This window comes from Serratia sp. A07, from assembly GCF_058725505.1.
The window spans coordinates 223,174-264,406 of the sequence record NZ_JBZXDO010000005.1 but is presented as its reverse complement, the minus strand read 5'-3'; the positions used below and the strand labels follow the sequence as shown (position 1 = coordinate 264,406).

31 protein-coding genes and 1 pseudogene are annotated in these 41,233 nt (G+C 54.5%); 20 read left to right on the top strand and 12 right to left on the bottom strand.

Annotated elements, in window-relative coordinates:
• From AC4PR2_RS08310 to AC4PR2_RS08265, 10 genes and pseudogenes are all read right to left on the bottom strand, one after another.
• Positions 1 to 125 (bottom strand): annotated as a pseudogene (locus tag AC4PR2_RS08310) (ParA family protein); the annotation flags it as partial.
• A 1,064-nt stretch (positions 126 to 1,189) separates the two neighbouring features.
• Entirely contained in the window at positions 1,190 to 1,606 is a 417-nt protein-coding gene (locus AC4PR2_RS08305) for a ParB N-terminal domain-containing protein (protein ID WP_072265500.1), read from the bottom strand.
• Between the two features lie 7 nt (positions 1,607 to 1,613).
• Positions 1,614 to 2,798, bottom strand: a complete 1,185-nt coding sequence (locus AC4PR2_RS08300) for an aminotransferase class V-fold PLP-dependent enzyme (RefSeq protein ID WP_492175011.1) — start codon at positions 2,796 to 2,798, stop codon at positions 1,614 to 1,616.
• Positions 2,767 to 3,927, bottom strand: coding sequence for an ABC transporter substrate-binding protein (locus tag AC4PR2_RS08295; protein ID WP_492175010.1), 1,161 nt, complete (start codon positions 3,925 to 3,927; stop codon positions 2,767 to 2,769). Before AC4PR2_RS08295 ends, AC4PR2_RS08300 begins: the two co-directional genes overlap by 32 nt.
• Positions 3,924 to 5,150: an MFS transporter gene (locus AC4PR2_RS08290; RefSeq protein ID WP_147840333.1), complete on the bottom strand. Its 1,227-nt coding sequence runs from the start codon at positions 5,148 to 5,150 to the stop codon at positions 3,924 to 3,926. Before AC4PR2_RS08290 ends, AC4PR2_RS08295 begins: the two co-directional genes overlap by 4 nt.
• Positions 5,151 to 5,152: 2 nt before the next feature.
• Positions 5,153 to 6,310 (bottom strand): NAD/NADP-dependent octopine/nopaline dehydrogenase family protein, encoded by a 1,158-nt coding sequence (locus AC4PR2_RS08285; RefSeq protein WP_060441029.1) that lies wholly within the window; start codon positions 6,308 to 6,310, stop codon positions 5,153 to 5,155.
• On the bottom strand, positions 6,310 to 7,323 hold the full coding sequence (locus tag AC4PR2_RS08280) for a PLP-dependent cysteine synthase family protein (protein ID WP_492175009.1): 1,014 nt from the start codon (positions 7,321 to 7,323) through the stop codon (positions 6,310 to 6,312). The genes AC4PR2_RS08285 and AC4PR2_RS08280 overlap by 1 nt, the downstream gene beginning before the upstream one ends.
• A gap of 11 nt (positions 7,324 to 7,334) precedes the next feature.
• Positions 7,335 to 8,735, bottom strand: coding sequence for a Y4yA family PLP-dependent enzyme (locus tag AC4PR2_RS08275; protein WP_060422618.1), 1,401 nt, complete (start codon positions 8,733 to 8,735; stop codon positions 7,335 to 7,337).
• Positions 8,736 to 8,746: 11 nt separating this feature from the next.
• A complete protein-coding gene (locus AC4PR2_RS08270; protein WP_060441067.1) occupies positions 8,747 to 10,852 on the bottom strand; it encodes a TonB-dependent receptor in 2,106 nt (701 codons plus the stop codon).
• 34 nt (positions 10,853 to 10,886) lie between these two features.
• The gene (locus AC4PR2_RS08265) at positions 10,887 to 12,743 is read right to left on the bottom strand and encodes an IucA/IucC family protein (protein WP_425504614.1); all 1,857 of its coding nucleotides are present in this window, start codon (positions 12,741 to 12,743) and stop codon (positions 10,887 to 10,889) included.
• Positions 12,744 to 12,962: 219 nt separating this feature from the next.
• Here AC4PR2_RS08265 and AC4PR2_RS08260 point away from each other — a divergent pair, with 219 nt between their 5' ends.
• The 19 genes from AC4PR2_RS08260 (at position 12,963) to AC4PR2_RS08170 (ending at position 38,081) form a co-directional block, all read left to right on the top strand.
• On the top strand, positions 12,963 to 13,787 hold the full coding sequence (locus tag AC4PR2_RS08260; RefSeq protein WP_060423102.1) for an HpcH/HpaI aldolase/citrate lyase family protein: 825 nt from the start codon (positions 12,963 to 12,965) through the stop codon (positions 13,785 to 13,787).
• A gap of 345 nt (positions 13,788 to 14,132) precedes the next feature.
• On the top strand, positions 14,133 to 14,735 hold the full coding sequence (locus AC4PR2_RS08255; protein WP_158524203.1) for a DUF2913 family protein: 603 nt from the start codon (positions 14,133 to 14,135) through the stop codon (positions 14,733 to 14,735).
• Between the two features lie 1,438 nt (positions 14,736 to 16,173).
• The gene (locus AC4PR2_RS08250; RefSeq protein ID WP_492175008.1) at positions 16,174 to 17,469 is read left to right on the top strand and encodes a lysine N(6)-hydroxylase/L-ornithine N(5)-oxygenase family protein; all 1,296 of its coding nucleotides are present in this window, start codon (positions 16,174 to 16,176) and stop codon (positions 17,467 to 17,469) included.
• Between the two features lie 50 nt (positions 17,470 to 17,519).
• Entirely contained in the window at positions 17,520 to 18,404 is an 885-nt protein-coding gene (locus AC4PR2_RS08245) for an ATP-grasp fold amidoligase family protein (protein ID WP_060441025.1), read from the top strand.
• 621 nt (positions 18,405 to 19,025) lie between these two features.
• Positions 19,026 to 19,940: an alpha/beta hydrolase-fold protein gene (locus AC4PR2_RS08240; protein ID WP_197804294.1), complete on the top strand. Its 915-nt coding sequence runs from the start codon at positions 19,026 to 19,028 to the stop codon at positions 19,938 to 19,940.
• A 427-nt stretch (positions 19,941 to 20,367) separates the two neighbouring features.
• The gene (locus AC4PR2_RS08235) at positions 20,368 to 20,778 is read left to right on the top strand and encodes a GNAT family N-acetyltransferase (protein WP_060422598.1); all 411 of its coding nucleotides are present in this window, start codon (positions 20,368 to 20,370) and stop codon (positions 20,776 to 20,778) included.
• A 27-nt stretch (positions 20,779 to 20,805) separates the two neighbouring features.
• On the top strand, positions 20,806 to 21,495 hold the full coding sequence (locus AC4PR2_RS08230) for a helix-turn-helix transcriptional regulator (RefSeq protein ID WP_033636032.1): 690 nt from the start codon (positions 20,806 to 20,808) through the stop codon (positions 21,493 to 21,495).
• A 20-nt stretch (positions 21,496 to 21,515) separates the two neighbouring features.
• A complete protein-coding gene (locus tag AC4PR2_RS08225) occupies positions 21,516 to 22,817 on the top strand; it encodes a cytosine permease (protein ID WP_337046944.1) in 1,302 nt (433 codons plus the stop codon).
• Between the two features lie 529 nt (positions 22,818 to 23,346).
• Positions 23,347 to 23,961 carry a helix-turn-helix domain-containing protein gene (locus AC4PR2_RS08220; protein ID WP_004937341.1) on the top strand — a complete coding sequence of 205 codons (615 nt, stop codon included), beginning with the start codon at positions 23,347 to 23,349 and terminating at the stop codon, positions 23,959 to 23,961.
• Entirely contained in the window at positions 23,962 to 24,858 is an 897-nt protein-coding gene (locus AC4PR2_RS08215) for a queuosine precursor transporter (RefSeq protein ID WP_019453032.1), read from the top strand. It begins immediately after the preceding gene.
• Complete coding sequence (queF, locus tag AC4PR2_RS08210; RefSeq protein ID WP_060441065.1) at positions 24,836 to 25,675, top strand: NADPH-dependent 7-cyano-7-deazaguanine reductase QueF; 840 nt, start codon at positions 24,836 to 24,838, stop codon at positions 25,673 to 25,675. The genes AC4PR2_RS08215 and queF overlap by 23 nt, the downstream gene beginning before the upstream one ends.
• Positions 25,676 to 25,799: 124 nt before the next feature.
• The gene (locus AC4PR2_RS08205) at positions 25,800 to 27,947 is read left to right on the top strand and encodes a phosphocholine-specific phospholipase C (RefSeq protein ID WP_197784779.1); all 2,148 of its coding nucleotides are present in this window, start codon (positions 25,800 to 25,802) and stop codon (positions 27,945 to 27,947) included.
• An 86-nt stretch (positions 27,948 to 28,033) separates the two neighbouring features.
• Positions 28,034 to 29,170, top strand: coding sequence for an ABC transporter substrate-binding protein (locus tag AC4PR2_RS08200; RefSeq protein ID WP_197804297.1), 1,137 nt, complete (start codon positions 28,034 to 28,036; stop codon positions 29,168 to 29,170).
• A gap of 160 nt (positions 29,171 to 29,330) precedes the next feature.
• A complete protein-coding gene (locus AC4PR2_RS08195; RefSeq protein ID WP_141960270.1) occupies positions 29,331 to 31,454 on the top strand; it encodes a TonB-dependent receptor family protein in 2,124 nt (707 codons plus the stop codon).
• Between the two features lie 196 nt (positions 31,455 to 31,650).
• The gene (gene cscK, locus AC4PR2_RS08190) at positions 31,651 to 32,577 is read left to right on the top strand and encodes a fructokinase (protein WP_100395901.1); all 927 of its coding nucleotides are present in this window, start codon (positions 31,651 to 31,653) and stop codon (positions 32,575 to 32,577) included.
• A gap of 195 nt (positions 32,578 to 32,772) precedes the next feature.
• On the top strand, positions 32,773 to 34,173 hold the full coding sequence (locus tag AC4PR2_RS08185; RefSeq protein WP_197804298.1) for a carbohydrate porin: 1,401 nt from the start codon (positions 32,773 to 32,775) through the stop codon (positions 34,171 to 34,173).
• A gap of 63 nt (positions 34,174 to 34,236) precedes the next feature.
• On the top strand, positions 34,237 to 35,607 hold the full coding sequence (locus AC4PR2_RS08180) for a sucrose-specific PTS transporter subunit IIBC (RefSeq protein WP_060422588.1): 1,371 nt from the start codon (positions 34,237 to 34,239) through the stop codon (positions 35,605 to 35,607).
• Positions 35,607 to 37,016: a sucrose-6-phosphate hydrolase gene (locus AC4PR2_RS08175; protein ID WP_197804299.1), complete on the top strand. Its 1,410-nt coding sequence runs from the start codon at positions 35,607 to 35,609 to the stop codon at positions 37,014 to 37,016. The genes AC4PR2_RS08180 and AC4PR2_RS08175 overlap by 1 nt, the downstream gene beginning before the upstream one ends.
• A 21-nt stretch (positions 37,017 to 37,037) precedes the next feature.
• Entirely contained in the window at positions 37,038 to 38,081 is a 1,044-nt protein-coding gene (locus AC4PR2_RS08170) for a LacI family DNA-binding transcriptional regulator (protein WP_060422585.1), read from the top strand.
• Between the two features lie 55 nt (positions 38,082 to 38,136).
• On the opposite strand, the gene exbD is transcribed toward AC4PR2_RS08170, so the two are convergent.
• Both exbD and exbB read right to left on the bottom strand, forming a co-directional pair.
• Entirely contained in the window at positions 38,137 to 38,559 is a 423-nt protein-coding gene (exbD, locus tag AC4PR2_RS08165) for a TonB system transport protein ExbD (protein WP_004937307.1), read from the bottom strand.
• Positions 38,560 to 38,562: 3 nt separating this feature from the next.
• Positions 38,563 to 39,543 carry a tol-pal system-associated acyl-CoA thioesterase gene (gene exbB / locus AC4PR2_RS08160; protein WP_337046829.1) on the bottom strand — a complete coding sequence of 327 codons (981 nt, stop codon included), beginning with the start codon at positions 39,541 to 39,543 and terminating at the stop codon, positions 38,563 to 38,565.
• 431 nt (positions 39,544 to 39,974) lie between these two features.
• Between exbB and metC the strand changes: the two genes are divergently transcribed.
• On the top strand, positions 39,975 to 41,171 hold the full coding sequence (gene metC / locus AC4PR2_RS08155; RefSeq protein ID WP_038879409.1) for a cystathionine beta-lyase: 1,197 nt from the start codon (positions 39,975 to 39,977) through the stop codon (positions 41,169 to 41,171).
• The last annotated feature ends 62 nt before the right edge of the window (positions 41,172 to 41,233 follow it).

Here is a 41,233-nt window from a genome sequence, read left to right as displayed (position 1 = left end):
AGGAAGCCGGCAAGGTTGGCGCTTTGAGTGGATTTACCTTCGCCCCCTTTGGTTGAGACCATAGGGATAACGCGAGGTGCCGGGTGGCTAACACCCATAGATGTGGATTTAGCTAATTTATGCATGTTTTACACTCGAATTTATCAATTCGCGTGTAAACGGTTAAATTATATATACTTTAACAATTTTGCAACAAGCACAGGGATTGAAAATCCCCGTGTCCTTGGTTCGATTCCGAGTCCGGGCACCATATTTAGAGAACCCAGCCTATGGCTGGGTTTTTCGCTTTCTGGAGTACGGACTCTCCATCGAACTACGTTCGATTATTCGGCCCAAAGTCCTCACCCTGCGGGCCAGCGCTAAAGCGCTGTTCAACGCGGCGCAGGCGCCGGTTGTCCGAGTCCGGTCGCCCTATTTAGAGAACCCAGCCTATGGCTGGGTTTTTGCTTTTCAGGGACAGGACTCTCCATCGAACTGCGTTCGATTATTCGGCCAAAGGCCTCACCCTGCGGACCAGCGCTGAAGCGCTGTTCAACGCGGCGCAGGCGCCGGTTGTCCGAGTCCGGGCACCCTATTTAGAAGAACCCGCCTATGGCTGGGTTTTTGCTTTCTGAGATACGGACTCTCCATCGAACTACGTTCGATTATTCGGCCCAAAGTCCTCACCCTGCGGGCCAGCGCTAAAGCGCTGTTCAACCCAGCGCAGGCGCCGGTTGTCCGAGTCCGGGCACCCTATTTAGAAGAACCCGCCTATGGCGGGTTTTTCGTTTTCTGGGATACGGACTCTCCATCGAACTACGTTCGATTATTCGGTCTGAAGGCCTCATCCTGCGGGCCAGCGCTAAAGCGCTGTTCAACCCGGCGCAGGCGCCCGTTGTCCGAGTCCGGGCACCATATTCAGAATAACCCGCCTATGGCGGGTTTTTCGTTTTCTGGGATACGGACTCTCCATCGAACTACGTTCGATGATGCGGCCAAGGGCCCGCTCGGAAGAAGGCAAAGTGCAGCGCGTGGTCGATCTGCGGCCGCGCTGAGGCGCAGTACATACATAGCGGGACATCAGCAACGTCCTAAGCTCGAGGATTGGCTCAATGGCTGAGTGTCTAAAAGCATCCGCTGCAATGCTCTCATGCAGAACTATTCCTACAAAACGGACTCCGGCATTGATCGCGACCAGAGCCGAGAAGAACTATATAGTTAATGAACGTATACCGAATAACTGTTTGAGCTGAAAATCAACGGCTGGAAGAACCGGTGAAAATAAATGACGAGTGGTTTTATACGGAAAAATTTTTCCCTGGTTTACTATGTGGTCTCTGATTTTTAACGGGCAGAAGGGCTCACCATTATTCCAGTCGTGTACTCTCACGCGTACATCAGTATAATCAAGCAATATACAAGGAAGGTACATTAGCCCAAGATTATTGGCCACACGATATCGATGGTTGCCATCCATAATGATCCCCGTGTGCTTTTCAATGGGAACGGGTGTTATCCATTTTTGGCAACGCGCTATCTCCTCTGTTAATGCTATAACATGTTCCATGTTGACCTCTTCAGAGGGACGGATCAAGGCAACTGGGTGTAATATTACCTCATACTGCATGTTCACCTCACCTGAAATTTTCAAGGGCATTAAGTAAGATATCTATCTCATCTTCACTGTTATACGCATGAACGGATGCACGAACGACTGACTCCAGCCCACGATTTCGCATGTCAATGAATGTCGAACTAAATCGAGAACATGAGACATTAATTCGACGTGGTTGAGCCGATAGGTATTCCTTAACAGATTCAGCTGTTTTATTTTTAACTGTAAATGTAACTATTCCTGATAGATTATCTCCTTTATCCTGTAACTGAACGTGCGGTATACATTTCAGGCCTAAGCGAAGTTGCTTAGCCAACTTAAAAATTCTTTGCGTTACTGTATCTTGCCCTAACGAAAGCGCATATTTCGCGGCAGCCCCCAGGCCAAGCCTGTCAGCGATATTTGCCTCCCAGCATTCGAATCGTCGGGCTCCCTCGCTAATATGATAACTCTGCTCATCTATAAGTCTTGCAGCATGGTGATCAAGCCACACCGGTTCAATATTCGAACTCAGGGTGCTGTCCATCCATAAAAAACCCGTACCGCGTGGAGCTCGCAGGTATTTACGCCCTGAGGCTGTTAACACGTGGCACCCAATTTTTTGGACATCAAGTTGTAAATGTCCAATACCCTGGCAAGCATCAAGGAAAAACCACACGCCAGCATCACGAGCAAGGGCGCCCATTTTTTCTACCGGCTGTATTGGTCCCCCATGAGTTCCCAGTATTGGGAGGCTGATTAATCTGACCCGAGGGTTGCCAAGGGCATGTTGTAATTGCTTCAGACAAACAGCCCCCTCCTCATCCGCTTCCAGAATCTTGATCTGAATGCCATCACGTTTTTGTCGTTGCAGGTAAGGTATATAATTACCTGCATATTCAGTGGTCGAAGTCAGGATGATATCTCCAGGGCGCAAGGGAAGAGAGTAGAATGCGATGTCCCAGGCCCGGGTAGCATTTTCCACAAGCGCGATATCTGCAGGCTTTGCCTGGATCATTTTCGCCAGATAACCATATATATCACCAAGCCATTGGCGCTCACTCTCTGCGGCTTCATACCCACCGAGGGTAATTTCTTTTAAATAGTGTTCATGCACAGCCTGTATAACCGGGACAGGCATTAAGCTTGCTCCTGCATTGTTAAAATGAATAACATGCTCAGTCCCTGGCGTGTCAGCGCGGAGTTGTGCCAGACTTAACGTCATGGGTATTCTCCTCTTTTTTCAGGCTTACCATATACCCGGATTGATACGGAACGGGAAGAAATTCCTGATGCATACGACGGAATGTGTCATCAGGGGCCAGGTCCGCGAATAATTGTGGATGTATCCATCTGGCGAGTTGCTGGATGGCAATAACGTCATACGGGCTGTTGTAGAACTGATGCCAGATGGCGAAAAATGCGCTATTACGGCGGGCAGTGCTATCTGCATAAGCTGGACGGGTGGTGAACCATGCCAGCTTACGCCTGGACTCCTCGATATTGACGCCCGGTCCGAGAGGGATCCACCTTCCGCCAGGAACGAAGGCCTGAAAATTCCCGCTGGTGAGTATGACGACATCAGGATTTGCAGCTATCACCTTTTCAGGATTTAGCGTAAAAAATGAACCGGGAGCAAGATTGGCTGCGATATTGTCTCCTCCGGCTAATTTAACAAAACGCCCAAAACTCCCCTTTCCAAAGGTCATACAGCATTCTTCTGAATAACCTCCAAGACGTTCTAAAAATACCTTTGGCAATGGCTTCTGTAATTTTAAAGTCCTGGATATGACGCGTTGTAACTCACTATCGCGAAACTTTAAATAGGCTTCAGAGCGTTCCGATTGACCAAATAACTCGCCAAATAGTTTCACTGTAGGAGGAATATGTGCAATAGGGTCATACCGAAAATCCACATAGACAATTGGGATACCCGCACTGGCAAGTGCGGCTTCATACCCTGAGTCAACAATGGCATTTCGCGCATCCATATTCATGATGATGACGTCAGGTTTCAAATTAATAGCCTGTTCGATATCGAAGGTCCCTTGCTCGCTGCCTCCAAATGTCGGGATTTTCTCCAGTTGTGGAAACTGTTGCCGGTACTGCTGCCATGTTGCCGGATCTGACTGTATTAAATCTTTCCGCCAGGCCACTATCCTCTTGGCAGGATTTTCTTTATCAAGCATTGCGACCAGATACAGTTGGCGCCCTTCCCCAAGGATGACACGCTGTACCGGTAATTTGATGTTAACGGTTCGGCCAAGGAGATCGGTTACAGGCGTCACCGTCTGTTCAGCATGAGCAACTGATGAGGTTAACAATACAATAAAGAGCACAAGTCGTAATATCATTTTTCATAACCTATTTTCTTGTTGAATTCCCTTGAAGAACGGCTGATTTTTAACGTAATCATTAAAGTCATGGAATACATGACCACAACGCAAAGAAACAACGCTGACAACCCCGGCCAGAGAAGGACTACGCCCCCCAAAGCAATACCTATGATGGAGGCGAACTGGCTGATGCTCTGGACCACCCCCAATATATACCCTTGCATACCTTCGGCTGTTGTGCGCGAAATTAATGCGGTAAGCACAGGCGTGGTTGCGCCAAGGAGAATTCCCCATAAAAAATAAAGCCCGATAAACCAGCTGGTTTCCCTTACTGTAGCCAGCAGCAGCGTTACCAGGATACATCCCATGATGATCCCCACCATTCGGTAGAGCGTGCTGGCTATATCGTGCGCTTCAAACCATCTTGCCCAGAGAGACGCTGATACAATCACTCCCGTAGCCTGTAATCCATAAGCTAATCCTGTTAGCCAATTAGGGGCATTGAACACCGTGCTGACATAAAGAGAAAAAGGCGTTTGCGTAATCATGCGGCTCATTAATAACAAGCCAAGAACCGTCAGTAAGCCAACAATGACGCCATTGTTGATTCCAGTTGGAGTCCTTTTCTTATCTTTTGAATGAACAGCTGAAGTAGACGAGACTCCATGAGGAGCATCAGCAGGTAATATGAAAAGAACAATCAGTGCACATAGCGTACAAATAATGAATGCGCTGACGTTTATCCAGAAGAAACTCAGTAGATCGAGAATGGCTCCCCCGATAATCGCCCCTGCCAAAGAGCCTGCGTTGGTCGACACCTGCAACCAGGCAAAAAGTCTCGTACGCTGTGCCGCTGGCACCATTGCAATACCATAGGCCTGCGCCGGCGCAATATAACCCGCACAGGTACCCTGTAAAAAACGTAAAATAAGCACCAGCCAGACGTCATTGGCGAAAGCAAGCCCAAGTTGCGTTAATGCCAGGCCCATCAGTGCGCGGATCATCATGACTTTATTGCCCGTTATGTCGCCTACCCGCCCCCAGAATGTGCTGGTTAGCATAACGCCAAGCATCGGTGCTATATACACCCCTGTGCCAGCGATGCTCAGTAGTTCTGTGGACGTCATGCTTTCGATATGAAGCGGCCAAAAAGGGCCGCTCATTTCCATCGCTCCCATCGAAAGCAGTTGCACGATAAACAGAAACTGGACAATAAAAGTCACACTGCCCGTTACGCGCATCCTCATTCCCTCCTTATCGTTGGCCAATCGGCGGGGATCGGGGAGCGGGCAATCTTCCCTCCCATATACTCGCAACACCAGTAATAGATTTCTTCTATATATGGTGTTGGCACCTTGAGCCTCTGGCCGATTAAAACCAGCAGGCTTAAACCGCAGCCAATATCTTCCCGAAAGACCCGATGGTTTTTGTCAAAAATAAAAGTGTCGGATCGCCCTTCGCGGATCAGAGGCAGCGGGATCCCCTCATAGGCCTTATTCGTTCGTAAAATACTGAGGAGTGTTCTGGGGTCAGAAATTGAGTCACCGTATGCCTCGACTATTTCCTGCTGCAATGGCTGCACAGAGCTGAGATCGATACCCAGTGAAAGTTCGGCAGCTTTACATAAGGCCTGATTTTCCTCATCACAGCGAGCAAGGAAATAAGCACCGAGTTCAGGGCAATCACTCCACCAACACGGAATATGATTGAAAGCATGCCCGTGCCACTGCCCCCATGGGCCGATGAGGCCATAAATGACGGAACTGTGCATGATTGGATTTCCTGGTGTAAGGGTAATCTCCAGATAATTAGACAGCAGAGTGACGGGAGCCTCATAAAGCTGCCTCAGATAATCAAGCAGAATATCGGTATTCTCAGGTGTTTCCCGGCGATGAACAGCCACGTACAACTGTGATTTCTCCCCCCCTATCCTGACACTTTTTCCGGGTACAAGATCAAACGCAATATGGGGGACATCTTTCATGCCCCATATAACAATATTCGATAAGCCTCCAAATGCTTTTTCTGCCAGCCAGTCAAATCCGCCAAAACCGGGAATGGCTCCGACGAAGACCTGCTTATGCCGGGGCAGCGCTGGCGCGATGCTTTGAAGCACGCTTTCGCGTACATGGCTTGGGGCAGTAATGATAATGAGATCTGCAGCGGCGCAGGCTTCATCGACTGACGCCGTCATCCTGACGGCAGAGGCTTTTATGACATTTGCATCAGGCATGATCGCATGCAACTGAGCGCCACTGCCTTGATATGCGGTGACAGTTTCTGGCCGGCTAGTGTAAAGAGTTACTGCAACTGCGGGATTTTGACTGAATAAAATGGCAGCAAGGTGGCCCGTACGGCCGGCCCCACATATTGTTACCCTTAACTTCTCGCCTGAGAACATTATTCTCCCTCCTGAACAGAAGAGAGTGCAAACCAGCCATCAAGTTTCTCCCAGACTTGCTCGGAGAGAAGATCCCGTTCTTTGAGCCACTCCTCATTGAAGATCGTATTTAGATATTTTTCACCGCCATCTGCAATAACGAGAGCCACATTCCCCCGAATCGTTCCATTATTGATAAATTCCAACGCTTTATATATTGCACCACCGGTAGAACCGCCAACAAGCAGCCCGAAACGGCGCGCAAGATAGCGTGCAGTTTCAAAAGCGCAGACGTCGGAAACCTGTTCACCATAATCAATGCAGCTGTAATCCAGAACTAATCCGACGGTGTCTCCTTCCGGTGTGCCGGTCCCTGATTGATAATAGGGTTTTCCTGGCTTGCCAAATACGATAGAGCCTTCTGGCTCTACCGCGATCGTAACTGTATCCGGATTATGAACCTTGAGGCCATGCGCTATCCCTGTCATCGAACCGCCAGTGCCAACACATCCAATCCACGCGTCGACTTTGCCAATCTGGCAGATAATTTCACGCACCAGGTCTGCATATCCACCGGCATTGGCCGCATTATCTGATTGGTTCATGAAAACTGCGCCGGGTATTTCACCTGCAATTTCAGCCGCCATACGCTGTCGTTCCACAACCGCGACTTCATTTTCACCATAATTACCCTTAACGTAACGAATATCTGCTCCCAGAGCTCGCATGATGGTAATTTTATCCTGAGCGGCATGATGGTCCACCACTGCAATAAATTTAAGCCCAAATTCGATAGCCGCAATGGCCAGGCCGATCCCCGTATTTCCTGATGATGATTCAACAATCGTCCCACCTGGTTGGATCCGCCCTGATTTCAGCGCCGCAACAATCATATTTCTGGCCATGCGATCTTTCATGCTCCCGCCAGGATTGTTCTTCTCCACTTTGATATAAAGACGAGAGTCAGATTGCGCCAGCGGTAATTGAATGAAGGGAGTATTGCCAATCAAATCAGTTACTTTTCTGAAGATCATTTTACAACTCCTTAATTGTCAACGGTAAAAATGAGGTTTTGGCGCGAGCTCATGACAGCGGTCAGTCTTGTGGGGAGCGGGTGCCGGTGGAACTGGTTTTCCAGTAAATCCATTTGGTAACCAGCGGTATTGGCAAATATCAGCAAGTCGCCCGGTTCAGGCAGGTGCTTGAATGCAATCAGACGGTTAGTTATAACGTCCTCGTCAAGGCAACTATGACCCGCAATCCATGCTTTCGCAGCAGGAGATGGCTCATGAGAATTCTGACGAATATGAAGCGGATCGCTTAAGAATTCAGAGTTAAACCACGTTTCGCATGCACTGAAGCTACTTCCCTCGACAAAAATAACGTATCCGGAATCACCGTGAGGCCGGACTCGACATACACGAAAAACACTTATGGCGCTCTGGTTGGCCAGACTTCTTCCGGGCTCGACACACAGCGTTAATCCTTCATCGATTAATGCATCGCAGACTCTTTTACCCACAGGGCCCGCACCGCCAAGAAACTGAGTGAGCCAGTGCTCAGCGTTTATATCACCACCATAGGGATAGAAAGCATCCGGGACCCGTCGAGTACGATAGTTTTCCTGCGTCTGTGAGGATAGCCATGCCTTATAGCAATTCCCCTCTACATACTGAACGGGCAACCCTCCCCCGATATCGATAATGCATGGGGAATGGCCAAGACTACGGGCGCAGGCAATCAACGGTAATGTGTCAAAAAAAGCGTTAACCCTGGATACGGGCGAGTAGCCACTAAGATGGAAATGGAAGCCATCGATTTTTAATGGATTACAGGTCTCGAGTTTCTGAAGCACGGCACTCACTTCACTGGATGACATACCAAAACGGCTGGTATGGCTGAACGCGGGGCGAAGGCGCAGTAGTATACTGATTCGGCCTGTCGGGCTTTTCCAGCATTTAGCTACTTCCATGAGATCGTCCATTTCCTCGACTGAATCCACGACAATCCGCGCCCCCTGCAGAATTAACTCCTGCAAAAAACGTATTGTTTTTGCAGGACCGGTGGCACACAAATCGGTGCCTCTGCATCCAGCGCGGATAGCATCGTTGAGCTCATGCAGGCTGGATACATCAGCCCCTGTTCCGGCAGCGACGGCAGCCTGTAATAACGACTGTGATTTATTGACTTTAACGCCATAATAAAATTTCGCTTCAATACCAAATCCCGCCGTAATAGCAGCCATCGCATTGAAATTATTCTCCACGGTATGCGGCCAAACAATATTGAGCGGAGAACCGTAAATTTCTGATAAGCGAACAAGAGTATCAGGGGACGTCTCTAACCATCGGGCAATAACAGGATCCACATAGGGGGGTAATTCTCTGGCAGGGCTTACCCGCCATGAAGTGGTTTCCCGGCAATAGGTATTTAACAGCGAAGCCATATTAAATCCTCTCAGAAATCAATGGTTACCGATGCAAGGAAGGTGCGTGGCGCTCCCTGCGCAATGGTGCTGTATGACGCCACGCCAGCCCAATAATGGCGATCTAACACGTTCTGAACATCAAAGCGGAAAGTTGCCGGTGTACCGTACACACGCGTTTTATAGGCAGCCCCCATATCTACCGTTGTCCAAGAACGGATAGACTGCGTATTCGCCTGATTGACGTACTGCTTCCCGCTGTAATTAACATGACTGTTCAGGGACAATCCCCGTAGGACAGGGAGGTCATATTCCACACCCGCGTTTGCTTGTACCGGGGAGACGCCAACGGGTTTGTTACCACGAACGCCGGTGGAGGGAGATTTGGTGAGCTCAGCATCAATCAGGGAAAGGCTTCCTGACATTCGCAAATTATCAAGAGGTTTATGGGAGATATTCAGTTCAATTCCTCGGTTCCGCTGCTCGCTATTGGAATTGAATGTATTGCTACTGTCGATTGCACCACTCGGCTTCGTGATCTGGAAAAGAGCAAGACTGTTTTGGATTCCCGCCTCATCGTATTTAATGCCCACTTCGTATTGACGCGATCGGTATGGACGCATCACCTGACCTGCGTTTTGTGCCGTACCAGGGGCAACATCACCTTTGCTGAGCCCCTCAATGTAGTTGGCATACAGCGAAACGGGTTTCCAGGGACGGTAAACCAGGCCAAGCATCGGAGTGACGGCAGAGTCATCATAGGTGGATGAACGATCGCCATTAGCGGCGAAGTTATCGGCACGAACCCTTTGGAGACGCACGCCTGGCGTGATGTCAACACGTCCATCCAGTACGGTCATTGTGTCTGCAAGCGCGAGACCACTTAACTGGCTGGAGGAGGTTTTTGATACTCTGGCTGGCGCAGAAGGCAGGGTGACATCAACGTCTGACGGGGAATAAATATTGGAATCTACCGTTTGCCCCCAAGTGCTGGCGATTGCGAGGCGATCATGGTAATAACTGACCTGCAGCGTCGCCTGATGATCAATGGAACCGGTTGAAAAATAACTTCTTGCGCCAGCTTCTAAAGTATAACGATTCACCTTAAAGCGGAAATTAGTAATCGTCGAGACGACATCCCCTTTGTCGTTAATAATATTAGGGGTTTGCTCTGATATGCGTGAAACCATCGAGCGCCCACCGCCTGCATTCGCAAAAACGGTCACGTTGTCATTAATATCGTATTCTGTGTGTAGCAATGCCCCCTGATCCCGGATTTTCCACCACATCCCCTTTTGCGCGATGTTTGTCTTACCATCAGGAGCATCCGGAACATCAATGCCTGCAGCGACAGTGAAGGGGCGATTTGGGGATTTTACTCGCTGATATTGATCAAGCAGGTCAAGGGAAGCCCTCACCCCTCCGTTCCCATAATCGAGAGCAAGCGCGCCTAATGCCGTATTTTTATAGGCATTGTCGAGTGCCAAATCGCCACCACTACCGCCACCGTTAAAACGGATTCCCCACACCTCACCGTCCGGGGTAACCCACAATTTACCGACATCGACGTATGCACCGAGTTGGTTGTTGGACTCCCAGGTGGTGGTGAGTCGTTTAATATCCTGAGCTGTAGCCCTTTTAGTCACTGCGTTGATGACACCGCCAACCCCTCCATTCGGGGACATCCCATAGAGCCCCGCGCCCGGCCCCTTCAGTAACTCTATTCGTTCGAGATATTGCGGCAATAATTGATAATTTGGTGCCACACCATAGACACCATTGAGTGCCACTTCACCGGTATTGCCTTCACCAATAGGGAATCCACGGATCATGAAAGAATCCAGGATCCCGCCTGAAGGAGAGGTAACCCGCACGGATGAATCATTTTTTATAACATCGCCGAGAGATTTAGCCTGCCTGTCTTCAATGTATCGCGAGGTATATCCCTTGATACTGAATGGCGTATCATGAATGACTTTACTTCCTAATAAGCCAATGTTGGCTTGTTTGGATAGTTCATCTTCAGTTTGTGTAACAGCACTGTCGGCGGTAACGACAACGGTATCTTCCGCGTTCGCAATATAAGGAATTAAAATTTCTACAACAGCCAAAACCAGAAACTTCTTTCTACGATTCATAACCATTATCTCGAGTCCCAGAGTTACCGGCGTATCAATCAGCTAAAGGATTATTAAGGCCGTGCTGAAGTCGATAATCAGTATATTGTTGTAAATGCATGCTCATTAATGAGCGGGTATACCAGGGATGGTTCATAAAATGCTCGCGTTCCTGATGCCAGAAGCTGTCATCTAGCCTTGGGTGAAGTTCTTTAAATACACGGTCAAGTTCTTCGCCAATAACTTTCCACATACGGTTATCTTGGATGCAATAGAAGTGAGTCAGGCAAAGGGCGATTTCATGTAAATGACTGACAAGGCAAGCATCCACGACGAAGGTTCTGACGGGTTCAATATCATCTTCAAACACCGTGGGTAAAATGCCAGGCCAGATATAAGGCTTGAGTTCGTAACCTTGCTTACGGAGTGCCGGGGCCCAGCTGCGGCCATCGCCGAAGTCACGGATAAGCATGGCCACAGCGCGGCCGGAATCATCAAATAAAACCTGCGTATTTTGTTGGTGTGCTTCAAGCGCCACGCCATAAATCAAATACATAGCCAAGACCGGTTTCAGTATGATCCGGGTGTAATGACGAAACCATGTCTCAGGCGTGTATCCTGACAAGGCAATCAGCTCACTGATAAGGGGATCGGATTTATGCGGGAGGGCGGTAAATAGCGATGCAACCGTGATAGCCAATGAATTATCGTTTCTTTTCCACGCATCCGTACTACGAAACACGACGGAGAGAAACTTACCCTCAGCGTCATCCATACGATCTTTATGACGGAAGTGCCATGCGGCATCTTCCCGGAAAAAGTCGAGTTTGCCGTCAAAACCCTGCTCCACATCCAGGATATCCTCAATAATCGTACTAATACGCGGCCCCATGTGAATGGATTTAGCCTGGAGGCTACGCATCTCACTGGTCATCCATATGGCAACGGGCAATTTTATAAAAGGCAATGCCGGGGCCGTCGGAAGCATAGTTCTGAACGACATTGAGGGTGCGGTTTCAATTTCGGGACCAAATGGCAAAAGAATGCCTTCGTCTATTTCTTTGGCGAAATGACCCAGGACCCAATGTTCAAGATGCCAGGGGTGAAGGGGAATGGGCAGCCATTCTTGAGGGTTGTGATGTTGACTTTCGAGCCAGGCGCACCATTCACTCCAGACGCCAGGAAAGGCCGATGACAGCCATTGATGGGTATCCTGAACATGAGGCATCTTCTCGCAATAAACCATGTCGGCCTGTATGGCTCCCATGCGAAGAATGACTCGGGCTCCAAATTCGGCGGACAGGGCCTCGATGTCTTCATCGTTTAATCCAGGCCGGGACTTCCAGGTAGGATAATAAGGGTGGCCTTCCAGAGATCCCCACTGGTCCAGGAGAGTCGCCCCCTCTCTCAAACTGTGATGGCGTCTTATCCATTTAACAAAATAAGACTCCCCCTCTTTCTCCATGTCTTTAGTAATGCTATTCCGCCATTTTGACCGATGCGCTCTGGCCAGCCGGTCATTATGGATACTGTTAGCAACATCTTTATTGAATTTAGCTATACCCTCAGCCGAAGGGCTGAAACTAAATTCATTTTTCAGGACGTCGATCAGTTGTTCATGTGACAGAATCGGTGTTTTGCTCCCGTCGGCTGCCTCGAGGATAATATCACCACGATTAATAACACTATTCGCCGGAAAAACCGCCGTTAGATTTAGCCGAAGGGTATATTCTCCATCAGAGAGGCGGTAATTAACCCTACTTTTATCATCGAAAATCTCAAGTTTCTTTTCATCAAGTAGTTTTTCCGAAAAAAGACAACGAATTATTCGAGAGAGTGCGTTACGAGCCGAAAAATCAGGTTGTGTTGAAAGTGCCTGTCTCGCAAAGCCATTCTCCTCTGCCAGCTCCATCATATTTTCTCCCAAAGTAAGAGGGTTGAAACGATTAGGCGTAAATTGAGAACCTTAAGATCAACGTGATATTTCATTGCTCTCTCAGGTTCCTTGAAAACTTTCAGTCACTACGCTACCATCAAAATAAATTCATGTAAATGATAATCAATATCATTCTCATAACTGTAATCCATGATGAGAGAATCAATTTATATCAATCACTTAGGCGGACAAGGTATGAGTATAGAGATTAGCTATTTGTTTATCCCTGCTAATAAAGAGGTAATGTTTTCGAAGGCGTTGGCCAGTGGTACCGATGCGATCATTATTGATCTTGAAGATGCTGTTCATCCGAACGAAAAGCCCCTTGGGCGTGATAACGTTCTGAGTTGGCTACATAAAATTAATAAGAGCAGCGTTAAAACCGGAATATATATCCGGATAAATCATCCAAACGACAAGGAATTTGATGACGACATCAGTTTACTCAATTCATTAAATAAGCCATTGATTACGGGTGTGATGGTGCCAAAACTGGAATGCAGTGAAACGATAAACCATTTGAAGTCGAGGCTTAATGCCGGAATATCAAGGCTACCCTTTATCGGCATCATAGAAACGGCGCGAGGATTGTATCACTGTGAGAGTATAGCCTGTAGCGGTGTGGTCAGATTAGCGTTCGGCTCTTTAGATTATTCGCACGATATTAATTGTCTGCAAACACCTGAGGCACTTCTCTATGCGAGAAGTCGTATCGTGGTGGCTTCACGGCTTGCCAACCTACCGCCCCCTATTGATTGCGTCACCCCCGAATTTTGTACGCCCGAAACGTTGTTAACGGATTGCTGCCATGCCCGATCTCTTGGATTCAGTGCGAAATTATGTATTCATCCGGATCAAGTCGATGTGGTTGCCAAAGCATTTAGCCCTACTGAGGAACAAATTAAATGGGCTGAAGAAGTGTTAAAACAGTCCAGAGAGAGTTATGCATTCCAGATCGGAGGTTCGATGGTAGATTTACCTTTAATAAAACAGGCGGCCCGTTTAATGGACAATAAATAAATCAGAATGGACATATTAGCAACCCACTCAAATAATATTAATCATAATTATTATTTGAGTGGTTATAGATAAACTCTCTCTATATATATTTAACCGTTCGATATCATTTAACGTCAGGCCAAAGCATTTGCCCCGGAGAGAGTGTCCGACAAGCAAAGAGTAGCCTTCCAGTAAGGAGCCCGAGTCTGCGATAGAGGCGCTGCATTTCGCACAAACCAGGCATGTTGTCACAACGCTCATTTTGGTAAGATTTTCTTATGAATTCATGATAGCATCGGGTAACACTATTACGCTGGCAAGGATGTCAGAGGGACTGAAATCATAGGGACGAAGATGCAGACTGCTATGCAAAGCAATCCCCCCGAAATTACACTATCAGCACTGAGCCATCTGGCCTTTTGTGCTCTTGTTGGGCTGGGTATTGCTCGCCAGGAAGGCGTTGCCAGTACGCCGTTGACTGAACATCTGTTTTTGGTTCGTTGGTTGGCTACGGCTCAAAAACAAAAGCGGTTTCCAAAATGTGTTGCCATTGATATTGCACTCCTGCTTGAGCAGGGACGGAGAAAAGGCCCCGCCAGCAAGCTGCGTGAAAAACTGCAATACCTGTGGCGATCCTGCACTGACCCCCTCATCACCCAATCGGACTTATTTCGACTCACCTATGTTACCGAGAAACTGAGAGAGCAAGGTTGGAAAAACTTCATCATGGACAGCCACATCTGGAAAGATGAACGCTTTTCTGCATCTTCTGCACCCAATGAGTTTTACACGGAAGAAAATACGTTAAGAGCAGCGTTCTCCGATAATGGTGAGTTAACCAATACTTTAGAGTTACGCATCATTGGAGATGTTGAATCACTCTTGGCGCTAATGGCCCAATCAGCTATTTCTGCAAAGCTGATTGAGAGAGGCGAGCTCTTCCATCGGGTCGTGCTGTTTCCCCAATAAGCACTTATATCCAATCACGCAGCCCTGCACGCTCGGCTGAGTCGTGCCACAGTGGCCAGCGCCAGTGTAAAGAAAATTAGCCGCCTTGCCGCCAATGATGCAGCAGCCGCTCGAGATAATGTGGAAAAAAGTCTATTACTACGGGAGGATCACGCAGGATAACAAACAGATTACCGAAGGAATGCTTTTTTCTTGCCGGGAGAATACAGGCAACCCACCTTGCGAAGTGGTCTATACTCCATAGACAAGTAAGCTTTTATTACCAAAGAGACATAACAAGAAGAGGCCCATTAAGAGGCCCTTGCAATCTTCAATTATGTTCCATCAACCCCATCCCATAGTGGATACATTATGGGATGCGTACCCTATTTTTTAGGCGCGGAACAAAGCCTCTCTGGCATCCTGCCGTTATACATGACAAGGTTGCCATCATCTAACTTTGCAAGTTTCAGCACATAGAGTCGTTTGTTAACACCCAGAAAAAATTTTTTCACCTCGCCTAAGGAGAAGTTATCTCATCTAAGATAATTAGGCTATCGATTAAGAACCTCATAATCGCTCTATTAGACCCACTCTTAGTTCGGTACATAGCCGAAACATCAGCATCTTCCCATCCTTCTTGCCATTGATGGCATAGTAGCAAGTCAGGCCTTTATATCAGCGCAATCGCCTTACGCGGGGTAGCCGCTCCTCTTTGAGAGCCCATTGGCATTGAGTCGATGTTCACTAAACGCGCAACACATTTTGTATATGGCATGAACACTTCTTGTCCTATCACTTAACGCTCACAGGGGGCGAATTCTATTGATTCAGGATGAGAACGACGAAGTAAGGGAACCTCTTCCTCAGGCCCCCCCCTGCTCATTCACTCAACAAGCAGCTATGAACAAGCATTCAACCCATTGAATTAAAATGTAAAAAAAGAAGTATAATAAACTGATTTCATAATTTCACTTTTAATTTCATTTTTTCAAAATACCCCCTGATTCTAATATCACGTTATTTCACCTTCTCAGCGCCTATTTTAGGGTTATTCTAAGCAACGAACACCCGATCCCGGAAATGCAAAACGAACGCAGGCTGGCACATACACCAGAAAATCAGATGAGAATCCATACGATGGGTAGCCGCTTCAGGCGATCGTTTTCATGGCGTCGAGACTCAGGGATATCGGATTTTTACGTAGGAATAATCATTAAAACCACATGCAAGCTTTCATAGGGATTTTCATGGAAAGAAATACGCCCGTAGCCTTTACCTAATGTGCTACCAAATTCTAAACGGGCATTTAAAAATTCGGTATTTCTGGCCCGCACACATTTTAATTAAATTTAATTCGTGAAGCTTACTTATAAGAAAAAGGCAGCCTGGTTGCTATAAGCCACCCTATCTGCAGCCGTATTTCTGGGTATTATTCTCATTATACTGGAGCTTATTAATGAATCAGCGTTTGGATATCATCGGCATTGGCCTTGGCCCGTCGAATCTTAGCCTGGCGGCCTTAGGAAGTGAAATAGAAGGGTTTACGGGGCAATTCCTGGAGCGCAAACCTCATTTCTCCTGGCACCCAGGGATGATCCTGGCGGATTGCAGCATGCAGACCAACTTTTTAAAAGACCTGGTGAGTGCAGTTGCCCCCACCAATCGCTACAGCTTTCTCAACTATCTGGTAAAAAACAGAAAGTTCTATCGTTTTCTGACGACGGAACAGCGCACCGCATCGCGTGAAGAGTTCGCCGACTACCTCACCTGGGCCGCCGGCGGGATGGACTCGTTGGCGTTTAACCAAGACGTTCAGCGGATCGAGTTCGACGATCGGCAGCGCCAGTTCGTGGTGACCACCTCGAATATGGTCTTCCACGCCAAACACGTCAGCATTGGTATAGGCAAGAAAATAAAGCTGCCGGATTGCGTGACGGCGCAAAGCGATCGCTGTTTCCACGCCAGCGAAATGATGCTGCGCAACCCCGATTTGACCGGCAAGCGCGTGGCGATCGTCGGCGGCGGCCAGAGCGGCGCCGATCTGTTCCTGAATATTTTTAAAGGGGAATGGGGCCAGCCGGACCAGCTCGACTGGATATCGCGCCGCAACAATTACAACGCGCTTGATGAAGCGGCCTTTGCCAACGAATACTTCACGCCCGATTACGTCGAGAGCTTTTACTCGCTGGATAGCGCGGCCAAGCGGCATATGCTGGCCGAACAGAAGATGACCTCAGACGGCATCACCAGTGAGTCGCTGCTGGCGATTTATCGCGCCATGTACCACCGCTTCGATGTCCTGCGCGAGAAATTATGGGTGCGCCTGCTGCCCAGCCGTTCGCTGACGGCCGTGAAACACACGCTGGATAACGCCTACCAACTCGAAACGCGTCATCATCTCGATCACGGTGAGGAAGCCTTCAAGGCGGACGTGGTGATCTTCGCCACCGGTTATCAGACGGCCACGCCAGAGTTCCTTGAACCTTTGGCCCACCGCCTGCTGACCACTGCGGATGGCGAATACCGCATCGCCCCAGACTTTACCTTTGAGTGGGAAGGCCCGGCGGAGAACTGCTTATTCGCCATGAACGCCAGTATGCACAATCACGGCATCGCCGATCCGCAGTTGAGCCTGATGGCGTGGCGATCGGCCCGGATTCTTAATCGGGCGTTAGACCACAAGCCATTTGATCTGGGAACCACGCCGACGGCCATTCAATGGCGCAGTGAAAGCGTACCACACGCGTTTTAAATACAAGAACGTCTTAATCATTGTCACTACGCTTTGATGGAATTACGTATATGAAAAGACAAGTCATTAAATTTATTACGAAGCAGCTGGCCGTATTGGCCCCCGAATTCAAGGCCAGATTGCTCTACAAAAAAGCATTTGGCAAACCGTTGAACTTGCAGGCGCCATCCACCTGGAATGAAAAGATCAATCACCTGAAGTTGAATGGCTATAGCCACAATGCGTTGGTGAAGCAGTGTGCAGATAAATATGCGGTAAGACAGTACATCAAAGATCAAGGGTGCGAAGAGATCCTTAATGAATTGTACTTTGCCTGTGATTCAGTGAACGATATTCCGTGGGACGCATTACCGGATAAGTTTGTGATCAAAGGGAATCACGGTTCCGGGTATAACCTGATTTGCCAGAATAAAAAATTGCTGAATATCAAGAGCGCCAAAAAATTGATCGATGGCTGGATGAAAGACGATTATTGGAAAACCTATGTAGAGCTCAACTACAAAGGGATACAAAAAAAGATCATTGGGGAGAAATATATCGAATCGGCCAATGGTCACGGGCCTGAAGACTATAAAATCTATTGTTTCCGCGGTGTGCCTTACTGCACGTTGCTGTGTGTCGGCAGAGATACCGGGTCGCCGAAGTATTACTTCTTTGACAAAGATTTCAAGTTTCTGTGCTACAGCGATGACTGCCTGGCCTTGAGCCAGGAAGAAATAGACGCCTTCGTGAAGCCAGAAGGCTACGATGAGCTGTTTGAGTATGCCTCACGCTTGTCCGCGCCCTTCGAGTTTGTTCGCGTTGATTTCTACATCTCCAAAGGCCAGATCATTTTCGGCGAATTGACCTTTACCCCCTCCGCCGGGCTGGATACGGATATCCTGCCGCCAACCGATGTTTTGCTCGGCGAGATGTTGACGTTGCAACAGCACTGATTTTCACCTGGCCCTACGGTGAAGATCGACCACGCCTGAGCAGAAATACCGGCCGGCACGTTTGCTGCCGGTCGGTATTGCCTTGAGGGTTATCGGGCCGAGGCTCTCGCCTGTTCTTCCGCCGTGACGGCAACATCTCCGCCTCCCGCCCTTGGCTATCCGCACCAGCCCCAAGGGCAATACCTCAACCAGATTGCATAACCATTTGAAAAACAATGGCATTGAGCGATTAATAAGAATCACTTACATATTTATAATAAAATGTTCTATATGTATAGGAAGCTATAATATAAGATACCGGAAAGTTTCCCTGGTGTTGTTGTGTGTCTTTGCCCTATTTTATAGGGCTTTTTTTGCTAAACATCGTTGATAACCGTGTGTTTTCACCCTTCTTCGCCGTTTGCTCACCCACAAAAATCATAATAATTTCTAATTAATTGTAATCCTTCTTATTCCTGACTTATCAATAATAACAAGGGGTTGCTATTAACCCGGCAAAGCAACTGGCGGCCCTCTCTGGGCTGCGGCCGCACTTCGCCGTCGGAATGCCCGCCCTAAAGGTAGGTTTTGCCGGCCCCGAACGGATGCTACTATCGGCTTTTTACAAGGATGTTGATCCGCATGTTCTTGTCCAACCGGCATTTTATCTCCGCGCTTCTGGCGCTCGCCATCGGCCTTTGGCTGCCGGGCTCCGTGCTGGCCAGGCCCGACCTGGAACGCAAGATCGGCACTACCGTTGCCGACAGCGATTCTGCAGATTACCGTTTCAGCGATCTGCGCTTCACCTCCGCCGACGGCCAACGGCATTACCGCGTTCGCATCGCCCAGCCGCGCCAGGCCCCTGCGCCTGACGGCTATCCAACGGTTTATTTCCTCGACGGCAATGCAGTGCTGATGGGATTGAATCCCGCCTTGCTGGCCAAATTGGCGGCGGCGAAGCGGCCACCGGTGCTGGTGATGATCGGCTATGACAACGATCTGCGCATCGATGCCGCCGGCCGCGCCTACGACTATACGCTCCCTCTGCCGGCGGGCCTGAAGCAACCGCCGCGGGGCGGCGGGGGCGCGGATGCGTTCCTGCAATTGATTGAAACTCGGATCAAACCGGCGATCGCCGCCAAACTGGCGGTCGATCCGCAGCGGCAAACGCTGTGGGGTCACTCCTATGGCGGGCTCTTCGTGCTGCACACATTGTTCACCCATCCCACCGCCTTCCAACGCTACATCGCCGTGGAACCCTCGCTGTGGTGGGGCAACGGCATGATCCTGCAAGAAGCGCAGCAGATGATGGCGCGACGCCCGGCGCCGGTGGCGAAGCTGCAACTGTGGGTTGGCCTGGCGGAACGCGATCGTGCGGCCCCGCCCGGCGTGAAGAGCCCCGCTCTGCCGGCGGACGCAACGCGTTTATTGGCCGAACACCTGGCGCAGCTCGACGGTCTCGCCGTCGGCTATCGGGAGTGGCCGGCCTTAGGACACGGCGCCATGCTGGATGCCGCCATCGAGCCGGCGCTGAGCAGCGTCATAACAGAGAACTAAATCAGCGGATCAGAAGGTATCGGCCACATTTTCATCTGCGGCGCATATCTTCTGATGAGAAGAGTGTTTAATATCTGAGACAGCGAGTGGCGGGCGCGGGTGGGCGCGTCAAAAAACAAAGTGGCTCCCCCGTCGGCAAGTGAGCTTGCTCTATCCGGTGGAGCCATACAGTACTGCAGTTTTCCCGGTGGGGCCCTGGTGAGGCGCAAGTAGGAAAAGATGGTGTAAGCAGGGCATTTCAGCGTTTTAATACCGCCTGTTTCACTATTTTCTTCTCCCTGTGACGCCTACTATAAGCGCCCCCTCACCCGGCGGAAAAGGGTGAAAACCACCCTTGAAATACATTAACGGAAGTGATATTAGAAGCGGTTAAGGCGAAAGTGCCTAGTTCAGTTTTGAATAATTAAATCAGGGAATTATATTAAAAATGAATATTAATATCACCGACAAACCCAACCCGCAGGATGAAGAGTTCGTTATCGACAGCCTCTGGGCTCACAACCATAAAACCCAGCCCGTAGACATTCACCCACTGTTTCTGACCGTCACCGACGACAACCAGCAGATCGTCGGCGGCCTCGTCGCACGTACCTGGTGGGGCGGCCTGGAAGTGCAGTATCTGTGGGTCGGCGATCGGTGTCGCAAGAGTGGTTACGGCCGCCAATTGATGCAACTGGCCGAAGAAGAAGCCCGCAAGCGCGGTTGCCATATGGCCTATGTCGATACCTTCGATTTCCAGGCCCGGGGCTTCTACGAAAAACTGGGCTACCGGGTCTACGGCGAGCTGGGCGACTACGCGCATCGCCACACCCGCCATTACCTGGCTAAAAGCCTGTAACGCGGCCTGAGCGGCGCAGAGGTAGGTATGGGTTCATCGCATAAAAATAATGAATCTTATTTTAAGGGCCTCATCACCATGATGGAGCACCTGAGCGAGCCCTGGGGCATCAAAGACCAGCTGTCCCGCCACCTTTATATGAATCGCGCCGCTTATCTCTATACCAATACGCCGCTGAATTTCGACGTCGCCGGCAAATATGACCACGAATTCCCCGCCGACTGGGCCGACTCCGCCGCCGACTTTATCGAACATGACAAGATGACCGAAGCGGCGCGCGATCGGGTCACGGTCATAGAAACGCACTACTGGTACGGCAAAGACAGCCTGACGCCGTTTATCAGCGAAAAGCTGCCGGTGTACAACGATGACAAACAGGTGATTGGCGTGATCTGGAACGCCAAGCCGATGAACAGCCTGTCGCCGCTGAAATACATCAATCAGCAAAAGCCCAGCGTGTTGACCACCGAAGTCAATAACGAGCTGTTCACCCGTGCCGAACTCGATGTCATTTTTCTTATGCTTCAGCGATTTACGGTGAAAGAGATCGCCAAAATCTATAACGTCAGCAATAAGACCATCGAAAACCGCATTTATAACATTTACCAGAAGGCCAACGTGCATACTCAGCAGCAATTTGAGGAGTACTGCAAATACGCCAACCTGGATAACTACATTCCCGATCGCCTGATAACCAAAGGCATTCAGTTTATTTGAACCGCAAGGAAGATCTCACCGTGATAAAGATCGAAGATTATCCGCTCACCCGGGTGCCGCAGGATAAAAGAGTTTCGTTTTTAAGCGTGGCCATCGTGCATATGGGCATGTTGACCGCGCTGGACCAGTTCATGCTCGGCGCCGTACTCGGCAACTCCATGACGCTGATTGACGCCTTCACCGCCATTTTCGTCGGCAGCCTGATCTTCGGCGTGGTGACCTACGGCCTGGGGCTGGCGGGCATGCGCGAAGGGATTTCCGGCAGCCTGCTGGCGCGCTGGTGCGGCTTCGGCCGTCTGGGGTCGGTGCTGATCGGCGTGGTGGTGGCCGTCAGCCTGTTGGGTTGGTTCGGCATTCAGAACGCCATTTTCGCCAAGTCGCTCGACTTCGCGCTCGGCAATAAGCTGGGCTTCGGCCTGGCCGCCGGGCTCTCGGGCACGCTGCTGACCATCCTGGTGGCATTCGGCTTCAAAGCGCTGCGCATCGCCGCCCGTATCGCGGTGCCGATGTTCATCATGCTGGTGGCCTATATATCGGTGACCGCACTGACCGGGCATAACCTGCAGGAGATCATCCAGCTGGCGCCGCCGGGTGAACCGCTGACCATCAGCGCCGGCATCACCATCGTCGTCGGCGGCGCCATCGTGGCCAGCCTGATGACGCCCGACCTGACCCGTTACTCCAAAAACGGCAAGCACGTGCTCGGCGTCACGATCTTCACCATCATCGCCGGCGAGTTCGTGGTGAACGGTCTGGCAATCCTGATCGCCAAAACCCTGGGCACCGCCGATGTGGTCACCATCATGTCGCAAGCAGCCGGCGGCGCCGGTTTGCTGGTCGTGGTGTTCTCCACCCTGCGCGTCAACGATCTCAACCTGTATTCCTCTTCGCTGGGCATCGTCAACGCGGTGGAAGGCATCACCGGCAAAAAGCTGAAGTACACCTACACCACCCTGGCGATCGGGATTCTGGGCACCACGCTGTCGGTGCTGGGCATTCTGGACCGCTTTGTCGACTTCCTGACGGTGCTTGGCGTAGTCTTCCCGCCGATTATCGGCATCATGCTGGTGGACTATTATCTGCTGCGCAGCCACCGCAAAATCCTGGACGAGAGCCGCCGCACGGGCCAGCTGCCAAACGAGACGCCAACCATCGGCTGGGCGGCGATCGTCGCCAGCATCGCCGGTGGCGCCGTGGGTCTGGCGACCGAATGGGGCGTACCGACCATCAACTCTCTGGTGGCCGCCAGCCTGCTGTATTGGGTGCTCAAACTGGCCTTCAGCCGGGCGCAAAAACCGCTGGCCTCACAGAAGTCGCTCTGATTTTCGCCCATGAGTTAATGCACTCCTCCGGTGACGGGGGAGTGTTTATGCTCAGGAAAGGTGGGCGTAACGGAAAAGAATGGGCCGATCGCGCGGACAAACGGCCATGATGGTTAGGGTCCCTGGTGTCGGTAGCAAGCTATCTATTAGGCTCAGAGTGTGGCAGCGCCCCCTCTGAGTTTTTTATTATAAAATCGTTGGCTTCAGTGTTTTGATCATAAAGAAAAACTTCAGCTTGAATGAACAGTAGCTCATGAAATCGGCTTTGGTCAACATAAAAGTACACATAAAATTGGCTTTTGTGTTCACTTTTCCATAAGCAAAAGCTAATCAATTGATTTACACAGTTTTATCATCTTTGCAGGTCACCCCGATCGCCTGCGCTAATATCACTGCGCTAAACGGCTGACAAGAAACAATAATTACCACCAATAATCAGCCTGTTACCTCCCCCTCAGCGCCTTTTTATCTGGACAACGCCGACGCGTAAGATATAGTGAAGCCAGCGTAATGTTTGTAAGGACAGCCGATGAAAACCACCAACGCACAGCGCAAAATCAACATCATTAAAAATATTGAATATCTGATGCGTACCCGCGGTGAAACCAAGGCTTCCTTTTCCAACCGCAGCGGCCTGACGCGCACGACTCTCTACAAAATTCTTGACGGAAGAGTGAACAACGTTCAGCAATCCACCGTGAATCGGATTTCCGATTTCTTCGGGGTCTCCTGTGAAGAGATCGAAGACTACGATCTGGAAAAACTGGAGCTGCTCAACGAAACGCTGTCCACCGAGGGCAACAAGAACCCTTCCGCCATCCCGGTGATCCCGCAGTCGCGCTATCTGGCCGTCTCGCAGCGCAAGATCGGGCAGCTGGTCACCGAGTTTCCTCTGACTTATTTCTTCGGCGATGAGTCGAACATGTTGGCAATGAAAATAGAGACCGAAATTAAAGGGTCATTTATTCCCGGCGAAGTCATCATCATCAAACGCCCGCCGGTACTGATTTGCGATTCACCTTTGCTGTATCACTCGGGAAAAAGCGGCTTCTTTGTGGTTGACGACAAAGACAGCGAAAGCATGGACAAACGCCCTCAGGACACCGTGCAATTCCTGGGTTATATCGTTGGAGAAAGGTTATAAATGGAACCGAATCAGAAGTTCAAGCTGTTGGGCTTCACCCGACATGGCACCATCGCGGCCAATGTCATGGTATTGGCCACCGGCAAAACCATTACCATGGGGCTGAATGAGCTGGCCGACAGCGAAATATCAGAAGATCTGAGCCGGCACGAGCTGCAGGCGCTGTACCGCAAACTCTATGGCGACAACAAACAAAAAACCGCCTACGAGCTCAGCGATCGCCACGAACGCTCCTGGTACGCCTACCTGATTATTACCGTGGCGCTCAGCGTGATTTATATTTTCTCAACGCTGTGCGGCGTCAAGCCGATCCAAATCCCGGTGCTGAATCTCATCACGCCCCCGGCGATCTTCATCTACCCGCTCACGTTCATTCTGGTGGACATCCTCAACGAATTCTATGGATTACGGCTGGCCCGGCGCACGATTATCATCTCGTTTATCGCCAACCTGACCTTCGTCCTGGGGGTCTGGGTAACGACGCTGGTGCCGAGCATTCCGCAGTGGGAGTACAGCGAGACCTACAACGGCATCGTGCACAGCATCATGGCGGTGCTGGTCGCCTCGTCGGCGGCCTATCTGATCTCCGAGAACGTCAACTCCTACCTGCTTTGCAAAATCAAAGAGTTGACCAACTCCCGCTACCTGTTTGTGCGCGTGATCACCAGTACCGTTGTGGCTTCGGCCATCGACAGCGTGGTGTTCTGTACGCTGGCGTTCTACAACGTGCTGAGCTGGGACATCATCAAAACCATGATCCTGTCGCAGTTCCTGATCAAGGTGGTTTACGCCCTGCTGGGCGTCGGGCCAATCTACGCCACCCGCAGTCTGTTTAACCGCTACATCAATACCGAACAAGCAAAGGGCAATGAATATGCATATCCAAAAGCAAGATAAGATCACCCATCTTGGCGCGAACTCCGATTATCCGGATCAATATGCTCCCGCATTGCTCGAAGCCTTGCCGCGTGCGCGCGGCCGCGATCTGATCGGCGTGGACGAGCGGCAGCTGCCGTTCAGCGGCTTTGATCTGTGGACCGCCTTCGAGCTGTCCTGGCTCAACGCCAAGGGCAAGCCGGTGGTGGGCATCGGCGAATTTACCTTCCCGCATTCCTCGTCGAACCTGATCGAGTCCAAATCGTTCAAGCTGTATCTCAACAGCTTCAACCAAACGCGCTTTGACAGCGTGGAACAGGTGAGCGCCGCCATGCAGAAAGATCTGTCGCAGGCGGCCAACGGCCAGGTCACCGTCAAGCTCTATCCGGGGCTGGAAGGTTACCCGGCGCAGATCGACCGCCTGCCGGGCATCAACATCGACGATCTGGATATCGCGGTCGACGACTTCGCCTTCAAACCGGAATATCTGAGCGGCGCGGCCGAGAGAGGGGAACCGGTGTCGGAGACGCTGTCTTCCAACCTGCTGAAATCCAACTGCCTGGTCACCAACCAGCCGGACTGGGGCAGCGTCGTGATCCGCTATGAAGGCCGCAAAATCGACCGCGAAAGCCTGCTGCGCTACCTGATCTCTTTCCGCCAGCACAACGAATTCCACGAGCAGTGCGTCGAGCGTATTTTCAACGACATCAAGCAGAGCTGCCGTCCGGAAAAACTCAGCGTATTCGCGCGCTACACCCGCCGCGGCGGCCTGGATATCAACCCCTTCCGCAGCGATTTCGAAACGGCGCCGGCGCTCGGCCGCCTGATCAGACAGTAAGCGTTATCCCCGCAGTGCTCCCGCCAGGGAGCATTGTTTCCCTCGCTTTCATCTCCCTGTTATTTTTCGCCATTATCGTCGTCAGCGGCTATCTTCAAAGCACACTGACGGAGATTAACGACGCATGCCTGACCTTTCACGCAGAGACATCCTGCGGGCTGCCGCCATCGGATCGGCGTTCTCGCTGTTGCCCGCCTCGATTCGCAAAGCGCTGGCCATTCCCGCCAACAACCGCACCGGCACCCTGCGCGACGTCGAACACGTGGTGATCCTGATGCAGGAGAACCGCTCTTTCGACCACTACTTCGGCACCCTGCCGGGCGTGCGCGGCTTCAGCGATCGTTTTACCATTCCATTGCCCGGCGATCGCCATGTCTGGCAACAGCAGGGCGCCGAGCGGTTGGTACTGCCCTACCACCTGGACAGCAAACGCGGCAACGCCCAGCGCGTCACCGGCACGCCGCATTCGTGGGTGGATGAGCAAGCCGCCTGGGATCACGGCCGCATGAGCGCCTGGCCCACCTACAAAACGCCGGCTTCAATGGGCTACTACCGCCAGCATGAGCTGCCGTTCCAGTTCGCGCTGGCCAACGCCTTTACCCTGTGCGACGCCTATCACTGCGCTATTCACGCCGGCACCAACACCAACCGGCTGTTCCACTGGACCGGAACCAACGGCCCGTCCGCCGCCGACGTGGCGGTGGTGGTCAACGAATGGGACAGCCCCGGCCCGGCGGAGATCGGCTACCAGTGGACAACCTATCCGGAACGGCTGGAGGCGAGCGGCGTCAGCTGGAAGGTGTATCAATTCCTGCCGGACAACTTTACCGACAACCCGTTGGCGGGCTTCCGCCAGTACCGCGCCGCCAGCATTCAGGTGGGCAATCCGGCGCGGCCGCCGAAAGACTTCAACGCCTTCGTGCCCTATCGCGATGCGCTCAACGAGGCCGCACCGCTGTACAAAGGCAACGGCAACACCCTGCCGGCCGCCGACGGCAACGATCTGGACGCCATGCTGGCCGGGTTCCGCGCCGACATACAGCAGGGCAAACTGCCGCAGGTCAGCTGGATCATCGCGCCGGCGGCCTATTCGGAACACCCCGATCCCTCCAGCCCGGTGCAGGGCGGCTGGTTCACCCAAGAGATCCTCAACGCGCTGACCGACAACCCGGAGGTGTGGAGTAAAACCGTCCTGCTGGTCAACTACGACGAAAACGACGGCTTTTTTGACCATATGCCTTCGCCTTCCGCGCCGTCGCTGCGCGAGGACGGCAGCTTCGCCGGTAAATCGACGGTGCCGTTCGACACCGAGATCTTCCAGCACGTGGCGCCGCCCGGTTCGCAGGATCAACCGCCGCCGGACGGCCGCATTTACGGCCCCGGCCCGCGGGTGCCGATGCTGGTGCTGTCGCCCTGGAGCCGCGGCGGCTGGGTCAATTCGCAGGTCTTCGATCACACCTCGGTGCTGCAATTCCTGGAAAAGCGCTTTCAGGTGCATGAACCCAACATCAGCGCCTGGCGCCGCGCCGTGTGCGGCGATCTCACCTCGGCGTTCAACTTCGTCGACCCTAACGGCGAAGCGCTGCCGAGCCTGCCCGCCACCAGCCGCCACGCCGCCGATGGCCTGCGCCAGCGCCAGGAACAGCTGCCGCAGGTACCGCTGCCATCGCCTGTCCACCAGCGTTTGCCCCACCAACGCCGCCTGGCGCGCCCTTCCCGCGCGCTGCCCTACCAGCTGCACGTCGAGGCCACCGTCGCGGCCGAACAGCGCCGCGTGACGCTGAACCTGTTCAATACCGGCGAGCAGGGCGCGGTGTTTCACGTCTACGATCGGCGAGATCTAGCGCAGATCCCGCGCCGTTTTACCGTCGAGGCGGGCAAGGCGATCAGCGACGACTGGCAGACGGAGGATGGGTACCATCTGTGGCTGCTCGGCCCCAACGGCTTTCATCGTGAACTGCGCGGCGCCCTGAACCGGCCGCAGCCGGAGGTGCGTTTGCGCCCGACGGGCCGCAGCCTGCAGCTGCAGCTGAACAATCCGGGCACCGAAGCGATAGCGGTTACCCTCGAACGCTGCCCCTATACGCAGCAGGGCCCGTGGCACATCACGCTGCCGGCAGGCGGCAGCCACCAGCAAAGCTTTGATGCCCACGCCAGCGGCGGTTGGTATGACCTTACGCTGCAAAGCCCGGGAGGTTGGCTACGCCGCCTGGCGGGCCGGTTGGAGGATGGCGAGCACAGCGTCAGCGACCCGCTGATGGGCCAGGAGTAACCGCTCGGCATCAAGGGAGTTCAAAAAGCGAAAGGATATCGCTTATCATTGCGTTCTCGTTCTTCGCCGATTACCCAAGGATCTTCATGCCCGCTGTTCTTATCGCTAAAGCCGGCCGCTGGTTGGCCGCCTGTGTGTTGCTGTTGGCTGGCGCCGCTCAAGCCGCGCCGATCGTCGTCACCGATGTCGCCGGCCGCCAGGTCACCCTGCCGCAACCGGCCAAACGCGTTATTCTGGCCGACGCTCGCGCGCTGCTGGCGCTGAATATTCTGCACCCGCAGCAGCCGCTGAAAAACATCATCGCCTGGGACAACTCGCTGAAGGTCAAAGCACCGGACCTGGTTGAAGCCTATGCGAAAAAATTTCCGCAGGTCATGCAAATCCCTACCTTCGACAATCCCTATACCAGTGATTTCAGCGTGGAAAGCGCGGTGGTGCGCCAACCGGATCTGATCATTTTCGACATCGGCCTGCTGAGCAAATTGAAAGACAGCGGCGTACTGACCCAGCTGGAAAAAGTTGGCATCCCGGTGGTGATCATCGATTTTCGCCAGCAGCCGCTGACCAATACCGTCGCCAGCATGACGCTGTTGGGTAAAGTGTTTGACGAGCAGCCCAACGCCGACGCCTTTATCCGTCTCTATCAGCAGCGCCTCGAACTGGTGCGGCAGCGGGTCGCTACGCTGAAGCCGGAGCAACGCCCCAGCGTCTTTATCGAGCGCAGCGCCGGCATCAAAGGCGAACAGTGCTGCAACACCTTCGGCAAAGGCAGCTTCGGGCAGTTCATCGATACCGCCGGCGGCAACAATATCGGCAGTAAGCTGTTTTCAGACATGGGCGGTGAAGTGAATGTCGAGCAGGTGATTAGCAGCAACCCGGATTTCTATCTGCTGACCGGCGCCGACTGGAGTCGCGGGCATCGTGGCACGCTGGCGGTGCCGCTGGGTTACACCACCGATATGGCCACCAGCCAAAAGAAACTGGCGCATCTGCTGGATCGCACCGGCATTAACGTGCTGAAAGTGGTGAAAGAAAAACGCGTGATGGCGATTTACCATCAATTTTACGACACGCCACTCAACTTTATCGCCGTCGAGGCGATTGCCAAATTCCTGCACCCGGCGCTGTTTAAAGATATTGATCCGCAAGCGGATATCGAAATGGTGCACCAGAAATTCACCGCGCTGGATTACAGCGGCGTCTTCTGGCTTACGCCACAATAACCCCCGCCAGGGCCCGCCAGCCGGGCCCTGTTTCCCGCATTCATTATTTAGTTACCCGCTTAACTATCCCGTAACAATTCTATTTACTTGCCAATAATTATCATTAAGATTGTCTTTTCTAAAAAAACACATCCGGGTCTGAAACTCTTAAGGCATTATTATGTCACCTCTTTTTCGGCTTTCACTGCTGACGGCTTCCATCGCCGTCGCGTTCCCTGTCCTTGCTACTGATAATTCATCTCAAAACGATACCGACACCGTGACCGTCGTCGGCAACTGGCTGGACAACCCTGATACCAGTTCGGTGCTGCTCAACCATCCGGGCGCGCGTTCCATCGTCACCCAGCAGCAGATGCACGAGCAAGGCGACCAGACCATCGCCGATAGCCTGCGCGGCGTGCCCGGCGTGCAGGTGCGCGACAGCAACGGCACCGGCGGCAGCGACATCTCGCTCAACGTCGGTGTGCGCGGCCTGACTTCGCGTCTTTCTCCACGCTCCACCATTCTGATGGACGGCGTCCCGCTGGCGGTCGCGCCTTACGGCCAGCCGCAGCTGTCGATGGCTCCGTTGTCTATCGGTAATCTGCAATCGGTGGACGTGGTGCGCGGCGGCGGCGCAGTCCGCTACGGGCCGCAGAACGTCGGCGGCGTGATCAACTTCGTTACCCGAGACATTCCCAAAACGTTTGGCGGCACCGCCAGCGTTCAAACCCAGGGCGCCAGCCACGGCGGCCTGAAGACCCTAACCAGCGCCTCCGTGGGCGGCACCGCAGACAACGGCTTCGGCGCCGAGCTGCTCTACTCCGGCCTGCACGGCCAGGGTTACCGCGACAACAACGACAACACCGACATCGACGATTTCATGCTGAAAACGCGTTATGCGTTTACCGATCGCGACGAACTGTTGGCCAATTTCCACTACTACGACGCCAAAGCCGGCATGCCGGGCGGGCTGAGCACCGCGCAGTACGCGCAGAACCCGTTCCAGTCCACGCGGCCGTGGGACCAGTTCGAAGGCCGCCGCAAGGATATGTCGTTCAAGTACAAACATCAGGAAGACGACAAGCAGTTCGAGGTGTTGACCTACTTCACCGACAGCTACCGCGGCAGCAACATCGAATCGGAAGGCACCGGCAAAAACGCGGGCCAGCGGCGCATGGTCTCCTATCCGCGTCACTATTCAACCTGGGCTATCGAACCAAGCTATTCGCAGGTCTTCCGCTTCTGGGATATGGCGCACGAGATCACCCTCGGTTACCGTTACCTGAATGAAACCATGGATGAAAAGGCGTCGCGTTCGGCCTGGTATAATCCGGCGAATATCGACTCGACGCCGGATACCCCGGACTATTACCAGCACACCTCCGGCGGCACCGCAGCCAACGCGTTCTATATCGACGACACCATCAACGTCGGCAACTGGACGATCACACCGGGCCTGCGTTATGAAAGCATTCGCACCCACGTGGACGATTCGTTCAACAACATCAGCCGCGAGAAAAGCTACAGCGAACCGCTGCCGTCCTTGAACGTGATGTACCACCTGTCCGACGCCTGGAAACTGTTCGCCAACGCCAACACATCGTTCGGCAGCATGCAGTATTTCCAACTGACCAAAGGCGGCAACGGCAACCAACCTGCGCCGGGGCTGACGGCGGAAAAAGCTCACACCTATGAATTCGGCACCCGCTACGACGATACCGTGGTCAAAGCCGAAGCCACGCTGTTCTACATCGACTTCGATAACCAGCTGCAGTACATCAGCAACGACGTGGGCTGGACCAATATGGGCGCCACCAAGCATAAAGGCATCGAGCTGGCGCTCAGCTACGATCTCAGCGAGCTGAACCGGGCGCTCGACGGTGCCAGCGTCTACACCAGCTATACCTACACCAAAGCCAGCACCGACAAGGGCGACTTCGCCGGTAAAGATCTGCCGTTCTACTCGCGCCAGGTATATACCGTCGGCACTCGCTACGCCACCGGCAGCTGGGTATGGAATCTGGACGGTTACGCACAGTCCAAACAGCATTCGCCGGGCACCGGGCCGGAGTACGTCACGCAGGAAAGCGCCGATGGTCAGTTCGGCGATATCGCCGGTTACATGGTGTGGAATATGCGCGGGGAATATAATTTCGGGCCGCAGCTATCGAACCTGACGCTGGGCGCCGGGGTGAAAAACCTGTTCGACCAGCGCTACTTCACCCGCTCCAACGACAATAACTTCGGCAAGTACGTCGGCGAACCGCGCACTTTCTTCGTGCAGGGATCGATCGCTTTCTGACGCGCCAGCGCCCACCACAGGCGCTTCGCTCATCAAACCGCCCGACCGAATCGCGGGCGGTTTTCCCGCATCTTGCCCATCCTGTTTTTGATCTTCCTCACTGACCAAGCAACTTGGAGCATTATTTCATTGCCTTGCTAAACCGGTTCTTCTATTTTAGCCACCCATCTGACAAGGCTAATAACAGGGATTAAGCATGATGAATCGCGTATGGGTACTGGGCGACGCCGTGATCGACCTGGTGCCGGAAAATGCCAACGGTTATCTCAAATGCCCCGGCGGCGCGCCGGCTAACGTGGCGGTGGGGATCGCCCGGCTTGGTGGCGACAGCGCCTTTATCGGGCGGGTGGGGCAAGACGGCTTCGGTGCCTTTCTGCAGCAGGTGCTGAGCGATGAAGGGGTGGATATCGGCCATATGCGGCCAGACCCCGAACACCACACCTCCACGGTCGTGGTGGATCTCGATCTGCAGGGTGAGCGCTCATTCACGTTTATGGTGCAGCCCAGTGCCGATCTGTTTTTGCAGCCTGACGATCTGCCGGATTTCCAACGGGGGGAATGGCTGCACCTCTGCTCCATCGCGCTCTCGCAGGAACCCAGCCGCAGCGCGGCCTTTGCCGCGATGGAACGCATCCGGGCGGCCGGTGGCCGGGTCAGTTTCGATCCCAACATCCGCGAAGAGGTCTGGCGCCAGCCGGAAGCGCTGCGCCCCTGCCTGCAAAAGGCGCTGCTGCTGGCGGACGTGGTGAAACTGTCGCGCGAAGAGCTGGCTTTCATCAGCCATCTTGACGATCTGGAGAACGCCATTCGCTGGATGATGCAAACCTATCCGCTGCGCCTGCTGCTGGTGACGCTGGGCGGCGACGGCGTCTATGTGCATGACGGCCAACGGCTGCGTCATTTCCGCGCGGCGCCTGTCGTTCCGGTCGATACCACCGGCGCCGGCGATGCCTTCGTCGCCGGGCTGTTAGCGGCGCTGGCACGCCTTCACGAATTGCCGCAGGAAGCGCAGTGGCCGGCGGTTATCGCCCAGGCGCAGGCCTGCGGCGCGCTGGCCACCACCGCCAAAGGGGCCATGACCGCCCTGCCCCACGCCGACGAGCTGGCGGCTTTCCTCCGTTGATCCTCTGCATCCACGGCGATCCTCAGGTTCGCCGTGGTCTTTTGCCCACGATTTGCGCGCTCGATCACAATAGCTGAATCGGGTTAGCTAACTGAGTTGCCAGCTCGCCTCCCTCTCGTTATCTTTCGCCTTGAAAAACCGGTTTAGCAATTTAGCAAACAATAATAACAACCCTTACCCGGATGATAGACGATGATGAAAAAACTCAGCTATTTGGCGATAACAACAGGGCTTTTCCTCTCCGCTTCCAGCGCAGCGGCATCGGGCAGCGGCGGCATCGAGGCGCGCCTCAACGCCCTGGAACAACGTCTGGCGCAGGCGGAACGGCGCGCCGCACAGGCTGAAACCCGCGCGACGGCGGCGGAACGCCGGGCGCAACAGCTGGAACAGCGCACCGCCAACACCGAACGGCAAACCGCGCAGATTGCGCAGCATGCCGCTACGCCGATTGCCCCGACCGGCGCACTGAAACTGAACGGCTTCAACGATCTGAAGCTGTACGGCGACGTGGAGTTCAACCTGGACGGCGCCAGCCGCAGCGGCCAACTGACGTCGCTGAAAGGCAGCGACCACAAGGACTGGAAGCCCGGCAACAAAGAGCGTTGGGATATCAACGGCCGCATTCTGGTCGGGCTGGACGGCTACCGCCGCAATCAGGACGGCAACTTCTCCGGCTTCAGCGTGCAGCCGCTGGCGGACATGACCGGCAAAATGAACCTGGACGACGCCGCCTTCTTCTTCGGCAATGAAAAGAACTGGCAAACCAAAATCGGCCGCTTTGAAGCCTACGACATGTTCCCACTGAATCAGGACACCTTCATTCAATACTCCGGCAATACCGCCAACGATTTGTACGCCGACGGCTTCGGCTATATCTACATGATGAAAGAAGGCCGCGGCCGCAGCAGCAGCGGCGGCAACCTGATGTTGAGCAAATACGCCGGTGATGTCTATTTCGAGCTGAACACGCTGGTGGAGGACGGCACTTCGCTGTTCCAGGACAACAGCTACCACGGCAACGCCCTGGACAATAAGAAAAACGTCGCCTATTTGCGCCCGGTGATCGCCTGGAAAAAAGACGCCTTCAGCATCGCGGCAGCAATGGAAAGCAACGTGGTGAATAACGCCTACGGCTATCAGGACAGCCAGGGCCGCTTCGTCGATCAGTCCAAGCGCAACGGCTACGGCATGACGATGAGCTGGAACAACAGCGCCGCCGATCCGGACAACGGCGTGGTGGCCAACCTGAGTACCGCCTATCTGGATGCGTCAGGCGAGCAAGACTTCACCGCCGGCGTGAACGTGCTGTGGCGGCGCTTCGAACTGGGTTATATCTATGCCCATAACAATATCAAAGAGTTCAATACCGCCGGGATCGCCGCCGATATCCACAACCCGCTCAGCGAACCGGGCAACTACGACATCCACACCGTTCATGCGTCGTATCAGATACCTAACATTATGAATATGAAGAATTTCAATTTGTATTTGGGGGCCTATGTCTCGCTGCTGGAAGCCAACGCCGACAACAAGATAGCCAACGGCGACAACGACCAACGTTACGGCATGCGCGCCAGATTCAAGTATTTCTTCTGACATCGATTCACGTCGCTGCGCCGCAAACTGCGCAGCGGCATTTTTATTTAGCAAGGGGACAACATGGACATTACCGCAACCGCCAACGCGCTGTTGCCACTGCTCGGCGGTAAAGAGAATATCGCCAGCGCCGCCCACTGCGCCACGCGCCTGCGCCTGGTACTGGTGGACGACAGCAAAGTGGATAAAGAGGCCATCGGCAAACTGGACGGCGTCAAAGGCTGCTTCAGCAACGCCGGTCAGATCCAGGTGATCTTCGGCACCGGGCTGGTCAACAAGGTGCATGCGGAATTCATCAAGGCGGCGGGCGTCAGCGAATCCAGCAAGGCCGAAGCCGCCGATATTGCGGCGAAAAAGCTCAACCCGCTGCAGCGCATCGCCCGCCTGCTGTCGAACATCTTCGTGCCGATCATCCCGGCGATCGTCGCGTCCGGCCTGTTGATGGGGCTGCTCGGCATGGTGAAAACCTATGGCTGGGCCGATGCCAACAGCGCGCTGTTCATCATGCTGGATATGTTCAGCTCGGCGGCGTTCATTATCCTGCCGATTCTGATCGGCTTCACCGCCGCACGCGAATTCGGCGGCAACCCCTACCTGGGCGCCACGCTCGGCGGCATTCTGACGCATCCGGCGCTGACCAACGCCTGGGGCGTCGCCGGAGGGTTCCACACCATGAACTTCTTCGGTCTGGACATCGCCATGATCGGCTATCAGGGCACCGTGTTCCCGGTGCTGCTGACGGTGTGGTTCATGAGCGTGCTGGAAAAGCGGTTGCGCAAGGTGATCCCCAACGCGCTCGATCTGATCCTGACGCCGTTCCTGACGGTGGTCATCTCAGGTTTTGTCGCCCTGCTGTTTATCGGCCCCGCCGGCCGGGCGCTGGGCGACGGCATCTCCTTCGTGCTCAGCACGCTGATTGCCCATGCGGGGTGGTTCGCCGGGCTGCTGTTCGGCGGCCTCTATTCCGCTATCGTCATCACCGGCATTCACCACAGTTTCCATGCGGTAGAGGCCGGGCTGCTCGGCAACCCCAATATCGGCGTCAACTTCCTGCTGCCGATCTGGTCGATGGCCAACATCGCTCAGGGCGGCGCCTGCCTGGCGGTGTATTTCAAAACCCGCGACGCCAAAATCAAAGCCATCGCGGTGCCTTCGGCCTTTTCCGCCATGCTCGGCATCACCGAGGCGGCGCTGTTCGGTATCAACCTGCGCTTCGTGAAGCCTTTCCTGGCGGCGCTGGCGGGCGGCGCGCTCGGCGGCGCCTGGGTGGTGGCCAACCATGTCGGCATGAACGCGGTCGGACTGACGGCGATCCCCGGCATGGCGATCGTGCAGGCCAGTTCGCTGGTCAGCTATATCCTCGGCCTGGCAATCGCTTTTGGCAGCGCCTTCGTGCTCTCCCTGCTGCTGAAATACAACACGGACGCGCAATGATGGAAGAACTCAGCTTAATCAAACAGGCACTGCGGGCGGTCATGAACGGCCAGCCACTCGCGCTGCGCGATCCGCACCGCCCGGCCTGGCATCTGGCGCCCAGCGTTGGCTTGCTGAACGATCCCAACGGCTTTATCCAGCACAACGGCGTTTATCACCTGTTCTATCAGTGGAATCCGCTGGGCTGCGATCATCGCAACAAGTGCTGGGGACACTGGCAGTCGATCGATTTAGTGCATTGGGAACATCAGCCGCTCGCCCTGGCACCGGGCGCCTGTTACGACAGCCACGGCTGTTACTCCGGCTCGGCGGTGGTGGCGGAAGACAAAATCACGCTGATCTATACCGGCAACGTGAAATTCCCCGACGGCTCACGCACCGCTTACCAATGCCTGGCTCAGGCAAGCGATCGGGGCGAATACCGCAAACTCGGGCCGGTGCTGCCGCTGCCGGAGGGCTACAGCGGCCACGTACGCGACCCGAAAGTGTGGCGTCATCAGGATGCCTGGTACATGGTGCTCGGCGCGCGTGACTTGCAGGATCGCGGCAAGGTGTTGCTGCTGCGTTCCAGCGATCTGCGCGACTGGCAAGCGCTGGGAGAGATCGCCGGTTCCGGCCTGAACGGCCTGGGCGAATTCGGCTACATGTGGGAATGCCCGGATCTGTTCTCGCTGGACGGCGGCGACGTGTTGATCTGCTGCCCGCAGGGGCTGGCGCCGCAGCCGGAACGCTACCTCAACCGTTATCAGGCCGGCTATCTGCTCGGCAAACTGGATTATCGGCAGGCGGCCTTCAGCCACGACGAATTTCACGAGCTGGACGCCGGCTTCGAGTTCTACGCGCCCCAGACAACGCTGGCGGAAGATGGCCGCCGCCTGCTGTTCGCCTGGATGGGCGTGCCCGAGCAAGATGAAGAAGCCCATCCGACGCGCCGTTATGGCTGGATCCATACCATGACCTGCCCACGCGAGCTGTCGCTGCGGCATGGCCGCCTCCACCAGCGCCCGGCGCGCGAGTTGCAACAGCTGCGCGGCGAGCGAGAAGACTGGCGAGGCCGCGCCGATGACGCCCCCACCTATGCGCTGGGCGCCGCGGAGCTGCAGCTGACGCCGCAGGGTGCGTTCAGCGCCGCCTTTGGCGACGCGATGACACTGAGCTGGGACGGCGAGCGGCTGCAGCTGACGCGCACCTCTCTGGCCGACGGCCGGCCGGAGCACCGTTACTGGCGCGGCCCGGTCACGCATCTGCAGCTGCTGTTCGATCGCTCCAGCGTGGAAATCTTCATCAACCACGGCGAGGCGGTGATGAGCGCGCGCTACTTCCCGGCAGGTGAACCGCAACTGCGGCTGAACGGGAGCGCAGCGCTGGCGTTGGAATACTGGCCGCTGACGCCATGCATGCTAGAATGACGCATCCTCCGATGACTTCAGATGGCGTCAGTGAAAAAAAATAAACGCATTACCATCAGTGACATCGCCACGCTGGCCGGGGTGTCGAAATCGACCGCCAGCCTGGTGCTGAACGGCCGCAGCAAGGAATACCGGGTGTCCGACGACACCCGCGATCGCATTCTGGCGCTGGCGCACGAACACCATTATCAGCCCAGCATCCACGCCCGCTCTTTGCGCTCCAACCGCAGCCACACGCTGGGGCTGGTGGTACCGGAGATGACCAACTACGGCTTTGCGGTGATCTCGCGCGAGCTGGAAACGCTGTGCCGCGAAGCCGGTCTGCAGCTGTTGATCGCCTGCACCGATGAAAACCCGGCGCAGGAGATGATGGCGGTGAACAGTCTGGTGCAACGGCAGGTCGACGGCCTGATCGTCGCCTCCAGCCAGCTGAACGACGCGGAATACCAGAAGATCAACGTCGGGCTGCCGGTGGTGCAGATGGACCGCCTGATCGCCGGTTCCGAGCTGCCGCTGGTGATCACCGATTCGGTTAATGCGACCGCCGACCTGGTGGAAAAGGTCGCGCGCCAACATCCGGATGAGATCTATTTTCTCGGCGGGCAGCCGCGCATTTCACCGACCCGCGATCGGCTGGCCGGCTTCCAGCTTGGCCTGGAGCGCGCCGGCGTAACGTGCAAACCGGAATGGATCATCAACGGCAGCTACCACCCCAGCTCAGGTTACGAGATGTTCGCTCAGCTGTGCGCACAGCTGGGGCGTCCGCCCAAAGCGCTGTTCACCGCCGCCTGTGGCCTGCTGGAAGGGGTGTTGCGTTATCTGACGCAGCATCAGCTGATGGAGAGCGACATCCACCTGTGCAGCTTCGACGATCACTACCTGTTCGATTGCATGACGCTGAAGATAGACACGGTCGCGCAAGACTGCCGGGCGCTGGCGCAGCATAGCTTCGACCAGGTTACCGCGCTCATCGACGAGCGGCCGCTGGAACAGCATGCTCTTTATCTGCCGGGCCGCATCCACTGGCGTCATGCCGGTTCCCGGGCGTTGTTGGCCGGGGAGTGATATTTCTGAATCAATAAAAAAGGGCGCCTGAGCGCCCTTTATCGTTTTGCTGCCGCTACTTGGCGGCGCCTTCCATGCCCACCAGCCCCACTTTCAGGTAGCCGGCTTTACGCAGGGTGTCCATCACGCTCATCAGCGTTTCATAGTCCACGCTCTTGTCCGCCTGGAAGAAGATGGTGGTTTCTTTGTTCGCCTGAGTGCGTTGATCCAGCACCGAAGTCAGCTGATCGGCATTCACCGGCTGATCGCCAACGTAGAGCTGCTTGTCGGCCTTCACCGACAGGAACACCGGTTTTTCCGGCCGCGGCTGCGGTTTGGCGGAAGAAGCCGGTAGATCGACGCGAATATCTACCGTTGCCAACGGCGCGGCCACCATAAAGATGATCAACAGCACCAACATGACGTCGATAAACGGCGTCACGTTGATTTCATGCAGTTCGCCGCTGTCGTCCAGATCTTCATTTAAGCGCATCGCCATGACTCACCCCGCCCGCAGTTGGTGTGCGTGCTGTGAGCGCTTGGCTTCCGCCGTCGCGGCCAGATCCAGATCGCGGCCCTGCAGCAGCAAGACCTGCGCCGCCACATCGCCCACCTGGGCACGGTGGCCGCTGATGACGCGGGCGAAGATGTTGTAGATAACGACGGCTGGGATCGCCGCCACCAGGCCCATCGCAGTCGCCAGCAGCGCCTCTGCGATGCCCGGCGCCACGACCGCCAGGTTGGTGGTCTGCGAATGGGCGATGCCGATAAAGCTGTTCATGATGCCCCACACGGTACCGAACAGGCCGACGAACGGCGAGATGGCGCCGATGGTGGCCAGGAAGCCGTTGCCGCGGCCCATGTTGCGGCTGTAGGCCGCCACGCGGCGCTCGAGGCGGAAACCGGTGCGTTCCTTGATGCCATTGTTGTCGTTGGATTCCGCAGACAGCTCCAGCTCATTTTGCGCATCGTTCAGCAACACCGCGCTGACGCTTTCCGAGCCGAAGTTTTGCGCCAGCTCGGAGGCTTCATCCAACGAGCGCGCTTCGGCCAGCGCCAGCTGCTCGCGGCGCAGACGGCGCTTGGCGCGCAGCAGTTCGCTGCCTTTGGCGAACAGAATGGTCCAGGTCACGATCGAGGCCAGCACCAGGCCGATCATTACCGCTTTCACCACCGCGTCGGCGTGCTGGTACATGCCCCAAACGGACAGGTCCATGCCGCGGGTTTCCGGTGGCTGGATCGTTGGCGCCGGGTTCACCGGCGTGATGCTCTCCGGCGCGGCGGCTGCAGCAGGTGCAGGCGCGGTGGTCGGCGCAACGCTTTCGGTAACGGCCGGATTGGCCGCCGGCGCTGCCTGCACACTGCCGGCCAGCCCCACGACCAGCACCATAGAAGCCATCAGGCTGCGGCCGAAGGCCTTGCCCCACTGCGCCCGGCCCTGGCCGAACGATCCTTGATTTAAATTCTTGCCAGCCGTTTTCACGCTGTGCCTCCACCCATTACCGATCAAAATTAAGGAATAATTCAGCGTGCGATCATATCAAACCAACCGGGGATTGATAGTAGTTCTCATTATTATTTACCAAATAAACGAGAAAATTTTAGCCAGCCCCGCCGCAAAGCGCCAATCCGCGCCCGTTCACCGCCAAACGCCCCTTTTATGGGGTTATTTCGTTACTTTTCTCCCACAACGGCGCAACAACGCCGCGCTGCCGAACGGCGTCTTGACCGAGGAATGGGCTTCTCTCTCGCCCCCCGGCAGAAGGATGAGGCGAGAAAGGCGCGCCCGGCAGCCAATTATAGCCGTTTCTGTATCCGGAAGTTAAAACGTCTGGATGGCTATATTAACTCATGCTAACGTAAGGGCTATCGCAAACGGGCACGTGCAGAGCAACCAGAGGTGAGCCAGGTACCATGACGTCAAAACACATCGAAACCACGCTGATCGGCGCCGGCCGCGGCAAACGCTACACCCAGGGCTCCGTCAATCCCGTCACACAACGCGCCTCTTCTTTGGTTTTCGACTCCGTCGCCGCCAAAAAGCACGCCACTGCGCAGCGCGCCCACGGCGAGCTGTTTTACGGCCGACGCGGCACGCTGACCCACTTCGCCCTGCAGGATGCGATGGTGGAGCTGGAGGGCGGCGCCGGCTGCGTGCTGTACCCCTGCGGCGCAGCGGCGGTGGCCAATGCGATCCTGTCGTTCGTCGGCGCCGGCGATCACCTGCTGGTCACGGGTTCGGCGTACGAACCGACCCAGGATTTCTGCACCCATATCCTCGGCCGCATGAACGTCAGCACCACCTATTTCGATCCGCTGATCGGCGCCGACATCGCCACGCTGATCCAACCCAATACCCGCGTGGTGTTCCTGGAATCCCCCGGCTCCATCACCCTGGAAGTGCAGGACATTCCGGCGATGGTGCAGGCCATTCGCGCCGTGGCGCCGGAGGTGGTGATCATGATCGACAATACCTGGGCGGCGGGCGTGCTGTTCAAGGCGTTGGATTTCGACATCGACATTTCGATTCAGGCCGGCACCAAATACCTGATCGGCCATTCCGATTACATGCTCGGCACCGCCGTCGCCAACGCGCGCTGTTGGGATCGGCTGCGCGAGTACTCCTACCTGATGGGGCAAATGGTGGATGCCGACACCGCCTATATGGCGAGCCGCGGCCTGCGCACCCTGAGCGTGCGCCTGAAGCAGCACGAACGCAGCAGCATCGAAGTCGCCCACTGGCTGGCGGCACGGCCGGAAGTGGCGACGGTCAATCACCCAGCCCTGCCCAGCTGCAAGGGCCACGAGTTCTACCGCCGCGACTTCAGCGGCTGCAACGGGCTGTTCTCCTTCGTGCTGAAAGAGCGGTTGGACGATGCGCAGTTGGCCGCCTACCTGGACAACTTCAGCCACTTCAGCATGGCCTACTCCTGGGGCGGCTTCGAGTCGCTGATCCTGGCCAACCAGCCGGAAGAGCTGGAAGCGATCCGTCCGGCGGGCGGCGTCGATTTCTCCGGCACGCTGGTGCGCCTGCACATCGGCCTGGAGAACGTCGAAGACCTGATCGCCGATCTGGCGGCCGGTTTCGATCGCCTCAACGGCGTGCGCTAAGGCGGATTCCGCTAATTTTCTTCGTCTCGTTTAATGTCGGCTTAAGCTATTAGCGGTACACT

What these genes read in the sequence shown, in the direction of transcription:
- AC4PR2_RS08195 (WP_141960270.1), top strand. Translation starts at nt 29,331, where the DNA reads ATGTCACCTCTTTTTCGGCTTTCACTGCTGACGGCTTCCATCGCCGTC.
- AC4PR2_RS08215 (WP_019453032.1), top strand. Translation starts at nt 23,962, where the DNA reads ATGGAACCGAATCAGAAGTTCAAGCTGTTGGGCTTCACCCGACATGGC.
- AC4PR2_RS08220 (WP_004937341.1), top strand. Translation starts at nt 23,347, where the DNA reads ATGAAAACCACCAACGCACAGCGCAAAATCAACATCATTAAAAATATT.
- AC4PR2_RS08180 (WP_060422588.1), top strand. Translation starts at nt 34,237, where the DNA reads ATGGACATTACCGCAACCGCCAACGCGCTGTTGCCACTGCTCGGCGGT.
- AC4PR2_RS08265 (WP_425504614.1), bottom strand. Translation starts at nt 12,743, where the DNA reads ATGGAGCTGGCAGAGGAGAATGGCTTTGCGAGACAGGCACTTTCAACA.
- AC4PR2_RS08235 (WP_060422598.1), top strand. Translation starts at nt 20,368, where the DNA reads ATGAATATTAATATCACCGACAAACCCAACCCGCAGGATGAAGAGTTC.
- AC4PR2_RS08255 (WP_158524203.1), top strand. Translation starts at nt 14,133, where the DNA reads ATGCAAAGCAATCCCCCCGAAATTACACTATCAGCACTGAGCCATCTG.
- AC4PR2_RS08205 (WP_197784779.1), top strand. Translation starts at nt 25,800, where the DNA reads ATGCCTGACCTTTCACGCAGAGACATCCTGCGGGCTGCCGCCATCGGA.
- AC4PR2_RS08275 (WP_060422618.1), bottom strand. Translation starts at nt 8,735, where the DNA reads ATGGCTTCGCTGTTAAATACCTATTGCCGGGAAACCACTTCATGGCGG.
- AC4PR2_RS08175 (WP_197804299.1), top strand. Translation starts at nt 35,607, where the DNA reads ATGGAAGAACTCAGCTTAATCAAACAGGCACTGCGGGCGGTCATGAAC.
- AC4PR2_RS08260 (WP_060423102.1), top strand. Translation starts at nt 12,963, where the DNA reads ATGAGTATAGAGATTAGCTATTTGTTTATCCCTGCTAATAAAGAGGTA.
- AC4PR2_RS08230 (WP_033636032.1), top strand. Translation starts at nt 20,806, where the DNA reads ATGGGTTCATCGCATAAAAATAATGAATCTTATTTTAAGGGCCTCATC.
- metC (WP_038879409.1), top strand. Translation starts at nt 39,975, where the DNA reads ATGACGTCAAAACACATCGAAACCACGCTGATCGGCGCCGGCCGCGGC.
- AC4PR2_RS08300 (WP_492175011.1), bottom strand. Translation starts at nt 2,798, where the DNA reads ATGACGTTAAGTCTGGCACAACTCCGCGCTGACACGCCAGGGACTGAG.
- AC4PR2_RS08185 (WP_197804298.1), top strand. Translation starts at nt 32,773, where the DNA reads ATGAAAAAACTCAGCTATTTGGCGATAACAACAGGGCTTTTCCTCTCC.
- exbD (WP_004937307.1), bottom strand. Translation starts at nt 38,559, where the DNA reads ATGGCGATGCGCTTAAATGAAGATCTGGACGACAGCGGCGAACTGCAT.
- AC4PR2_RS08305 (WP_072265500.1), bottom strand. Translation starts at nt 1,606, where the DNA reads ATGCAGTATGAGGTAATATTACACCCAGTTGCCTTGATCCGTCCCTCT.
- AC4PR2_RS08295 (WP_492175010.1), bottom strand. Translation starts at nt 3,927, where the DNA reads ATGATATTACGACTTGTGCTCTTTATTGTATTGTTAACCTCATCAGTT.
- AC4PR2_RS08280 (WP_492175009.1), bottom strand. Translation starts at nt 7,323, where the DNA reads ATGATCTTCAGAAAAGTAACTGATTTGATTGGCAATACTCCCTTCATT.
- AC4PR2_RS08285 (WP_060441029.1), bottom strand. Translation starts at nt 6,310, where the DNA reads ATGTTCTCAGGCGAGAAGTTAAGGGTAACAATATGTGGGGCCGGCCGT.
- queF (WP_060441065.1), top strand. Translation starts at nt 24,836, where the DNA reads ATGCATATCCAAAAGCAAGATAAGATCACCCATCTTGGCGCGAACTCC.
- cscK (WP_100395901.1), top strand. Translation starts at nt 31,651, where the DNA reads ATGATGAATCGCGTATGGGTACTGGGCGACGCCGTGATCGACCTGGTG.
- AC4PR2_RS08240 (WP_197804294.1), top strand. Translation starts at nt 19,026, where the DNA reads ATGTTCTTGTCCAACCGGCATTTTATCTCCGCGCTTCTGGCGCTCGCC.
- AC4PR2_RS08200 (WP_197804297.1), top strand. Translation starts at nt 28,034, where the DNA reads ATGCCCGCTGTTCTTATCGCTAAAGCCGGCCGCTGGTTGGCCGCCTGT.
- AC4PR2_RS08270 (WP_060441067.1), bottom strand. Translation starts at nt 10,852, where the DNA reads ATGAATCGTAGAAAGAAGTTTCTGGTTTTGGCTGTTGTAGAAATTTTA.
- AC4PR2_RS08245 (WP_060441025.1), top strand. Translation starts at nt 17,520, where the DNA reads ATGAAAAGACAAGTCATTAAATTTATTACGAAGCAGCTGGCCGTATTG.
- AC4PR2_RS08170 (WP_060422585.1), top strand. Translation starts at nt 37,038, where the DNA reads ATGGCGTCAGTGAAAAAAAATAAACGCATTACCATCAGTGACATCGCC.
- AC4PR2_RS08290 (WP_147840333.1), bottom strand. Translation starts at nt 5,150, where the DNA reads ATGCGCGTAACGGGCAGTGTGACTTTTATTGTCCAGTTTCTGTTTATC.
- AC4PR2_RS08250 (WP_492175008.1), top strand. Translation starts at nt 16,174, where the DNA reads ATGAATCAGCGTTTGGATATCATCGGCATTGGCCTTGGCCCGTCGAAT.